Genomic DNA, 57,671 nt, shown 5'->3' with positions numbered 1-57,671 from the left:
ATGGGCTTGGCAACAGGCTGCCTTTTGATATGATGGATACCATTACCGGCATTCAACTCATCGAGGAAGAACTTATCAGGATACAATTTGGTGATTTGGCTTAACGATGCTGGTATACCGTATTGCGCTTGCCAAATACTCAGATAAACTGATGGCCTCTGGCAGGGCGGCGCGCTGGAATCCTAATGATACGCAGATGATCTACACAGCGTCATCGCGGTCATTGGCTTGCCTCGAAAACGTGGTACACCGTAACCAGGTTGGGCTTAACCTCGCCTTTAATGTAATGACTATTGATGTGCCTGATTCCGTAGGTATTACAACCGTCAAACTTGCCGATCTGCCTGCCGATTGGCATGATTTTGACCAGATGGCGTTAACCCAGAAACTCGGCGAACAGTGGTTGCGGGAGAATAAAACCGCCTTACTTGCCGTGCCATCGTCTATAATTGAGGAAGAGGTAAATTATCTCATCAACCCCAAACATCAGGATTTTAATACTATTCGTTTGCTCAGGAGCGAGCCCTTTGTGTTTGATAAAAGGATCAAGCTATAAAAAAAGCGATGGGGTTGCCCCATCGCTTTTTAAAAACCACAATAACGTTATTGCTTAAAACCCCCTTGCCGGTTGTGGTTTAGGCAACTCTTTTCTCGGAATCATTTGCTCGCGCTGGGCGGTATTGTAAACAAATGATGCTACAATGGTAGCGGCTTGTTTCAAATCATCTTCAACTAACCTGTCATAAGTGTCCTGGTTACTGTGGTGTGTACGTGAACCATAGTCAATAGCATCCTGGATGAACTGGAAGCCCGGTATACCCACCGCGTCAAACGATTGGTGATCTGTGCCGCCTGTGTTGCTGGTGGTCACTGTAGTGGCGCCAAGATCTTTAAATGGCTCCAGGTACGATTTAAATATAGGCCCTGCGGCCGAATCGCCTTGCAGGTAAATGCCGCGAATTTTTCCGGTACCATTATCAAGGTTATAGTAGGCCGATAGTTTTGCCTGCTCTGGTTTTAGCTCCATGGTTTTAGGATCGCCAAAGTGGTTTAATACGTAACCGCGCGAGCCAAATAAGCCCTGCTCTTCTGAACTCCAAAGCGCTATACGGATAGTACGTTTTGGCTTAAAGCCGATGGTTTTTAATATGCGCATGGCCTCTAACATTACCGCGCTGCCGGCGGCGTTATCTGTAGCGCCGGTTGCGGCATGCCATGAATCAAGGTGGCCGCCTATCATTACAACCTGGTCTTTCAGTTTTTTATCGGTGCCCGGTATTTCGCCAACCACGTCGTAACCTTGCAGGTCATCGGTAAAAAACTGGGTTTTAATATCGGCTTCCATTTGTACCAGTTTGTCGGCGTTTACTAAGCGTAAAATGCGTTGGTAATCTTCGCTACTGGTTTCCAGTTCGGGCGCTACAGCTTTAGCGGTATCGGCGTATGATGCGCCATTGGTGGTAAATACAGTACCATCTGTTCCGCGCGCCTGGCTTAATACCAGGGCGATTTTTTCGGCCTGTAAAAAGGTACCTAAAGTAGCGCGGAATGCACGCTGCTTACGCATGGCGGCAAACTGCGGCGAATTAGGGTCAAAAGCGGCACGCTGACGGGCCGGTGTCATAGTGGCCTGGGCCATTTTGTCAAGCTCTTCGTCTGTATAACGGGCCGCGTCACTTTTAAAGGTGCGCTCGGTAAGCGGCTTGGTATCAAATATCACTATTTTACCGGCCAGCTTGCCTTTGTATTTATCCAAATCGGGTAACGAATCGGCTTTAATTACCATTACATCACCTTTGATTGCGCCGCCGGTGCCGGGTGTCCATGCCTTGGGGATAGCGATGATAGCGTGGTAATAAGGAACCGTAATAGCGGCATAGTTTTTCTGCACTTCCCAACCTTTACCAAATTTGCCCCATGATTCTAATTTGGCATTGCTCATGCCCCAGGTTTTGAGCTGTTCAACAGCCCAGTTCTGCGCACGTTTTAAGCCGGGAGATCCAGCCAAACGAGGACCAGACACATCGGTAAGGTAAAAGGCGGTTTCCATCACTTTGGAGTGGTTTAAACCCTCTTCGCGTATTTTTTGCACTATGACCGGGTCTACCGCCTCCTGTGCAAATAATTGGGCGCTTATGCCCGCAGAAAGCAGGCACGAAAAAAGTAGTTTTTTCTTCATTGTAATTAAATAAGATCAGTTATAAACAAACCTATTTATTAATCGGCATAAAACCGAAGGCGGGGGCTAACAAAGTTGTTACATGTAAAAACTTTTGCGGTATATTTGATTTATGAGCGACTACAGATTAGACAGAACCGCTTTTAAAGCTCAAACAGCTAAAGAAGCTGCTGATCATGCTACTTACTACAAGGGGCTTACCTGGCAGGAGAGGCTACGCATTATGAACTATTTAAATAGTGTTGCCTACAACTACCCTGAAAACGATCCACCCAAAATGGATAAGACTGTTTTCAGTATCAGAACGCGGGAGAAATAATGGGGAATATTTTCAATGACGATTTCAGAGATTTTATACACCAACTAAATGAAAATGCGGTTAAGTACGTGTTGATTGGTGGATACTCGGTAGTTTTACATGGTTATAGCCGCACGACCGGAGATATGGACATTTGGGTTGATAGAACCGCTGAGAACTATAAAAAGTTAAGAGTTGCCTTTTTTGAATTTGGAATGTCGGTTTTTGACATGACGGAAGAACGGTTCTTAGATAAAGAAATAGAAGTATTTACATTTGGAAGACCTCCAACAGCTATCGATGTAATGACATCTGCTTTAGGACTTAATTTCGACGACTGTTTTAATAACAGCATTGAGTTCGATAATGATGGATTGATGGTAAGAACTATTCACCTTAACGATCTGATCAATGCAAAAAAGGCATCGGGAAGGCATAAGGATCTCGATGATTTAGACAATCTATTAAAGTGATTCCATCGCCAAATCATCAAAAACATCCTCCTATACTAACATCATCTAACACAAAAAACCTCATCGAGGTTATATTGAGAAACGAAAGTCGAATTTACCCCGGCTCAAGTTAATTAATCAACAATTTATACCCCCTGCCATGCACATTAATGATCTCTACATTGGAGTCATCTTTTAGGTACTTGCGGATTTTGCTTAAAAACACATCCATGCTGCGGCCGTTAAAGTAGTTATCATCGTGCCATATGTTTAACAGGGCTTCTTCGCGGGTAAGCACCTCGTTTTTGCGCATACATAGCAGGCGCAGTAATTCGGCTTCTTTGGTTGATAGTTTTTGGTTCGATTCACCTATCGTGATGATCTGCGCGGTATAATCAAAGGTATACCGGCCAATTTTAAAACTGGTTTGTTTTTCCTCTTCTGTTTTTTCGGTACCGCTGGTGCGTTTTAACAGTGCGTTTATCCGCAGCAGTAACTCTTCTATACGGAAGGGTTTGGTAATGTAATCATCGCCGCCCAAATTAAAGGCCTGGGTTTTATCCTCTATCATGCCTTTGGCGGTGGCAAAAATGATGGGTACGGTCGGGTTGATTTTGCGGATATCTTTACCCAAAGTGAAGCCGTCTTTTTTGGGCATCATCACATCCAGAATCAGCAAATCAAAGGTATGTTTGGTAAAAGTGCGCAAACCTTCTTCGCCATCTTTACATAAAATAACATCAAACTTGCCTTTTAACTGCAGGTAATCCTGTAACAGCAAACCCAAATTGGCATCATCCTCAACCAGTAGTATTTTCTTCATGTTATATTTAAGTCCGGATTTGGGGAGAGTCGGAAAAGTCCGAAAGTCCGAAAGTCCGGAAGTTGTTTTATATAGTCCGGAAGCCGGAGAAGTCCGAAAGTCCGGAAGTTATTGTTTTATATAGTCTGGAAGTTGACATTTCACATCGACCTACCGATCAGCATCTTTCGGACTTCCCCGACTTTACTGACTTCCCGACTCAAACGACAGCAAACTTTAATTCAAACTCCGAACCTTTCTCCCGTTCAGATTTTACGCTGATGGTGCCGTTTAAACGTTTCACAATGGTATTTACATAGCTTAAGCCCAGGCCAAATCCTTTAACATCGTGCAGGTTACCGGTGGGGATGCGGTAAAACTGTTCAAATATTTTAGTTTGCTGATCCCTGCTCATGCCAATACCTTTATCTGCCACGCTAATTACCACCTGTCCGTTTTTATTATAGGTGCTGATAGTAATATCGGGGTTATCTGCGCTGTATTTTATAGCGTTATCAACCAGGTTGTATAAAACGTTTGAAAAATGAAGCTCATCGGCAATGATAATCGCGCTTTCGGCATCAAGTTGCAAGGTGGTCCTGGCGTTGCATTTATGCAGCTTAAGGGCCATGCTATCCAACACCACGCTAATCATCTCATTAACATCCAGTGGCTTTTTATCCAGCTTGAAATCATTTTTTTCAATGCGGGCAATATTCAGCACACGCTCTATATGACTGCCTAAACGTTCGTTTTCTTCAAAAATTATGTTTGCCAGCCGTGTTACCCTATTTTGATCGCTGGTGATCTCTTTATCACGTAAAGCCTCGCTGGCAATCATAATGGTTGATACCGGCGTTTTAAACTCGTGCGTCATGTTGTTGATAAAGTCTATCTTCATTTCTGACACCTTTTTTTGTTTAAGGATGGCAAAAATGGTATACAAAAAACAAATTAACAGTACAATGAGTAAACCGCCCGAAGTGCCTACGGTGGCAGTCATATTACCAAGGATAAGCGAGTTTTTTTGCGGAAAGGTAAGCCTGATTTTCCCCGGATCATTGATTAAATCTTTACCAAAGATGGGGGTTTGATAAGTATTGGCCTCTATAAATACAGGCTTGTTGCCCTCCAGGTCATTTGCTTTTGAAAATATAACCGAATCGTTATTGGCTTTGGTAATTTCATAACTAAACGGCAGGTTGATGCCTTTGCTATGTAACTCAAACCGCAATAAAGTATCTATCCAAAACAAGTTTAATCGTTTGGTTAATGGCTGACTGGCTTTGCTGTACTCTAAAGCAAGGTTTTCAATAACATTGCTTTTATTTTCGGCTACATGTAAATTTTGCAGCGAATCGGTTGTCAGCATTTTTTTGATCTGGGCAACCTGGCGCTCCTTTAGTTTGCGTTGTTGCTCGCGTTGCCAAAGCGGATTAATGCGTGGGATGGAGATTACCTGTTTGCCAAATTGCGGATCGGGGTATTCATACCGCAGGGTATCGTATTTGTGCAGTTTTTTTGGTGATTTTAGGGCATGGGTAATGTGTGTGCCTATCACCTGTTGCTTATAGCTGGCGTGTACCACACCCTGATCATCTGTAAACTGGGCAAGAGTTACCTTAATATCAACTGTACCTTCCTGTTGCAGCAGGTCGCTTAACTCATCATCCAGTTTTTTGTGGTTAATCATGCGCTCCAGGCTATCGCGCAGCAGGGCTATCTTTTTCTCGCGCAGGGTTTGTTTGCCTGTGGATTTTATGGTGTATAACCTGTTGGTGCTGCTTTTAACCACCTTGATGCCCGATTGATCAATAGCGTTTACCCTATCAAGCGCTTTGGCATTTAAAAAGTTATTAGCATCCTGCTTGGTTACTTTTGATACAACGTTGCTTAGCGCCTCCCTTACGGTACTGTCAAAGAGTTCTGATTGCATATTGTATGATTGTTTTAAAAAATACAATTGCATAGCCATTACACCCAAAAGTGCAAGGCCCATCAATCCAATAATCAATCCTATGCTACGCTTCTTCATTTGTTAACAAGCAAAAATATTTTAAATAACGCAACAAAAGGGGTTTTTAACAAAATTTAACAAATGTTGGGGGCTGAATAAGTGTTTGGAAAATAGCTTATTGCGGGTGATTTACGCAGAAGAAAAACCGCAAGGCACGGTAAACAAAAAAGCCCCCAATAAGGAGGCTTCTTTATCAATATTTTAGTAACGATTGATGCTTAGAAAGGCAAATCATCGTCATCGCTTGAAGCGCTGATATTGGCAGCCGGTGCCGCGTATTCTGGTGTTGAGGCTGCGCCTGCACCTGCTAATACCGTAATTTTCCAAAGCTGTAATGAATTGAAATAGCTTTTTTTACCAGTTTTATCTGTCCATGGGCGGCCTTTAAGGTTAAAAGAAACCTCAACGTCATCGCCAATTTTAACATTATCTATTAAAGCGCAACGATCCTGGATAGCTTCAAACTTCAAATATTCGGGATATTGAGGGTTCTCAACATACTCTAATATCAGTTCGCGTTTCTTCAATGACTCAGTTACTTGCTGTGTTGGCGACACTTCGTGTACTTTACCTTTAACTTCCATAATCTTCAAATAATTTAAAATGTAAAGTTAATAGATAAGAAATTAAAATAGGGGGTTTTTAATTCATAAATTTGCAAATTCAATATGCAAGTTTTCCACACAGAGAGTAAAATCATAATCACCTGTAACAAAAGGCTGTCGAGCTACCTTCAACAGGAAGTAGAGGCCTTGGGCTATAAGCCAACCCGCGTTTTTCAAACCGGGGTTGAGTTGCTGGGCACCATTACAGATACCATTGCGCTAAACCTAAATCTGCGTTGCGCAAGCCAGGTATTATATTTATTAAAAAGCTTTAAAGCGGCAGACCCAAAGGAGCTTTACGAAGAGCTGGTTACCATTGAATGGGAAAAGCTGATTGATTTTAGCGGATACTTCTCCGTAACATCAAACGTAAACAACGAGCATATCCTTACCCCCCTGTTTGCAAACGTAAAGGTAAAGGATGCTATTGTTGACAGGATTAAACAGGTAAAAGGCATTCGTCCAAATTCTGGCGCCGATGCTAACAAAACCGTGGTACACCTGTACTGGCAGGATAGCGACGCCGATGTTTTTTTAGACACATCGGGTGAAACGCTGGCTAAACACAGCTATCGCAAAATACCGGGTAAAGCTCCTATGCTGGAAGCCCTGGCTACATCAACCATTATGGCTACCAACTGGGATAGGAAAAGTACATTCATTAACCCCATGTGTGGTTCTGGTACTTTAGCCATTGAAGCTGCTTTGCTGGCTACCGATAAACACCCCGGCTTATTTAGGATGAATTATGGTTTTATGCACATTATGGGCTATGATGAAACCGTATTTTTTACCGAACGCCGTAAACTAAAAGATAAAGCAACCAAAGAAACGGGCTTTAAAATTATTGCTACGGATATATCACAGGACGCCATTGACATTGCCCAGAAGAATGCTAAAACCGCCGGGGTAGAACATTTGATTGATTTTGCTGTTTGTGATTTTGAAGAAACCGAAGTGCCCGAAGGTGCAGGCGTGGTGATGTTTAACCCCGAATATGGCGAACGCCTGGGTGTACACAGCAAGCTGGAAATTACCTATAAACGCATGGGCGATTTCCTGAAAAAGAAATGCCTTGGTTACAGGGGCTATGTTTTTACAGGCAACCCTGATCTGGCAAAAAAGATTGGCTTGCGCCCATCGCGCCGGATTGAGTTTTATAATGGCAAGCTGGATTGCCGCTTATTTGAGTATGAGTTGTATGATGGCAGCAAGCGCGACCCAAGCGAACGCCCGCAGCCTAAATAACAACATTAATAAAAGAACAGATTAATGAAAAAGATCATATTATTAGCAGTAGCCGTTTTATCATCTATTTACAGCATGGCCCAAACAGAGTTGGCTTTCCCTTTCCAGGGAGGCGCGCCTGTAATGACCAGTTTTTTTAAAGATAGCCTGGTTGTATCGCCCGAAATTATAAAAGCTAAAGCCACAGGTACCGCGGTTTTTAAATTTACTGCCGATACCAAAGGTACTATTACCCGTATTGTGATTTACCAGGCGGATGACTATGTGTTAACGTTGCCTATTATCGAAGCGTTAAAAAAATCAAACCATAAGTGGATTATCCCTGATCATGAAAAAACGCACGATTTTATTTTGCCTTTTTCTATAGCATTTAACCCACCGGCAATACCAAGCAAAGCTTTGGTAATGAAGGCTTATGATTTTTACGTAAAACGTAAGCCGATTAATGCCGCCAACCAAATTCCGTTGGATAACGCTACATTGTTGCCAACTGTGATGATTAGTTACGATTTAGGGCAGTAATTAGGGTTTAAATTATAAGAAACTGTTTAAAAAGCAGTGTGGAAAAGATATAATAATAAAAACGTCGTTGCTGAGGAGTAGCGACGTTTTGGTTTTATGAAAGTATTGGAGGAAACATAGGCTACGACTCACCCGGTCTATGCTTCGCCCGTCTGCCCCTCTCTCCGGCAAGCCGCAAAGAGGGTTGAGAAAAAATAAGACCGAATCTTCCCGCCCCTCTATGCGACGCAGTCGGAGAGAGGGGCAGACGGGCGAAGCCGAGTCGGGGTGAGTTGTCTGCGCTGTCTAAATTCTATCCAAACAGCTCGCTGCTCAAATACCTATCGCCGCGGTCGCAGCAAATAAATACAATTACACCTTCGGTTAATTCTGATGCCAACTTAACTGCTGCCGATAACGCGCCGCCGCTGCTCATACCGGCAAAAACGCCCTCAACTTTGGCCAGTTTTCGGGCCATTTGGGTGGCTTCTTCTTCGCTGATATCCATTACCCTATCTACCCTTGAGGCATCGAATATTTTAGGCAGATAAGCCGCCGGCCACCTGCGGATGCCCGGAATTGACGAACCTTCTGTTGGCTGGCATCCAACAATTTGCACATCGGGGTTTTGCCCTTTTAAATAAATTGAATTGCCCATAATGGTACCGGTGGTGCCCATGGCACTTACAAAATGGGTTATTTTACCTTCGGTATCCCGCCAAATCTCCGGACCGGTAGTTTTTATATGCGCGCCGTAATTATCGGGATTGGCAAACTGGTTTACCAGGTAAAACTCGCCCGTGGCGGCTTTTTCTTCAGCGTAATCACGACAAAGTTCAATACCTTCAAGCAAGGTTACTTTAGCGCCAAAGGCCTCCATGGTGAGCGTGCGCTCGCGGGTGGAGTTTGAGGGCATTACCAATTCAATCTCTAAATCAAACAAACGGGCTATCATAGCAAGGGCTATACCGGTATTGCCGCTGGTTGCTTCAATCAGTTTAGTGCCGGGTTTAATATCCCCCCTTTCAATAGCGCTGCGGATCATGTTAAGTGATGCCCGGTCTTTCACGCTGCCGCCAGGGTTATTGCCCTCCAGTTTGGCAAAGATCTGTACATTGGGATTGGGGTTCAATTTTTTTATTTCAACCATAGGCGTGTTGCCTATCAGGTCTATCAATGTGCCCATAAATTCTTTTAGTTTATAGATGTATTCATGGGAAGCCAGGTAGATTTCCCATTTATTGAAAACAAAATTAGCATTTAAAGGCTAAAGCCGAGGGTTTAAGGCAGAAAGCTTTTGAATTGACGTTGAAATTACTTTTAGGGCTGTTATGCCCGTTTAATGTTGATGGTTTTTAAAAAAGGAGGCGTCTGTGGGAGACCCAATAATGAATTGCTTTGCGATACCGATAGTCGGACATAAACAGGTAGCCGCGATGCGGCATTTTGCGGAGAGGGGGCTATTGGGCTACAAACAGGCAGCCGCTATGCGGCAAAAAAGTGATTTGTTAACGACAGGCCTAATAACGTAAATAAAACTGCCGCTATCCTCGATGGCATGATCTTGCCGCATCGCGGCTACCTGTTTGTAGATAAGAAATATAAAAGATTTTTATGCGCCGTAGGTGCTACCCCTGCAGTGCAAAGGTAGATGCGACAGTTTAGTTTAAAGGCGATTTTGCTAATCAGCATAAGCCTTTAATCCCAACATTTTATCTACCCTTGCAATGGCATACCCCTGCGCTTTAGCCTGCTCAATAAATCGCGGCAGCATCTGAACCGTAACAGTGCACTTTTCATGGAACAGGAAAATAGCGCCGGGTTTAATGCGGCCGAGTATCTTAATTAAAAGCGTATCAGCATCTTTAGCCATGGTATCGTACGAGCGCACATTCCAACCGATAGGTAAATACCCTCCTTTGATAATGGCATTCTTTAAATTAGGATTCATCACCCCGTAAGGCGGCCGAAACAGTTTGGTCCGTTTGCCAATAACGCGATAGAGTTCGTTATCCGTCTGCTGCATTTCGGCCAGCATTTTTGCGGCGGAGAGCATGTCAAACAAAGCGCCGTGGGTAAAGCTGTGGTTGCTTATGAGGTGGCCATCGGCATGTAGTTGTTTGATGATGGCTTCATTGCCGGCTATACGATTACCGATACAAAAAAAAGCGGCTTCCACTCCAGCGTTTTTTAAAATCTGCAAAACTTTGGGAGTGCCCGGTGCTACCGGACCGTCATCAAAAGTTAGCGCGATTACCTTATTGTTTGTTTTTGCCGAGCAATACATCGGCATAAAAAAGCCGGAGCTTACAAAATAGCAACCATAGGCAACTATAAGCGAATAAGCGCATATAACTGCCACGTACAGCAGCCAGCTTACACCATGCGTTATGTCAAACCCAATGATAAAAACCATAAGGGCAGCAAACGCGATATTGGTGTTTTTAAATGTTAACACGCTGATAACAGCATTAAAGAATGATGGGTATTTAGATAGTGGTTATAGATAAGTATCTTTTTAATTTTTGAGGTATGCGCCGTTGCCGGATCAGTGTTTTGTCCTATCAGTTTAACCGCGTACCACAGCGCGAAGGCCGATGATGTTGGATACTCTCCGCAAAGGTGTTTGTACCTAAGCACGTTGCAATAATTAAAAAGAGAGTTTTCCAGGTAATGATATACCTCATCGTTTTTAGCATCACCATTATCGCCGGTTATCACCAGGCTAATATCATACATGCTTAATCCGCCGTTTGCTGCTAAAAATGCTTCGATTTGCGATTCAACCTCAGCGAAATCTTTGGGTTTGTAAAAAGTGGTAACAGCATCCAGCCTGGCCAGGTCATTTCCGGACGCCTCATTGCTCACCAGGAAAAATGCAGAACCTTCGCCAGCTATGGTGCCCTTTGTATCGGAGCTAAAAAGATCGAGGTTAGAAACCGGGCCTTGTTTGTACAAGCCAAATCTGCTCAATATACCGTGACTAATATCGGTGATCTCATCAACGCCGCCTACCAGTATATTTTTGGCCGCGCCCTCCTGTAACATCATCCGGGCATCAAGCAAAGCATGCTCAAATGACGCGCCGCCACTCACAAAGGTGTTGTTATATTCATGGCAGCCAATAAGCAAAGCTACCTGCGCGGCAATAGTATTATGGGTTGATTGAATGAAAGATGTTGGCGTCAGCATCTCTTCGCCCCGCTCGGCCATTTTGCTTAAAAACACACCTGTATCTTCCAGGCAGCCGTAAGCGGTACCCGTAATAATGGCATCGGGCGAGCTTACGCCCGCGTCATTTAAACAAGCTATAGCAGAGGCAACCCCCATTTTAATTACCCTGCTCATCCTGCGGATAAGTTTGGGGTCAATAAGTTCTTTATAATCGGGCGTAATACAGTTTAAGCGGTTTCCTTCATGTGCCACTACCTCGGCCGGAAAGGCCGCGTTGCCAAATGTTTTTTGAGGCGAGATATTTCCTGTTGATCGTATATACATTTCAGGCCTCCAATTTTGAAAATATCAATGATGAACAATTGCCGCCAAAACCAAAGGAATTGGATAACACGTGTTTTAAACCCGGTTGGGATGAAAACGCTGTCTCGGGTTTAAAAGGCTGATCGGCAATTTGGGTTTCAAAGCGCAGGTTGGGGTATACAAACTCCTGCTGTACCGATAGCGCCGAAAACACGGCTTCGATACCGGCACTTGCGCCCAATGTGTGCCCTGTAAATGATTTGGTAGAACTCATTTTGGGGTAATATGGACCAAACAATCTTTTGATGGCAGTTCCCTCGGAATTATCGTTGTTTTGCGTGCCCGTGCCGTGCAGGTTAATGTAGCCGATGTCGGCAGGGTTTAATCCGGCCATTTTTAAGGCGCCCTCCATGGCCATAAATGAGCCTGTCCCATCCGGCGAAGAGGCGGTTTGGTGATAAGCGTCGTTCGAGTTATGATAACCGCTTAGCGAGCAGTATAAGGGCTTTTTAAGCGATGCTGCAACGCGTTCAGATACGAGGGTAACGTAGCCAGCCCCCTCGCCCAGGTTTAAGCCGCGGCGGTTGGCGTCAAAGGGCTGGCAATATTCGGTATCCAATATCATGAGGGTGTTAAAACCGTTCAGTGTAAAGAGTGTAAGGGCGTCGGTGCCGCCTGCAATTACCACATCTAACAGGCCATTTTTAATAAGCCTTGCCCCATACATAATGGCGTTTGCCGATGAGGAGCAAGCCGTGCTAATGGTACTGATATAGTTTTTTATCCCAAGCTCATCGGCCACCAATTCGGTAACCTTGCCACATTCATGGTTAACCACGTTGCGCAGGCGGCCGGCTTTTGGATCGGCATTAAACAGGTTAAAAAAGTCTTCTGTTTTATCCATCCCGCCCACTGTATTGGCCGATATAAAGCCACTGCGCAATGAAGCAAAATTGGAGATTCCGGCATCGGCTAAGGCTTCGCGGGCAGCAACTAAACTCAGCATAGCTGTGCGACTGATATCTGGACCAAAGCCGGATAATGCAGCCAGTTCATCATTGCTCAATTTAACTTCGGCAACCGGAAAAGTATCCTTATGCCTGGTGTTAAGGTATTTTATTTTATCGATACCTGCCCGGCTGTTCCGTAGCGCATCAAGGCATTCGGCAGTGTTATTGCCAATGCCCGCAATTACGCCTACGCCGGCTATATAAACAGTTGCGCTCATATTTTATTAAACAGGTAAATGTTGTTCATATTATCAGCAGTGAAAGGGATGGATGTTTTATGCTCGTTTTTTTCTACCAGGTATAAAACCGCTTTATAATCATCTTGCAGCAAATCAACCCAACCGCAGATGCAGGCCTGCAAGATATTATTATTTAGCAAATAGCTCACGTACCGGTGTACAAAGGCAGCATCAAACTGTTCAAACACAAAAAATGCATTCTCGCCCTTAAATTTGTTTTTTATGCTGATCTCTCCTATCACAATGTTGGGCAAGGTATACACAAACAAAGCCGGACTTGCCACGGTTTTGGCCCCCTCAAAATATTTAATATCCGCATCCAAACTGGCATTGGCATTGGTTAGCACAATACCAACTTCGTTTTCCCGGTATTGCTCTCCAACAGAATGATCTTTCAATAAAACTTCCGAAGCCAACAGGCCCAGTTTTGACAGCCCATCCATTTTATAAAACTTAGGATATTTTATTTCAAGAAACTGGTACGCAGCTAACAGGAAGGCACCGGTATCTACACCGCTATTTTCGAATACAGCATCGCCATTACTATAAACCGTGTTATTGTTTATGGTGCTGTAGCTTGTTATATGTAAGTTATCTGCCAAGTTTGTTTTATTATAAAAAGCTTTATTTGAAGCTAAAAGCAGAAGGCTTAAAGCCGAAAGCCAATACCTTGTATTATCAATATAATAGAGCTGCAATTTGTGAAATTAATTGTTAGACTCTATGTAATTATTTGCCGGTTTAGTTCTCAAAAAAGCTTTCGGCCTTAAGCCTTCTGCTTTAAGCTCTATTCAAAAGCCTTCCGCTTTAAGCTTTATTTAGTTAATACTATTGCTGCATTACAACCACCAAAACCCGATGCTGTTTTAAGGCAGCTGGTTAAAGGTGTTTCTATAAGTTGAGCCGCCACATTTATAGGTTGCGTTACCCCCAGTTCATGAAACCCTTTTGTTGGGATAATAGTGTTTTGCTCTAAGGAATTAATGGCGATAATAGCTTCAATCAATCCCGATGCGCCCAGTGTATGCCCGTAATAACCTTTCAGGCTGTTTATGGGAATTTGTTGCATCCCGGCCAGGTTAATAGCTTTGGCTTCCATCTCATCGTTGTAAGCGGTTGCGGTTCCGTGAGCCGATATAAAATCAATTTCTTCCGGCTTTATTCCTGCGCTTTTCAAAGCAGCGTCAATAGCAAAGAAAAGTTCTTCGCCGGTTTTGGATGGACCGGAAATATGATTGGCATCGTTACTGATGGAGCCACCTACCAGTTTAATATGATTAGCGTATTTGGGGTTAGCTGAAAGGATCACCGTCGCCGCACCCTCGCCTAAATTAATGCCATCCCTTGTAGCATCAAAAGGTTTACAAGGAGCCGAGCTGATAGCCTGGAAAGATTGAAAGCCCGATAACACAAAGCGCGTAATCACATCGGCCCCAACAACTACCGCGTTTTCATATTGCCCGGTTTGCAGCAATCTTAAACCGGTGATCATGGCCACAAGTCCGGAGATACAGGCATGCGATACTATCAATGGCTGGTTTACAAAACCAAAGTTTTCGGCAAGTAGTTTTGCAGATGTATGCAGGGCGATGCGCTCCTTCAAATCCGGATCATCGCCCGCTGTTTCCAGCATGCTGATATTGCCTTTGGTGGTCGAAACTATAAGTACCGTTTTGGGATCGGCAGCGTTGATATCACAATTCTTTAAAGCATCGGTTACCGAAGCAATCAGTAATTGTTCAAATTTAGTATAGATATCGTTGGCTATAAATTGATCGGCGGCAAAAAGGGAGGCGTAAAACGGAGAGGCAGACTTTGCACCATCATGATGCTGTTTAACGCCGGAATTGCCTTTAACGAGTTGCCCGAAATTTTCGGCAGCGGTATTGCCAACGGGCGATGTAATATTATCGGCAACAACAAAAACATTATTCATCACTTACAAATAGCTCCTCTCATCAAATTGTTTTTATTGCCAAAAGTTATAATAGTTATACCATTGATCGGGATACAGTTTTACGTATTTTTCCATCTCGGCCACAAAATCATTGGTCATTTGCTCCATCCCGGCATCTTTGCCCAAATGTAAATATTCCTTGATAGTGCTGGAGTAAAAATGATAATGGTATTTGGTTTCTTTCATGGCAAATACATAAGCCACGGGCACCTTAAATTTTGATGCCAGTATAAATGGGCCAAGCGGAAACTGAGCGTCTTCTCCCAAAAACTTCTTAGTAATGGTTTTATTGCCTTCCAGGTAGCGGTCGGCATGCATGCAAACCAGTTCGTTATTTTGAAAAGCCTCGTTTATTTTAAAAATGTGGGAGATATCGTCCTTAATAACAATAATATTAACCCGGTGCTTGCCGGTAGCCTTATCCATAAAGGCTTTAATCTGCTGGTCTTCGCCATCAAACATTACAATGTTAATTTTGGTGTCGACATGGCTTAACAGGTTGCCGGCAACTTCCCAGCTACCAATGTGGGCGCTAAGCAAAAGTCCGCCTTTTTTAAGCGCGGCTATGGCATCCAGGTTATGGCGGCCATCAAACTCAAAAGTGAATTTATGGGGCATGTCCGACATGACCACCACTTTATCAATAATGCTTTGGCCAAAAATGTAATAGTTTTGGTAAACCTTAAAAAGCGATTTTATACGGCCATAACCCAGCCGCTCGTGAAAATAGTAATAGATACTTTTTGACGATTTGTAGGAAAAAACCACATAATAAAAGGAAACAAATCTTAACAGCAGGTAGGCCGGTGTTACGCCGCCTAACCTTAAGATGGCCAGAAATATAGAGTAGCCCCAAGGCTTACCTTTTGATTTTCCTTTCCAGGACGACATTTAAACAAGCTCCTTTGGCTGTACTTTAGCGGCTACGTAATTGTAAAAATCCTGGAAGGTAACAATACCCGTAAAGTCTTCGGGCTGTACTTTAAACGCGAAGTTGGTTTCAATAACCACCACCAGGTCGATGTAATCAAGACTATCCAAACCAAGGGTATCTTTCAAAACGGCATCGGGGGTAATGGTATCAATATCTACCTCAAACTCTTCAGACAGGAAAGAATTTATTTTCGCAATGATTTCTTCGATTTGCATAATCTCGTTTAAATTAATCAGCTAAAATTGGTTAATCAGGGCGAAACCAAAATTAGGTTGTAATAAGTTGTAAAATTGTTAAATATGTATTTAGTTTAATGTGTCGCCATGGGCGATGTAATTAATATGTTTTGTCGGGATTTATAAAGAACGTTTAGGTAATTCAAGACTTGTTGGGGTGCAAGGTTTGTTAAACTGTTATTCAAGTATCATCACCCCTCGTCCCAAATCTCTATTCCGCGTTAATACGTGAAAATTGCAACACTTAATTAATAGAACTTTTGCAAAAGTACAAAATTATAAAAACATTTAAGTGTGTTTGGTGTATGGTTGAATTTGGTTGTTGAAATGATCATTACCTAATAGAAGGTTAGTGAAAAATTGTAAATACGATGTATAAGCAAACGTTGGTTCCAGATAAAAAAAATCACACTATTGAAATGTCGGAGAGATTTTTTGGCAAAAAAGTAGAGGTGATTGTTGTGGAAGTAAATGACCGCCGTTCTGATAGCCATCCTACGCCACCCTAAGGGAAAAAAATTGCAGCAGAGGAATTATTCAAACACTTTGGTAAAGCTCCAGATTCTTCATTTTAAGCTTTCAATCAACGCTTCGCAAATATACCTATTACTGATACTGAAATAGGGTATATTATTAGTTGCCGCCTGGCATACTCAACAAGAAGCATGGCAATTTACACTGGATATTAGCCGGTTTTAGAGCATAGCTTTAAATAAAAACAGAAGACGCTATTTTGAGAGAGGTAGCACCTACGGCGCATAAAATCTTTTATCTTTTTTCTACAAGTAGGTAGCCGCTATGCGGCATATAACCGTAAATGGATAGCTGCTTTTTTCTGTTGAACCTATTCGCTTAAGCCTCTTTTGCCGCATGGCGGCTACCGGTTTGTAGCCAGATAGTCCCCGCCTTCAAGATGCCGCATAGCGGTTACCTGTTGTTTGCCGAGTGTAGCCTTCCTAAAAAGTGGCAAACAAGGGAGGGATCGATTTTTGCGCAGATAGTACAAATTAACTTTTCAAAGAACTACAAAACCCTATTTTTGTACATGACGATCAAAATCGCTTATTGGTTGCAATAATTCATCAAATAAATTTAAACAAACAAAAACTGATTAATGGTTGCCGGTGTTGGGATAGATATGATAGAGGTTGAGCGTATGGCTGCCAAAATTGATAAGGGCAGCGGCTTTCGCGAATTGGTATTTTCTGAAAAGGAAATTGCCTATTGCGAGCCCATGGCCGATAAATACCAGCATTATGCCGCTCGCTTTGCCGCCAAAGAGGCTTTTTTTAAAGCCTTAGGTACCGGCTGGCTAAATGGCACCTCCTTTAACGAAATTGAGATTAGCAACAATGTCGATGGCAAACCCGAACTTGCGCCCATTGGTCAATCGGCCGAAACATTAAAGGTGTATGGGCCATTAAAAATTTCCGTATCATTAACCCACCTTAAAGCAATTGCATCTGCCATCGTAATTATAGAAAAGTGACCGAGCAAACATTACATACATCCGCCTATCAATCGCAACAGCAAATTGTAGCCATGCAGGAGCAAAAACTACAGCAGCTATTGGCCTATCTAAATCAAAACTCACCTTTTTACAAAGAGTTGTTTGCTGCCAATAATATCAATGTGGGGGAGATCAAAACGTTAGATGATCTGCGATTAATTCCTCCCACAGTAAAAGAAGACCTGCAAAAACGCAATGACGATTTTATGTGTGTAGGTCGCGATAAAATTATTGAGTACAGTTCAACATCGGGTACGTTGGGTACGCCTGTAGTAGTGGCGCTAACGGAAAACGATCTGCAACGCCTAACTTATAACGAATACAGTTCCTTTACCTGTGCCGATGGCAAGCCCGATGATGTTTATCAGCTGATGCTTACTTTGGATCGTCAGTTTATGGCCGGCCTGGCCTATTACTCCGGCATCCGTAAAATTGGTGCGGGTATTATCCGTTTGGGTCCGGGTGTGCCTTCTTTGCAGTGGGATACCATTTTGAGGCTTAAGCCAACGGCTATTGTAGCAGTGCCATCGTTTATTTATAAGCTGATCCAGTACGCCAATGAGCATAATATCGATATTAATTCAAGCTCGGTTAAAAAGGCGGTTTGTATTGGCGAGAACATCCGTAATACAGATTTTTCGCTCAATATCCTGGGCAAAAAAATAACAGATGCCTGGAATATTCAACTGTACTCCACTTATGCCTCTACCGAAATGCAAACCGCGTTTACCGAATGCGGACAGGGTAAAGGCGGGCATCACCAACCCGAATTATTGATTGTTGAACTGCTTGATGAAAATAACCAGCCCGTAGCTCCCGGCGAACCCGGTGAAGTTACCATTACTACGCTTGGCGTGGAAGGTATGCCGTTGTTGCGCTATAAAACCGGCGATATTTGCCAGTACTTTGATGAGCCTTGCGATTGTGGCCGTACAACTTTACGCCTGTCGTCTATTATCGGGCGTAAAAAACAGATGATTAAGTTTAAAGGGACCACCCTTTACCCGCCATCGCTGTTTGATTTGCTGAACGGCATGGAAGAGATTCTTGATTTTGTAGCCGAAGTATACTCCAATGAGATAGGGATGGATGAAGTGTTGCTGCATATCCTCCCCATTAACTACACCGATGAGTGCGATAGGAAAATAAGGGCAAACTTACAGGCCAGGCTACGTGTTAGCCCGCATGTTACGTATGTGCAGTACGATGAAATTCAGAAAATGCAATACAAAGAGTCGGGCCGTAAACCATTTAAATTTATTGATCGCCGCCAATAGCCGCTTCTTCCTCGCCTTCGGGAATTAACTCCTCTTCGGGCGTTTTACCGAAGAGCTTATCGAGTAAGTTTAAGATAGGCACCGTCATGATGGTGGTTATCAGCGCCATAATTACCAGCATGGCAAATACTTCTTTGTTGAGTACGCCTAAATCATAACCTATATTTAAAACAATTAGCTCAACCAGTCCGCGGGTATTCATTAACGCGCCGATAGATAGGCTGTTTTTCCAGTTTTGACCAATAAATTTGGCGGCAGAAGCGCTGCCTAAAAACTTGCCCGTAATGGCAACCAGTATAACAAGGCCACAGATGCCCCACAGGTAGATGTTGTTCAGTAAGCCGACCTGTGTACGCAGACCGGTAAAAACAAAAAACAAAGGCAGCAATAAAAACAACGCCACATCTTTTATCCGCTCAATAAACACGCTTCTGAAGGTAATATTATCTGGCATTACAATACCTGCCATAAAGGCCCCAAACAACGCGTGAATACCAATAGCTTCGGTAGCATAGGCAGATATAATGAGCGTTAAAAAAAACATGGAAACCGGGATGCCCACGTAGCCCGGTTTTATATTGCTGGTATATATTTTTTTGAGCAGGGGCTTTACTGCTTTCAACATCAATATTACATAGGTAATCGCCATTAAAACGGTATACACAAAGCTCATTACCGAACCTGCTTTAACCACCGCAATCACAACAGTAAGCAAACACCATGCGGTAATATCATCCGCAGCTGCACAGGTAATGACCAATGCGCCAAGACGGGTTTTGTTGATGCCCCGTTCCTGGCAAATGCGGGCCAATACCGGGAAGGCGGTAATACTCATAGAAATACCCATAAACAACCCAAACGAAAAGAAAGGAATACCAACAGGGGCAAGCGACCGGTATATATAATAAGCTAAACCAAGCCCCAGCGTAAAAGGCACCACAATACTGGCGTGGCTGATCACAATGGCATCTTTGCTTTTGTTTTTAATAGCCCGTAAATCAAGCTCCATACCTATCACAAACATGAAAATGATTAACCCTATCTGGCTCAAAAACTGTAAGGAACCCAGAGAGGCTGCCGGGAAAATGGTATGTGAAAATGCCGGAAAAAACCTGCCGATCAATGACGGCCCTAAAGCGATACCGGCAAAAATTTCGCCTATAACACGTGGCTGCCCCAATTTTTTGCAAACCCAGCCGGCCAGATTACCAGCTATAATAATTACCGCTATCTGCGCAAGCAACGTTGCCAGCGGACCGGTAAGGTTTTTAATAAAACCATCCATAAACTGGTGAAACGGACTTTTATCACTGGCAGCAAGTTTAACAATATGCCTGCCCTGCTCCAGGCTGTCGCCAGCCATTAGCACGTAGTAGATGAGAAAGGAGAATACGCCTAAAAGAACAACATAGAAAAGGATGTTTCTAAACTTTTTCATTTTTTGAAAACGCCTTTAAATTTCAGGAAAGTAGATGTTTCGTGCTGAATAAGTGCTGTAACGTTTATCGTATCAAATTCATTAACGGTATAGGTAATTTGCATATTGGCCGTACCGTTAACCACAGGATTAAGGATGGCTAAAAATTTCATATCAACCGCTTTTAACAGTTTAGTTTTGCCGCCTACAATACTTTCCAAAACCTCTTTAACCATTTGCATCATACAAACACCCGGCACTACAGGCTGCCCGGGAAAATGCCCCTCAAAAATCTGATGATTAGCGTTAAGCGTGATGGTTGTTGTCGCTATGTCGCCATTAATTTGTGGCGCTGTATATTGAAAAAAGGTGTCCTTGAGCATTGTTGTAACTTAAAGTCTCAATTGTTTGAAAAATTTTAATTCCCTCCCACGGGAGGGGTGCGGCTGGAAACGCGCGCAAATGCAGGGAGGGGTTTCTACAAGCTACTATCCGCCTTGTTAACAAAAAGCTAATTAACCCCTACCTTCACCTTCCCCAAGGAAGGAATCGCACATCCCAACGCTGTTTTACTTCATTTGAATAAGCTATGATTAAAGCTTTGAGCCTTTAGCTTTTGGCTTTCAGCTCATCTTTCTATTTTTTTTAACCCAATGGTAAATTTAAAGTTTTTATGGTCGATGCCGATACTATCCGGCACTCCATTTTTATAACCGGTCATGGTAGCTACGGCTACGGGTTTTCTTTTGGATGATTTTTCCATCCGTATTAAATTATCGCCTGCTAAATTGGTAATGTAATAATTGGCTCCTTTTTGTTGCGGCAGTACATAATATAAATGGCTGCTATCCTTCAGCATATAATGTTCCTGGCTGCCTTGCTGGCGCAGTAAAATCAAATCAAAATCCTTCATCAGGGTTTTAATAACCGGGCCTTTATCCATTTGAGGGACAATGGAATACACCTTAAAACTACCGTCCTTTAAAAATGCAAAATCGAAAAACTTAACCCCCATTTCGCTCGAAAATACAATTCTGGTACTGCTATCGGGCATAATTTTCATGAGCAGCAGGCCGCTCAAGTGGTGACTGGTTACATTGATTTCGGCATTGTAAAGCACTACCGCAAATTTCGGTCTGAATTTGTAGATGTGATCAAAGTTACCCGTAGCCGGCTTTAGGTTTTTATAAACCGATGTACAGCTAAACAGCAGCAACAGGCAGCTACTTAGCAGCAAAAAGCGCGTCTGGCAATGTCGCATTGATCTCTTTGTTTATGAAATGAATGGTAGTGTTATCGCCCGATGGCTCTTCCATATCAATATTGCTTACCGAGTTGTCCTTTTTATCAACCGAGATATTGATACTCTTAAAAAAGTCTTTTAAGCCCTTTGCAACCGGCGATAGTTCAATCAAATAAGCGCCCTTGTTTTCAAATACCTTCACCTTAAAATCTGGATTGCTAAGGATGCTGCCCTGCACACAATCAACAATAATCCTGTTAATCTGCTGAAAAAGTTTGTTTGATTTGGTGTTGATCTTGTTCTCCTTTTGCTCATCCTTTACCAATATGTTATCCTTGTTAATGATCATCAGGTATTTGGACGGACTGGTATACTCCATTCGCACCATGTTATCTTTTTTAAACCAGAATTTTCCTTTCGAGGTGATCTTTTCGGCCAGCATGCTCAGGTTTTTTTCCTGCACAAAATCACTTTTTATGCTGGTTGTTTTTTGAGCAGTCGCTGTAAACTGGGCTTTAAATGCCGATAGATCTGTAAGCTGGGTATAACCCGCATGCTGCGCATTGGCTGTAAATGTGGTCGATAATATTAAAAGAGTGATGAATGCTTTATACATAAAGTTTAGCACGTTTTATTTACAATAACGCTGCAGCGTGTGAAGTGTTGTTTTGAAAAAAATTCCATTGCAAATGGCTCTGTACATTGGTGACGACTCACCCCGGCAACGCTTCGCTGGCCGACCCTCTCTCCGGCTAAAGCCGCATAGAGGGTGAACCCCATTTTTTATTTTATTTCCTCGCCCCTCTATGCGACGCAGTCGGAGAGAGGGGCAGACGGGCGTAGCCTCGTCGGGGTGAGTCGTCTGCGCCATCCTATATACGTCACTTCCTCTTTAAGCGCCCCTGGATTTTAAACTCGCGATAGAATGATTTAGACTTCCCAGACTTACGAAGTTTTTAAAACTTCGTAAGTCTTTCCTCCGATAGTTTTTTCCCGTCTTAACTCTTAACTCTAACCTCTTGATTCTATTATGCTGCCTGGTTAGCCGTAATATACTCGGCCATCGTACGTACTGACTGAAACACTTTTGGTCCGTCTTCGGCTTTGGCAAGCTTTATTTTATAGTGTGATTGCATTAAAACAATCAGCTCCAATACGTCGATAGAATCTAAGCCCAATCCTTCTGCAAACAACGACTCGTCATCGCCAATATCTGCCGGTTTAAGGTCCTGTAAGTTCAGTTGATCTATGATCTGCACTTTCAGATCATTCATTAATTTGTCCATTTTATATCTCTCTGCTTAGCTAAGCTGTCCGCTTAGCTGAATAACTCTTGCTAATTTTTTAATTGCTGTATCGTGATTTTTTACAAAAGGATTCTCTAAATCCCATACATAACCGGCCAAAACCGAGCAAATCTGGTTTTTAATCTCGGGTACAAATGTCTCTGAAAAAAAGATGGTATCCAACGTGCCTTCATACCAGGCATTTACATAGGAGCGAAATACATCTACCCCCTGCATCACCTTATCGGTGTATTCTTTATTCCAATCAACCGTTTCACCGTTTAGCGTGCGGATCACTAAATGCGCCGCGTTTTGGCTCGATACCGTTGCCAACGTTACGCCCGATGAAAAGATGGGGTCTAAAAATTCGGTTACGTTGCCCGTTAACACAAACCCTTCACCATGAAAAATATCGGTAGTGCTGCTCCAGGCTTGTAATATGCGTGGCTCAAAAACAAACTCAACACCTGCAAAACGTTCGCTTAAGTATGGGTCAGATGCTATCAGGTTACGCAGTTTTTCGTTATCGTTTTCGCCTTCAACACGGTTAAAAAAATCAGGATTGCCCACAAAGCCTAAAGAGGTTACGCCGCTTGAAAACGGAATAATCCAGATCCATACCCCTGGTTTATGAACTACAATGGTAATGCGGTTTGGCTCTTCATAAAGATTCCGTTTCACATCCACAGTATGGGCAAATAAAGCTTTCCGTTCCGACATGTTAGATGGTTTATCTAAATTGAAAAGCCTGGGGATTACCCGGCCGTAACCGCTGCCATCTATAATAAACCGTGCCTCAACCTGGCTTTGGTTGCCATCAATATCTTCAAGGGTGGTGACAGAATTGGAGCCATTAAATTTGATGTCGGTAACCGCGGTTTCGTAGTTTACCGGGATGCCCATTTGCTCGCAGGTATCTGCCAGGGTTTTATCAAACTCGGCACGTGGTACCTGCCAGGTCCAGTTCCAGCCATCTGTAAACTGATCAGAAAAGTAATAATCACAAATTACGCCGTTTTTAACAAACTTGGCCCCAAACTTTTTCTGAAAACCTTTGGTCTCTACGGCCTCAACAAAGCCAGCTTCGGTTAAGGCTTCCATACAACGGGGCAATAAGCTTTCGCCAATTACGAAGCGCGGGAATTTTTGCTTTTCAACAATTTTAACTTTAAAGCCCGCTTTATTCACAATAGAAGCAGCCACAGTACCCGCCGGTCCGGCACCTATTACCAACACATCAACTTTTTCGGTTTTCATCAATTTAATTTCTGTTGTTATGAGTACTGCCCCAGGCTTTCATAGCCCTAAGCCTTTGTTAATAATAATTTATTGAGCCCCAAGGCTGCTATGTAAATACCGTTTAAGCCAAAGAATGTTTCTTTTTCCAGTCCTCAAAAAATGGCGGATTAGTTAGCTGCAGCACAAAAGTATCACGGCTTAAAAAAACCTGTGTTGTTGATGCCGTAACCACTACTTCGCCGGTTGCCGCGTTTAGCAGGCGATAATTAAAGTTAAGGCGGGCGGCTTCACTGGGTATATACTCGGTTTCAATAATTACGCTATCGCCGTAACGCAACACTTGTTTGTATTTACAATCCATGCTTACAATTGGCGTAACATAGTCATTATTATAAACGGTAAGGTAATCTATACCAAATGCTTTTCCAAAAGCCTCGCGGCCATCTTCAAAATAACGCACATAATGCCCATGCCACACAATGCCCAACGAATCTACCTCGCTAAACTTTACACTTATTTCGGTGGCATGTTTTAGTGTTTTTTGCAATGTTCTTTTCTGATAAAAAAGGCAAATTTTGCCCTGTATGTATGATGATGAACCATACAGCGATGACTGTAAGGTTAGTTTAGATTTAATTTATTGTTGTTGAATTATAAAAACTTTCATCTGGCATTGCGCCAGTATTTCATCGCCCCGCTTCACCTTGCCCGATATCAGCGTTACATCAAATATTTGATTATCAATAGTAATTTCGGTTTCTAAGATATCGTTTATTTGAGGTAGCGCAAATACTTCCAGGTTTTTAATGGCGCCAATATAGCCAATTGCATCGGGTTTTGTTTCGTTTAAGGCAATATATCCGGCGCGTGCAGCCGCGGTTTGCGCTATGTTTTCAACTAATCCACACTCACCAAGCTCGCCGTCTTCAACCAATACGTTATCTGCCTTTACGCAAAAGCTGGTGCGGCTGCTTTTCTCGTCACTATAAATCAAATGATCTATCATCACGAAAGGGGCTTTCTGCGGAATGAGGTCGGGCGTGTTTGCTGGAGGTGTAAACATATTGAATGCAGAATGTTAAAAACGTTGCAGGTATTACAGGCTAAGGCTTAAAGTTATTGGCTCTTCTTAAAATTCACTAACACTTGCTTTAAACAAGTTCTTTAGCATTTACCTTGGTTTCTACATACAGGTAAAAATCCTGGAAGGTGGTAATGCCAGCAAAGTCTTCTGGCTGTACTTTAAAATTAAAATTGCTTTCAATTACTACCACAAGGTCAATATAGTCAAGGCTATCAAGCTCCAGGGTATCCTTTAATACAGCTTCGGGCGTAATTTTAGCTACGTCTATCTCAAATTCCTCGGCCAGGAATTCATTGGTTTTAGCTATAATTTCTGAAAATAACATAAGGTGGTTTAGATAAGATTAATCAATATATTTTTTGATGATCAGGGACGAGTTGGTACCGCCAAAGCCAAACGAGTTTGACAAAAACACGTCAATGTTTCGCTCAATGGTTTTAGTAGCGATGTTTAACTTTTCAGAATCCTCATCAGGGCTTTCGAAGTTAATGTTTGGCGCTATGAACGAGTTTTGCAGCATCAGCATAGAGTACACTATTTCGCTGGCGCCGGCCATCCAGCACTCATGGCCGGTCATAGATTTGGTTGAGCTTACCGGCGGCTTGCTCGTTCCAAAAACCTCGTGAATGGCTTTTGCCTCGCTGGCATCACCTGCAGGGGTTGATGTAGCGTGGGCGTTAATATAGTCGATATCGGCCGCGCTCATCCCGGCATCCTTTAACGCCATAGCCAAAGAGCGTACTGGCCCCCCAACGGTTGGGTTTGAAATATGGCCGCCATTTGATGAAAAGCCATAGCCAACAACCTCGCCCAAAATAGTGGCCCCACGGCGTTGTGCCGATTCAAGGCTTTCCAAAATCACGGTTGCCGCGCCACCGCTTGGAACCAGCCCATCACGACTACGATCAAAAGGGCGCGATGCTTTTGTTGGATGCGCCTCCATCACAGAGAATGCCGAAAGCGCGTCAAAACTCCCCATTGAAAAATGGTTAAGCTCCTGCGCGCCGCCACATATTATGCCTTCCTGTAGGCCGCTTTTTATTAAATGATAACCTAAACCAATGGCATGCGAGCCACTGGCACAAGCAGCGCTAACAGTTAAGTTGATGCCTTTTAATTTAAATATGGTAGCCAGGTTCATGCTCACGGTGGAATTCATGGTTTGAAAAACCGCTCCCGAGCCAACCAGCATGGTGTCTTTTTTTAGCCGGATGGTGTCTATGCATTCTATCACCGGCTTGGCCGAACTATCATTGCCGTAAAGCACGCCAATTTCATGCTGATCAAGGTAATCCATATCTATCCCGGCCTGGCCCAGGGCTTCGATGGTAGCCATGTAGGCATATTCGCCTTGTTCGGGCAGCATGATGCGCGCTCTTCTGTCCAGTTTTTCTTTAAGGTTTGGGCGGTCGACAAAGCCGGTTAAGCCAGATCGGTAACCAAACTCTTTACGCTGCATATCTAATAATATTCCAGACCGGCCCTGGAACAGCGAATCTCTTACATCGTTTAGATTTTTGCCTATACACGAGTAAATTCCCATTCCTGTAATCACAACTCTGTTCATAACGCTACTGGCGGCTTAATCAATTACAAATACCTTTAAAACTAATTAAATTTATTTAACGATTGAAATTTTAAAAATGATGCTTTTGTGAACAAATGATTAATCAGGAGTATAAACCGCCATTAACAGAAATTACTTCGGCTGTAATATATGATGCCTCCGGCGATGCCAAAAAGCCAACTACAGCGGCTACTTCTTCGGGCGTGCCGAAGCGCTTAATGGGGATCATTGATTTAAGTTCTTTTTCGTCGAGCCCATCGGTCATATCCGTACGGATAAAGCCAGGAGCCACCGCATTAACGGTAACGCCACGGCGGGCAACTTCCTGCGCCAGGGCTTTAGTGGCACCAATAACACCAGCTTTAGCAGCCGAGTAATTAACCTGCCCCGGCAAGCCTTTTAAGCCCGATAGAGAGACCACATTGATAATACGGCCGTATTTTTTAACCAGCATGCTGTTTAACACCGTTTGGGTTACGTAAAAGAAACCGCCCAGGCTGGTGTTTAAAACGCTATCCCACTGCTCATCCTTCATCCACATCATCAGGGTATCATCCTTAATGCCGGCGTTGTTTACCAGTACTTCAATATATTTTTCGGTATTGGTTTCAATCCAGCTACCTAAAACGGCGCGGATATCTTCTTTACCGGCTACGTCGAATTTAATGATCTCGCCATCGCCGCCATTTTCTTTGATGGTAGCTAAAGTGTTTTCGGCTTCGGTTTGATTGCTTTTATAGTTTACAAGCACATAATAGCCCATTAAACCCAATTTATGACAAATTGCTTTACCTATCCCCCGTGATCCGCCTGTCACTAATGCACATTTCATATCTGCTAAAATTATTAAATGCTAAAAACTATAATACAGATGAGTTTCTTTTTTTGATGAGGTGAACATGTTCCGATTTTTCGAAATACTGTTTTACTCTCGCCAAATCTTTGTACTTAGGCGCATCCTCCACAAATTTGGGGAATATAGCCCTAAGATCAGTGTAAACCAGATGTGTTGTTGGCGATAGTTTTTCAGAACAATCCAAGTGATCAATAGCCTGCAGTACTGACATCATCTGGATAGCCAATACTTCAAAAGTATTATCAATAACCTTTTTGGCAATCAGGGCCGAGTTACAGCCCATGCTCACAATATCCTGGTTGTCATTATTGTTAGGGATGCTGTGCAGGTACATCGGGTATGATAGGGTTTGATTTTCGGCTGTTGTTGAGGTAGCCGTAAATTGCATACCCTGCATCCCGAAATTAAAACCTAAAACTCCGAGGTTTACAAAAGGCGGGAACTTATGGTTCAGCTTTTCGTTCAGGATATAATTCAATTGCCTTTCAGATAGCATGCATAATTTAGTGATCGCAATCTTCAGTTTATCCATAGCCAGCGAAACATAATCGCCATGGAAATTACCGCCATGGAAAATATTTTTGTTTTCGTGGTCGATAACAGGGTTGTCGTTCACGGAGTTCAACTCATCAGTAACCACACGTTCAACTTCAAAAATAGTATCATAAACAGGGCCTAATACCTGTGTTACACAACGCAGAGAGTAATATTCCTGTACTTTATCCAAAAACACTTCCTGGTTAAGGTTATCAGGATTGTATAAATGTTCAGACCGATCACGGATCATTTTGCTGCCGGTGAGCACATCGCGCATAATGGCGGCAACTTCGTTTTGACCGCGGTGGTGTTTTACGGCGTTAAGCTCATAAGAATAATGATCGTCATAAGCCTGTACCACCTCGTTCATCATGGCTGATAATACTACCGACCACTCCAGCAGTTTTTTAGCCTGGATAATGTTCAGCATGCCAATCCCCGTCATGGCCGATGTACCGTTGATGATGGCCAGGCCTTCTCTTATCTTGATGGTTAAGGGCTCAATACTCAACTCTTTCAATACATCTTCGGTGGCGCGTTGTTCGCCTTTATAGCTTAGCTCGCCTTCGCCAATGAGTACCAGTGCCAGGTGGGCCAGCTGTACCAGATCGCCGGATGCGCCTACACCGCCATGTTCAAATACATTGGGGGCAACATCTTTATTAATTAAATCAACCAATAATTTAGGCAAATCAATATGCACGCCGGACCGGGCCTGCACAAAGCTGTTTAACCGGGCTATCATTAAAGCTTTTACCAGCAGGGGTTGCATCAGGTTGCCACCTCCCGAAGCATGGCTGCGGATCAGGTTATATTGTAGTTGCAGCAGGTTTTCTTCGCTTACCTTGTATTGCGCCATTGGCCCAAATCCGGTATTGATACCATATATCAGTTTGTTGGACGAGAAGCCCTGCAAAAACTGGTAATTAACTTCCACATTCTTTACAACCGATGCATCTAAGCCAACCTCTTCGTTGTCAAACAGAATCTTAGAAAAATCATCGGCAGTAAGATACCGCCCCCCTATATGTATCATGAACTATAATTATATTTAGATAAAAGCCTGGGAAACTTCATTAAAAATTCACCCAAAAAACGTCCGAAAATAGGATAAATATTTTGAAATATGATACTACCCGGCGCAATATTGACGAGGCTGACCCCGCAAAGGTTGCAACGGGATTGAATTTTTTTCTATCCCAATTTCCTGCAATGGATAGAAAAAGATACCGGTAACAGGGCTAAGGCCTTATACAATATAATGGCATAGCTTATGCTTAAGGCATTGCCATTTTATAGGGCTAATAGCTATGGAAAAGCACTTGCTGACCAATACTTGTCAATTTAATTAGCAGGCTGCAATACTTTCTCAAACGCTTTGCGCGGGCTGCCCCGGAAAAACACTTCGCCGCAATATTGATAGCCCATTTTTTGGAATAACGCCAACATGGGGGCATTGTCAAAATTGGTATCGGCCTTTACGCTGTATATGTTGTTTTGTAAGGCGTAGTCATCAATAAAGTTCAGCATCACTTTTGAAAACCCTTTGCCCAGGTATTTTTCTGATACGGCCACCCGGTGGTAAACAACAAAATCGGCATTGGTTAGCCATTGGCCTTTAATATCGGCGTAGGCGGGTTCGTCGTTAACTATAACGGCGCAGTAGGCTATAATATCTTTATCATTGAGGATCACATAGCCGTGGCCCTGCTCAATATCGCTTTTAATTACTGCGGGATTGGGGTAACCGTCTTGCCACTGGTCGCTGCCATCTTGTTTGCGGCGGTTAATGGCTGCTTGCAAAATCTCCCAAATCTGATCGAGTTGGTTAATGGTTGCCTTTTCAAACTGGTAATCCATAATGTATTTGTTTAGCTATTTACTTTAATTGTTGGACTAAGTTACTCTGCCAGCGGCGCTATTACCGGTTCTTTTGCGCCCCGCTGTTTGTTTTTGTACCATACCCGGCACATTTGCAGGGCCAGGGAAATGAGTATTAAAAACAAGCCAAAGTAAAAACTTGCCGATAGTACCCGGTTTTCTTTATAAATAACAATGGCAAGCAGTATGGTATACAGTGGCTCCAGGTTAAAAGTAAGGCTTACCGTAAACGACGAAATATGCCTTAAAGCGCTTACAACCAACAGGTATAATCCTATGGTGCAAAACACCGATAGTATGAGTAGCCAGCCAAAATCTGATAACGAAGGCAATAATGATGCCGCCGGCGAAATGAAAAGAAACGCCGGCATAATTAAAGTTAAACCCAGCACGCCGCCAATCATCTGGTACAGGATAATGGTTTCGCCCCGGTGGTTTTGGGCAAGGCGCTCATTATAAACGGTGTAAAGGGCCGAGAATACCGACGATATAACGCCCAGGATAATGCCTGTTCTGAAGCTGGTATCCATACCAAATATGAGCGAGATACCGCAAAGGGTAATACCGCTTAACAAAAGCTCCTGTACCGAAAGTTTGGTTTTATTAAGCAGTGGTGCCAGCAGCGCGTTGAAAAAACTGGTTAGCGCAAAGCATACCACACCTACAGATATGTTTGAATATTTGATACTCCCGTAAAAAAACAACCAGTGAAAACCTAAAATAGCACCGGCAAAGCCAATGCGCTTTTTTGCAGCCAGGGAGGTTTTTTCGCTTTTGCCGCTGAAAGTGATAATGATGAACATCACTACGGCCGCAATGAGGGTACGGTACCAGCTGATCAGTCCCGCGTTTAAAGTAATAAGTCGGCCAAATACGCCCGTGAACCCGGCAAGTATTAAGGCCAGGTGAAGTTTTATATATGCCTTTTTCATGAGGTATAAAATTAAGCTACGCTGCATGGCAGGTAGGATGTTGATAATTGATGAATGAACAGGAAAATGATATGGCACCGCATACAGCCCGCCGTTTTTAAATAAAACATGCCGCTATACCGACCAATATTATTGGGCGACTAAACTATTGGAGGAGGCAATACGCTTTTGTTCATCATTATTAGCCCGATACATCATTGTTGACATACTGCTGGCAAACGTATGCAACTTTGACTTAGCTTGCAAATGTTAGTTGATAAAACAGGTGTACCGTGCTACAAACAAAGTTGTTGCCCGCAAATCAACAAAACGGCAATGAGCCTGTTATTTTATAACTTTACCGCTAAGCATCACTAACGCAGGCATAACTATGGACTTGAAAACTTTTACTAAACTTCCGTTTTATATTAAACTGGCCTGTGTGCTGTTTAGCCTATTCGCGCTGGGTTATTTGGTTATTATCGCCAAAGAGATCCTGTCGCCATTAATATTTTCGTGCCTGTTCTCTATTTTATTATTGCCTGTAGCTTCTTTTTTTGAAAGAAGGCTACGATTGCCGCGCAGTGCCGCCTCTATGACGGCAGTTGTGCTTCTGCTATCCATGATTGGCTTACTAATATTTATTATCGGCTCGCAAATTGCCGATCTGGCTAAAGACTGGCCAAAGTTCCAGGCGCAAATCAGCCAATCCATGTGGCAGTTCAGAGGCTGGGTGCAGGATACTTTTCACGTAACGCGCGGCAAGCAGCTTAGGGTGGTAAACTCGGCTGCCGATAAAATGATGTCGCCAGATCCTTCGGTTGTAGGTGCAACGGTGTTGTCGTTATCGTCTATCCTATTGTTCCTGGTGTTTACTTTTATTTATACCTTTTTCTTTTTGTTGTACCGCAGGCTGATCATGAAATTCCTGGTATCCGTTTTCCTGCCAGAAAATAAGACTATCGTGCATGAAGTGATAGAGCAGGTGCAGCACATCATTCGCAAATACATCATGGGCTTGCTTATTGAAATGAGCATTATCGCGGCCGGCGTAAGCGTGGCCTTTAGCTTTATGGGGGTGCAATACGCCATTTTGCTGGGCTTACTTACAGGGTTGTTTAACATTATACCCTACGTAGGTATTTTTAGCGCCCTGGTAGTAAGCGCCGTGGTTACGCTGGGCACATCGCCGGATAGTACTAAAGTTATCTGGGTAATGGTTACGCTGGTGGTTACCCATTTAATTGATAGCAACGTGTTGCTGCCTATAGTGGTTGGTTCAAAAGTTAAGATCAACGCGCTTATAACAGTACTTGGTGTGGTTATTGGCGAAATGATATGGGGTATTCCAGGCATGTTCCTATCCATCCCCAGCATAGCGGTGCTCAAAATTATTTTCGACCGGGTAGAAAGCCTGCAGCCATGGGGTATTATCCTGGGCGATGACGAGAAGGAGCAAAATAAGCTGGCAAAAGGTAAACGGGTGAAAAATAAGAAAGTGGTTATTGAGGACGTGGAGCCATCGGTGTAACTGATAGACCGACACTAATGCCAACTTACGGGGATGTTTTCTGACCAGGGCAATGAGCGCCTTAAGGATGAAAATAAAAGAGGCCATTCAAAAGATAAAGTTTTCTTTTGAGATGGCCTCGTAGCAATCAGTCAGTTAATAGTTAATTAATATTAGGGGAGAGCTTACCTGGCACTTTCAACGCGCGGGGCAGTCTCGTTAAGGGAATCGGTATTCGCGGTGATTACAACGCGGGTAGGCAAATCAGCAACAGTGGGGAACAGGTAGGTAGTTTCTACCTCACCGCTATCGCCTGGTTTAATTTCATTTTCAGGATCAACATTTGATTCGGCCAGCTTATTGCCAATGGCATCATAATAAGATGCTTTTAACTGTAAGTTATTAACAGGCGCCTGGCTGCTGCGTTTAACATATGCACGTACATGAAACAGGCCGTGGCTTTCATCATATTTATCAGTGGCGCGGGTAATTTCCACACCTTTAAGGCTATTATTCACTTCTATATTTACGGTGGTATCGCTTTCGCTTAAATCACAGCTGCTAAAAAAAACGCTTACCATTATCAACAATATCAGGGCTTTCATACGCTTTTCGTGTTTTGTTATTTGAATAAAGTAAGGCAAGCACCATGCCAAACCGAAAATGCGCTTAATTATTAATTAACAATCCCCAAAAGTGACGCAACAATTCCCCAATTCGTCAAAAAGTAAATCAGATAATCCACACATCATATAAAACACTAATTTTGTTATGTCGAAAAATGTGGTTTTTAAATTGGTAACAATTAGAGGGAATTAATGAACAGTGCTGATGTAGTAAGTAAACGGTTTGATGAATTGCAGGTATGTGTAATAATACCTACTTATAATAACCACCTTACCCTGGCCGGTGTAATTACCGATGTATTGGCCTATAGTAACCACATTATTGTGGTAAATGATGGCTCAACAGATGATACCGAAGCCATTGTAAAAGGTTTCCCTGCTGTGCAGCTCATCAGTTATCCCCAAAATGTAGGTAAAGGCTGGGCTTTACGCCAGGCCTTTGCATATGCTATGGATAAGGGCTACCAATACGCCATCACTATCGACTCGGACGGGCAGCACTTTGCCAAAGATATCCCCGTGTTTTTAGATAAGCTTGAAAACGTGCGCGACGCCATTATTATAGGCTCCCGTAATATGGACCAGGCCGCGGTGCCGGGTAAAAGCAGTTTTGGCCATAAATTTTCCAACTTTTGGTTTTGGGTAGAAACGGGAATCCATTGCCCCGATACACAATCGGGTTTCAGATTGTACCCTTTGTACCTGTTACAGGGAATGAAATTCCACACCGTAAAGTACGAATTTGAAATTGAGGTGATTGTACGGGCCTCGTGGTGTGGCGTGCACATGGACTCGGTACCGGTTACGGTTTACTATGCACCTAAAGCAACCCGGGTATCGCACTTCAGACCCGTTACCGATTTTTCGCGCGTGGGGGTACTGAACGCTTTTTTGGTAGTAATTGCCTTTGTTTGGATTAAACCGCGCGATTTTTTCCTTAACCTGTTAAAAAAAAAGGGCCGTAAGAAGATAATCGCCTCGCTGTATAATCCTAATGACAGCGACGAGGTTAAGGCCCTGTCTATAGGTTTGGGTATTTTTATGGGAATAGTACCCATATGGGGTTTTCAGCTGGTGGTGGCTATATTTCTGGCTATTGTATTTAAACTCAACAAAGCGCTGGTGGTTTTTTCGGCACATATCAGTATCCCGCCTATGATTCCCATAATTATATTTTTGAGCTATAAAGCGGGCGAACGCTGGATGGGCGATAGAGTTACCAATATGGAGTTTAGCTCCAACATATTTAAAACCATAAGGGAACACCTGGAGCAATATATTTATGGCAGCCTTACGCTGGCGGTGGTGGCATCACTTGGTATTGGTTTAATCACTTACGCGCTGCTCAAAGTGTTAAAAAAATCGCCGGCTGCCCTGTAAGCCTGTAGTAATGGAAAAAAGCCTGATCCTTATATATCATTATTTTGCCCGCCACAAGGTTGTTTTTTACACCGTGTTTGTTGGCTGCTTTTTGTTTTTGGGCTATTTTTCATCGCGGGTAAAGTTTGAGGAGGATATCAGCAAGGTTATCCCAAAGGATAAAAAGATCAACAAGCTTAACGAGGTTTTTCAAAACTCCAAATTTTTAGATAAGCTGGTGATTATGGTATCGCTTAAAGACAGTACCGCAGCTGCCCGCCCCGATAGCCTGGTTGCTTTTGCCGACGAATTTGCAACCAGCGCAACCGAAAAACTGAAACCCTACATAGGCAAAACCAATTTTAAGGTTGATGATGACGTGGTAATGAAACTATTCGGCACCATTAATCAGCGCCTGCCCATTTACCTTAACCAAAGGGATTACCAAACCATTGATACGCTCATCACTGCCGAAAAGATAAAGCAAACCCTGGCGTATGATTACCGCACGCTCACATCGCCGGCTGGCATAGCACTAAAAAGTATCATCAGTAATGATCCGGTGGGGATCTCCTTCATCGGGCTAAAAAAATTGCAGCAGTTACAGTACGATAAAAACTTTGAGCTATATGATAATTACGTAGTTACTAAAGATCATAAAAACCTGCTCATGTTTGTCACCCCGGCGTACCCGCCAAACAACACGGGTAAAAACGGATTTTTAATAAAAGGTTTAGACGGGCTGGTAGATAGCCTGAGCCATAAAGGTACACGGGCTGCGACTGCTACCTACTTTGGTTCGGCGGCGGTTTATTACGGTAATGCTTTACAACTACGTAGGGATACCGCGCTTACCCAGGGCGCTACCGTAGTGGTGCTTATTTTATTTTTAGGCTTGTACTTCCGCAAAAAACGGGCACCGGTTATTATCCTCATCCCGGTGCTTTTTGGGTCGCTGTTTTCGCTTACGGCAATTTACTTTTTAAAGGGTAGTATTTCAGTTATCGCTTTAGGTACCGGTTCGGTGGTGTTGGGCATCGCCATTAATTATTCGCTGCATGTGTTTAACCATTACCGGCATACCAAAAGCGTGGAGCAGGTATTGAAAGATCTGGTGATGCCGCTTACCGTGGGAAGCTTTACCACCATCGGCGGCTTCTTGTGCCTGGAGTTTGTAGAATCGGAAATGCTGAAAGACCTGGGGCTGTTCGCGGCCTTTAGTTTAATTGGCGCGTCTATCTGTTCGCTGGTGTTTTTGCCGCAGTTTATCGCCACTAAAAAGGAACAGGAAAACCACAGCTTTAACCAGCTCTCGTGGATTGATAAACTGGCTTCGTTTAATCCCGAGTATAATAAGTACATCGTAATCGGCATACTCCTGTTAACCGGCGTGTTTTTTTACAAGGCTAACGACGTAACTTTTGAGTTTGACGTAGCCAAAATGAACTATATGCCACCGGCTTTGCAGCAATCGCAAAACAAGCTCAATAAAATAAACCAGTACGCCCTGCAATCGGTTTACCTGGTATCTGAAGGTAAAACCTTAGACCGGGCCTTAATTAACAACGAAAAACTGGCCGCGCAGATAGACAAGCTGAAGCAACAAAATATTGTAAAGCGCTCATCGGATGTATCATCATTCATCATATCAGATTCGCTGCAGAAAGAACGCGTTGCCCGCTGGAATACCTATTGGACTGCCGAAAAGAAACAACAATTATTAGCTACCCTTGAAAAAGAAGGCAAAGCGCAGGGATTCAGCGCATCGGCTTTTGAAAAATTTAAAACACTCCTCAATACCGATTTTTCGCACACTAACGATGACGATGTGGCCGAGATCAGGAAAAGTTTCCTGGATAATTTTATTAACGAATACCCCAGCCATTCCACCGTGGTAACGCTGGTGCAAACCTCGCCAGAAAATAAAGCAGCCATTTACAAAGCTTTTGAAAACGACCCTAATGTTACCGTTATTGATAAGCAATACCTCACCAATAAATTAGTGCAGATCATCAATGCCGATTTTACCAGCATAGCGGTGATGTCATCAGCGCTGGTATTTATTGTGTTGTTGCTTACCTACGGCCGTATGGAACTGGCACTCGTTTCCTTTATCCCGATGGCTATTTCCTGGATCTGGATTTTGGGGTTGATGGGCATTTTTGGCATAGGCTTTAATATCGTCAACATCATTATATCTGCATTGATATTTGGCCTGGGCGATGATTACAGCCTGTACATTATGGATGGCCTGTTGCAGGAGTATAAAACCGGCAAAAAGGTGTTATCATCCTATAAATCATCCATCTTTTTATCGGCTATAACTACCATAACCGGCTTGGGGGTATTGATATTTGCTAAACACCCGGCATTACGCTCAATAGCGGCCATTTCCATTATCGGTATTTTATGCGTGGTCATTATGTCGCAGATATTGATCCCTTTCCTGTTCAATATCCTCATTAAAAACCGCACACATAAAAAACAGTTCCCGTGGACTATAAGCGGTTTCGCCATCAGTATTTTTGCCTTCGCTTACTTTGTTACCGGGTGTATCATTTTATCATTGCTGGGCTTTTTGTTTAAGCTTAACCCCTTCAATAAAGAAAAAGGCAAGCTGGTGTATCATCACATTATGGCCCGGTTTTCATGGTCGATGATTTACATTATGGGCAATGTAAAAAAGGAGATCATTAACAAGCACCTGGCCGACTTTAAAAATCCTTCGGTCATTATAGCCAACCACCAATCGTTTTTAGATATTTTGATTTTGGTGATGCTTAACCCGAGGCTCATCCTGTTCACCAATAACTGGGTTTGGAACTCGCCGGTGTTTGGCGCGGTGGTGCGCATGGCCGATTATTTCCCCGTAGCGCAGGGTACCGAAGCCAGTATCGATTTACTGGCCGATAGGGTAAAGCAAGGCTACTCTATAGTGATTTTCCCAGAGGGAACTCGCTCTGTTGATGGTGAGATTAAGCGTTTTCATAAAGGAGCCTTTTACCTGGCCGAACAGCTGGGCGTAGATATTCAACCCATACTCATCCACGGTACAGGCTACTGCATGACCAAAGGTGATTTTCTGCTGAAAAACGGGACCATCACCCTAAAATACCTACCCCGCATAAAACCAGGCGATATCGGTTTTGGAATAGGCTACGCCGAGCGTACCAAGGCCATCAGCAAACATTTTAAAGCCGAATACAAACAGCTATGCCAACAGGTAGAGCAGCCCCGCTATTACCGCGAACAACTGATATACAACTACCTGTATAAGGGTCCGCTATTGGAATGGTACATGCGGATAAAGACCATACTCGAAAAAAACTATCAACCTTTTCATGACCTGTTGCCGTTAAAAGGCCGGATGCTGGATATTGGTTGCGGCTATGGTTTTATGCCTTATATGCTGCATTTTGCAGCGCCGGGGCGCGAATTTACCGGTATTGATTATGATGAGGATAAAATAGAAGTTGCTAATAACAACTTTAATAAAGATAGCCTGATTCGCTTTGAATATGCCGATGCGCTTGGCTTTGAAATGGAACCTTATGATGCCATTATTATTGCCGATGTATTGCACTATATGCAGCCTGATGAACAAAAAGTACTCATTGAGCGCTGCATGAATAATCTTAGGCCGGGCGGCATCATCATCATTCGTGATGGGAATAAGGACCTGAAGGAAAAGCACCGCGGCACCGAGCTTACCGAATTTTTTTCGACTAAGTTTGTTAAGTTTAATAAGGCCAGCAAGGGCTTATCGTTTTTATCGGCGCAAATGGTGCATGCTTTGGCGGAGGCTAATAATATGCAATGCCGCATAATTGATGAAACTAAGTACACATCAAATATTATTTTTGTAATTAAAAAGTGATGAGTGGGTTTACAATCCCCTCTTGAGAGGGGGCGGGCCGGCACAGCGAAATGGCAGGGGTGTGTTAAACGCGCGATAACACACCCCTGCCCCTCTCAAGAGGGGATTCCACCGCACGGCCTCGTTTTAAACCCCAATAAAAGAGGGATAAACGATAACATAAAACAAGGAATTAGATAAATGGAGATTTTTGATGCCGTAATTATCGGCAGCGGTATGGGGGGATTGGTGAGTGCCGATTTATTGAGCAGGGAAGGGTTTAAGGTTTGCGTTATTGAAAAAAACCAACAGATTGGTGGTTCGTTGCAAACCTATGTGCGCGATAAGGTGATCTTTGATTCGGGCGTGCATTACCTTGGCGGGCTGGATAAAGGCCAAAACCTGTACCAGATTTTCAAATACCTTGACTTGATAGATAGGCTTAAATTACAAAAACAGGATGTTGTTTTTGATAAGATAGGCATTTACGAAGAAGATACCGAGTACGAGTACGCCCAGGGCTACGATAACTTCATTAGCCATATACTAAAACACTTCCCCGGTGAGGAAGCGGTGTTGAACGCCTATTGCGATAAGATCAAAGAGGTGTGCAGCAAATTTTCATTATATAACCTTAAAAGCGGCGACGATTTTAATGAAAAATCGGGCGTGCTGGAAATTGATACCAAGGGTTTTATTGAGTCGTTAACCGATAACCCGCGTTTGCAGGCCGTGCTTGCCGGCAACAACGCATTGTACGCCGGGCAGGCCGATAAAACGCCCTTTTATGTACACGCGCTGATATTGAACAGCTACATAGAAAGTTCTTATAAATGTATCGATGGCGGTTCGCAGATTGCCAAGTTGATAGCGAAAAACATCCGCTCGCGCGGCGGGATTATTAAACGTTATTGCGAGGTAAAACGTATTGTGGTAGAGAATGGCGAGGTTACCCATGTAGAAATCGCCGACGGTTCAAAAATTTACGGCAAGCAGTTCATCAGCAATATGCACCCGGTGCAAACACTGGAAATTACCGACTCGGATATCATCAAGCCGGCCTACCGCAACCGACTAAAAGGCCTGGAAAATTCGGTATCGTCATTTACCCTCAACGTGGTTTTTAAAAAGGATAGTTTCCCTTATTTTAATACCAACTATTATGTAGGCAAGGACGGCCATGTTTGGGATATTGCCGAATATAAAGAAGAGAACTGGCCGCTGGGGTATGCTTATTTTATGGCCCCATCATCCAAATCGCCCAATTTTGCCGATGGTGCATCTATACTTACCTATATGCGTTTTGAGGAAATGAAGCCATGGGAAGATACGTTTAATACCGTAGCCAACGTTAATGAACGGGGCGAAACGTACGAGGAGTTTAAGAACCGTAAAAGCGAAAAACTGCTGGATATGGTAGAGAAAAAGTTCCCGGGTTTTAGGGATCATATTCAGTCCTACTATTCTGCAACACCGCTAAGCTACCGTGATTATATTGGTAATGGCGATGGTTCATTGTACGGCATTGTAAAAGATTATAAGCATACGTTAAAAACATTTATATCGCCGCGTACCAAAATCCCTAACCTGTATTTTACCGGGCAAAATTTAAACCTGCACGGCATTTTGGGTACGGCCATGAGCGCTATTGTTACCTGTACCACGTTGTTGGGGAATGATGAAATTATTGGGAAGATAAGGAATGCGTAAGGGGGGAGAATATTACGAGTTATAAAAATCAGAGGATTGTAAACGAGAGAATGACGTAGATTGCATAGCGTAGAAGACTCACCCGGCGAGGCTACGCCCGCCACCCTCTCTTCACCTGCGGTGGAAAGAGGGGTTTGAAGGCGGATGCATAATGTATTTACGCTACTATCAATCGTTCAAACCCCTCTTTCCGGCGAAGCCGAAGAGAGGGTGGCCAGCGAAGCGTAGCCGGGTGAGTCTTAGCCAGCGTTCAAAGCGAACGTTTATGTAATGTCTAACTAATCATCCTACAGAACAATTAAAACACAACTAAAAAAATACAACCTGAAACAGAACAAAAAATTTAGCTGGAAAAAATTCGGGAAGCGCGTTGGATACGCTTTTCTTGGATTTGTGCTGTCGGTACTAATCGGCATGGCATACCTGTATGCCGTGGCTATTGATTACCCGCCCGAGCCTAAAGACCTGAGCAGCCTGCAGCTTAAACGGCAGCAGCCATCAACGGGCTTTTATACCATTAATAACAGCTGGTTTAGGAAAAGCAAAAGTGGTTTGTTTGAAATGTATGTAGAGGGCAAACCATTTGAGCGTGGTGTAATTAACGGCAAGCTGAGCCAGGAATTGGTTGTTGCCCAGGAAGACCATTTTGTGGAGCAGATTAGCCGGATTGTACCCTCAAATTTTTACCGTCACTTTTTAAAATACTTTATTGCCTGGTTTAACCGCAACCTTGATAAAAATGTAACAGAAGAATATAAAGAGGAGATCTACGGCATTTCTAAATCGGCATCAGATAAATACCAATACATCGGCTCCAATTATCAGCGTATTTTAAACTACCATGCTGCACATGATATTGGCCACGCCCTGCAAAGCATGGCCCTGGTTGGCTGTACCTCTTTTGGCACCTGGGGTGTTAAAAGTGAAGACAGCACCATGATCATTGGCCGTAATTTTGATTTTTACGTTGGCGATAAATTTGCGCAGGATAAGATGGTGGCATTTTTTAACCCATCTGAAGGGCACAAGTTCATGACCGTTACCTGGGGCGGTTTTATTGGCGCGGTATCGGGCATGAATGATAAAGGGGTATGCGTAACCATTAATGCAGATAAAACCAATATCCCAACAGGCGCGGCAACACCGGTATCGTTGGTGGCACGTGAGATATTGCAATACGCGGCTAATGTACAGGAAGCGTATGCCATTGCCAAAAAGCGCAAAATGTTTGTCTCTGAAGCTTTCCTGATAGGCTCTGCCGCCGACAATAAAGCCGTGGTGATTGAAAAAACGCCCGATACGCTGGATATGTACGATCCGCACCAGGATTATATTTTGTGCGCCAATCATTTCCAAAGCAAGGGCCTTAGCCAATCAAAAGAAAATAAGATCCAGATGGCCGAAAGCGCTTCGCGATACCGCTATAACAGGTTAATGGAATTGTTGAATGCCAACGGCAAAAACACGGTGCAAAAAACCATCGCTATTTTGCGCGATCAAAAGGGCATGCACGGCGAAAATATTGGTATGGGCAATGAGAAGGCCATTAACCAGCTGATGAGTCACCACAGTATTGTATTTGAACCTAAAAAGCTATTGGTTTGGGTAAGCACATCCCCATGGCAATTAGGCGAGTATGTATGTTACGACCTGAAAAAAGTATTTGATTTGCGCGGCATGAAGCAAAACCAGGAAATCATCGAACAAAACCTAACCGTACCGGCTGATACCTTCCTGTCGACAACGCAATACAAAGATTTTGTAAACTTCCGCCGCATGCGCCAACGGGTGTTGGATAACCAGCCCATTAACCCCGATAGCCTGGTAGCCAGTAACCCCCAATACTATTTTGCTTATGTAATAGCCGGCGATTATGCCTTTAAGCTTAAAGACTATAAAAAGGCTTTAAGTTACTATGAAACCGCCCTTACCAAGGTGATTGCCACTAAGAAAGAGGAGGATCACATTAAGGCGCAGATTAAGAAGTGTAAGGGCCTCACCTAAACGGCACAGCCATCATGAGTGCCAAAAGCAAATTAAAATACGAATAATCCTCTCCAAAGGAGAGGACTTGGATTTGCATGGTTGATTTTACAGTACCGCTACCGCAAGCGTCCCGCTTGTGGTCTGCGTTTAGGTAATAGTTAGTTAAGTCTGCTTCGGGTAGTTCGAAGGCTGGCGCGTAATATATTGCAGCCTTTTTATTTCCTTCTCCAAAGGAGAAGGCCGGTATGAGGCTCTTAATTCACTAAATCTATCTGATGTCCTATGATATCCAATTCATTTTGATGAAATGAACCCGTGTATGATAGTGTTTTGTATTTTTCCTGGTTTATTTTATAAATGTTAGCCAGCCATACTCCGTGGCTATAAAGCGAGTAATATAAGCCTTTAAGCACGGCATCTTCTTTAGCGCGAATGTTCAAGTCTATTTGCTGGTCCTGAATGGCATAGTGTATGTCGAAGTTTTTCATATAGCGATGTTTGGTATTAGGTGTAAAACGCTCTAATATAGCTAATTGTTTGCAATTGTTAATTTATTGTTATCAAAAAAACAGTTACTTATTTCCAGTCTTTTCGAGATACTCGCCCAATGGGATATCAAGACCGAAGCCCAGAAAGATGAATTTAAACGGATCTTCATTTTTTATAAAGGGCAATCCAACAACTAAGTTCACATCTAAAGAGTTATAAAAGCGAAACCCTGTTCCAATACCTATATGCGGATAATTGAAATTCTTTTCGGTAGACGTATTGGCTATTGAATACAAAAGACCAGATCCGTACATGATAAAATACCATTCATTTATAAATGGTGAACTCTTATTTAGATTAACATCGTCGGTAATAGCGTTGCGGTAACCGTTGGTTAACCTGTAGTTTTTTAACCTGAATTTTACACCGATTTTTTCAGAAGCAAAACCGATATTATTTATTTTATCTGTAGCACCTGGTAACAAAACCTGATGCGGGAAAAAGTTTTGATTTAAACCAAGCGTTAAATAAAGATTAAAATTAGATTTATTGTGGCTATTGTAATACTGCGATAATTCATTAAGAAACGACGCTACATCAAGCTGTACATATTGCTTGTTATCATTTACAATGGTATATTTTTTTATCGCATTAATAAAAAGCACATACAAATCTTTAAACTCACCGTCCTGTAGATTATCCTCTACTTTTCCGTTGGCAAATTTTAACAGGTTAATCATATTTTCATATGTCTGGGCCTGATCAAGATTATCCAGGTTTGAAACAAATTTAAAGAGGTCAACCAAGTCGGAATTATAGTTGTTAAGTCCATTTACGCTTCGTATGGCCCTTATTTTTATCAAACCAGAGAATGTGACAAAATTATTGATAAGACTTGTAAGCTTCTCATCGCCCACAGATGGTTTCCCCGCGGCGTCGGTTTGTGTTTTATAAAATTGGACGCCGTATTTTATAAAGTTTGGAATTACTTCATCTTCAAGATAATAAATATCACTAATATTTACAGTTTCTTGTTTTGATATGGTATTTAGTTTACTGTAGGTCTGCGCTAAAAATGTTGTGTATTCTTGAATGGCTGATGCTGAATTATTCTCTATCCTGAAATCATTTAATGACGTGAATTTTTTCAGAAGCGACGTTAAATAAAGCTGGTAAAAATAATTAGTTTCAAAAGCCAGCTTTTTATACTGCTCGGTTAAAACAGCATCTGTTTTCAAAAAGGCATTATCAGTTATTTCATAGGCTTTTTTAAAATTGCTATTGTTAAAGAAACTGACGGGGCTATCGGCCCCAAGTAAACTTTGATTTGTACTCAATGATCTGTTAATGACTGTTCTTTGAAGTGCAGAATCTTTTTGCACTTTTTTAATTTGATTATTTAAATTTTGGAACGGTACAGCCACGGTGTTGCTGCCAGGAAGAAACCCTATGCTATCGGGGGGTATAAAATAATGGTGAACGGAGGTGTCTTTTAATAAGGAGCTCCGCTTGCTTCTCATCGACAATAAAGAGTCGGCCAACCGTGTCTGAGTTCCGATCAAAAGTTTGAGATTTTTTAGGGTGTCTGTTTTCTTTTTTATGCTGGTTATTTGCAATACGGTTTTTTTATAATCAACATCGGTAGTTGTCAAATTCTTGTTATCGCCCAAAACCGTCATTTGAATGAGTGAAGCCAATTCAACATCACCCACGCTTTGACTAATTTGTGCAACGTATTTTTTTATAAGACTATCTTTAATCGAAATGCCTTTTTGAGGGGTAATTTTAGTTGCAAAAAATTCTTTTATAATATCGTAGTTAGATATATAGGGGCTTATGAAAGCATTTATCTGCGCGTAAACGCGATCAAATTCATGGGCCATATTCATAGATAGTTCGGATCCGTTTGATACGAGGTCCTTGTAAAAATAGGCTTGGTGATAGTCAATTTTGTTTTTAAAGAAACCTTTCTTCTGGAGGGAATCGTTGTTTGATAAAACCGTACTTGCTATATCGAGTATAATATTAAACGGAATGGTGGTTGACGTATCATTATAAGAGTGTATGTTAAAGTTTAAGTTTAGACCGATATCAGCCAATTTATTTTTTACTGTTATCAGGCTTTTTTGAACCGCTTTTAACTGCTTAATTAATGCTACTTTTTGTTCTCTGGTTTTCGCGTTATTTATATCAATATTAAGGGCTGCTGCTTTGTTTGTAAGATCTTTTTGCTGAAGCTTATAATCATTTGCTCGCACATTGGTTTTGTCGTCGTCGAGCATTTTAATCAATTGATCGCTATAAAGGCTGGTTTTGGTATAGCTATCGCTGAAAATCTTTTTTAAGTATATCTTATTTACTGAATCTGCCTTGTATGCTTTGGCAATGCCCAAAGCAAGTGCATAGTTTGTAGTAAGTTCTATTATTTCTTTTTCAATTACTTTAGGATTTTTTTCGTTGATAAGGATATTAAGACTACTTTGAATGTAGGATTTGGTAGTAATATTATCAGACGGAAAAAGCTTTATTACAAAACGCTTTAAGGCTTCTTGCTTTAATTCGCCCTGTTTTTTTATAATTATACTGGTAAGGCTGTCAACATTTATCGCTCCCTTTTTATAAGTAAGAGCTTCAAGCCCGGCAGATAAAGTTGGCCCGGTTTGAGCAAACGCAATAGTTTGACAAAAAAGCAGCGTAACGGCAAGGTAAATAGGTTTCATAGGATATGGTTTGGTTGCCCAAATTTATCATTTTGAGTTTAAATACAGGCATTTGCCTTTGCAAAATGTGATTAAATATGGTTGACAGCGAAAGTTGTAGAATTTGTAAAAAGATTTTGCGGCAGGGAGCAACAAAAACTGTTTTAAATACACAGGCAAATTTGCCGGCAGAGGTATTTTAATAAAGAAAAGGCAAGAGGCTTTTTTGTTTTCATTTTGGGTGTGTACAATAAAGTATCAGAACAATATCCTCCTCTTTTATCTTTTGGTTCTCCATCACCTAAAAAACCTTTCGCCTTTTCCCTTTCACCTCAAAACTTACCGATTCATAGTACCCGTTTGTCGATACATCCAAACAAAACTTAGTTGCATGGGGCATCTTTAACTACTCGTATCGAAAATTTATGTCGGTTGCTTTAAAGGCTGAAAAAAACCTCACACTTATTACTTGTATCTTGTTGTCGCTTTTTTTTAGCGCGAAAACCCATGCCCAAAGCCTGGGCGATCCGGTAGTGAAAATTACATTCGGCTCGGGTACGGCAACAAGGGGCGGCGCGCTGGCTGCCGACTCAGGATCTACCACCTACATTTACAGCGGTAGCGGCGAGGTGGGCGAAAACTATTACACCATTACCAACCTGGTAAATACCGCGGTACATGGCAGCTTTGTTACCAGCTACGATCATGATTACGAAACTACCGGTAAAACCAACGGGTATATGATGGTAGTAAACGGCAACATACAGGCCGGTACAGTTTATACCCGTACGGTGCCCGGCCTTTGCGGCAATACCCAATACCAATTTGGAGTTTGGATAAAAAATGTGCTATCATCAAACGGCATTCCGCCCAATATGGTTTTTCATATTTATGCCGCCGATGGCACTACAGAACTGAGCACGCCGGTTTCAACAGGCGATGTACCCACGGGAAACGTATGGCATAACTATACTGCCAACTTTACGTTACCGGCTGGCACAGGCGATGTGATCATTAAACTGGTAAGCAACGCCAGCGGAACAGTTGGGAACGATTTCGCGGTAGATGATATTACTTTTAGTCCGTACGGTTCCACCGTATCAGCTGTATTTACTCAAACCACCGGCACTACCGAAAGCACCTGCGCCGGATCGGGCCAGACATATACCATAAAAGCCACCAGTACACTGGCAAGCGGTTATGTGCAAAAACTACAAATGTATGTTAACGGTGCCTGGATAGACCTGAGCACGGGCAGCACCACTACAACTTACACCATTACCTCGCCTACAACTGCCGGTACCTACCAATACCGGCTGGTTTCGGCGGCAACTGATAATATTAACTCGGCAAGTTGCGTGGTGGCCAGTAATAATCTTACTTTAACGGTTACTCCCGCCCCTACCGCGGCTTTCACCGTGCCTGCCAACACCTGTTTAGGTACGCCCACAATTTTTACAGATGCATCGGTTGCTAATGGAACCACCATCGCTTCCTGGCTTTGGGATTTTGGCGATGGGCAAACCTCTACCCTGCAAAACCCAGTGCATACTTATGCCACAGCAGGAGCTTACACCGTAAAACTAACTGTGGCAGGTACTACGGGCTGCTCGCCATCAACCATAAGTAAGGCTATCAGCATTAATGCCTTGCCTGTGGCCGCGTTTACCTTTACCAGCCCCGATTGTTTAACCCAGGCGGTTACTATTACCGATCAATCAACTACCGGCACAGGTACCACCATTACCAGCTGGGTTTGGGATTATGGCGATGGAACAACCGACACCAAAACAACGGCAGCCGCTTTTCAGCATTTGTACACAGCGGCGGGTACTTTTAACGTTAAGCTTACCGTTACAAATTCGGGCGGCTGTACGGCTACGGTTACTAAAAGTTTAAAGGTTAGTCCGTTGCCGGTAGCGGCATTCACTATGCCCGATGTTTGTTTGGCCGATGCTTCGGCAACTTTTACAGATGCCAGCACCATTGCCGACAACACAACCAGCGGCTTTACCTATTTATGGAACTTTGGCGATGCCAATGCTACAGCCGGCAATCCCAACACATCTACCCTAAAAAACCCATCGCATAAATACACCCAGGCGGCGGTTTACCAGGTTACGCTAACCGTAACATCGACCAGTGGTTGCGTATCTGCCATAACGCAAAGCTTTACGGTAAACGGTTCTATCCCGGTGGCGGCGTTTACGGTGATAGATCAGTCGGAACTTTGCAGCAACCACCAAGTAATGTTCACCAACAATTCCACGGTCGATTTTGGGAACATTACCAAACTGGAATGGTATTATGATTATGCCAACAACCCAGGTATGGTAGTTACCGATGAAAACCCAACTTACGGCAAATTATACGGGCACAATTATACCGCTTTTCATACCCCGGCAACGCAAAATTACCAGGTGCGGTTGGTTGCTTACTCTGGCGGTACCTGTGTATCTGTTATGGATAAAACCATTACCCTGCTTGCCCAGCCCGATCTTAGTTTTACGGCACCTGCGGCGGTTTGCGTTAATGGCGGAACAGTGCAGCTATCTGCTCAGGAAAATGCAGGTGTGGCTGGTAGCGGCACCTACCAGGGCACTGGTGTAAGCAGCACCGGTTTGTTCGATCCCGCAACATTCGGGGTGGGTACATTTGCTATCAATTATATTTATACCGCCACTAATGCCTGCGCCGATACGGTGAGTCAATCTATTACCGTTAATCCTGTGCCGACTATTAACGTGGGGCCGGATATTACGGTACTATCGGGTGGTAGCTCTACCCTACCCGCTACAGCCAGCGGAGCGGGATTGACGTATTCATGGTCGCCCGCTACCTATCTGAGCGATGCCACGGTTCTTAATCCTGTGGTTACTCCTTTGCAGGATATCGCTTATACGCTTACCGTTACCACCATTAGCGGCTGCTCGTTAAGCGGGCAGGTAAAAGTTTCGGTTTTGCAGGGCCCTGTAGTCCCCAATACATTTTCGCCCAATGGTGATGGTACTAATGACCAATGGGTTATCAAATACCTGGATACCTATACCAATTGTACCGTTGAGGTTTACAACCGCTATGGAGCCAAACTATTTGCATCGGTAGGTTATGCCGTGCCCTGGGATGGTACCTATAACGGTGTACCCGTGCCGGGTGGCGTGTATTACTATATTATTAACCCTAAACACGGGCGAAGCACGCTTTCCGGATCACTAACCATATTGCGATAGGGTTGATTGATCTATTCTTCTTCTTCATGCGCGAAATGCTGACGGAGCTTTTCTTCTTCCAAATCGAGCAGATCTAACTGGTGGCGAACAATATCGTCATTGATGTTTTCCTTTTTGTTAAGACTGAGCAGCAGTTTACGCTGTTCAGTCATCAGGTGACTCATGATGTTGCGGTAATCTTTATAATATTCGTCGGCGCGGTGGGCGTTATCGCCTTTTTCCCAGTCTTTAAGCAGGGCCATATCGGCCGTTAGGCGCAATTGTAATGCCTTGACCATATCATTGGTTTTGAGATGATCGGTATAATAATTTTCGAGCAGGTTGAGTGACAGGTGCGATAGCTTTTTTCGTACCAATTGCTGTTGCTGATCAAAGGAAATGGTATAATCGGGATCGGGCATGTTTACCCATTTAACCAATGCCGGTAGGGTTAGTCCCTGCAAAACCAGCGTAACCATAATTACCACAAAGGTGATAAACAGAATGAGATTGCGCTGCGGAAATGCAGCGCCCGATTGAAGCACAACCGGCACGCTAAGAGCCGCCGCCAGCGAAACTACACCACGCATACCGGCCCAGCCAAACAATAGTGGCCCTTTCCAGCCCGGAGTAGGATCGGCGGTGGTGATAAACCTGCTTATAAATACGGTAAATATGCTTGCGCCCATTGTGCTTAATAAGCGGGTAACTATTAAAATACCGGTAATAATTAAGCTGTATTTGATGGCCGGCTGCAGACCATCGGGGCCAAGCTCCCTGATGATTACCGGGAACTCCAAGCCTATTAGTATAAAAACAAAACCGTTAAGCACAAATGCAACGGCCTCCCATACATTAACGCCACGTAAGCGGCCTTGATGGGTAAGAATTTCCTGCCGGCGAGCCGATAGGAACAAACCGCCGCTTACTACGGCCAGCACTCCAGAAAAATGAAACTCTTCCGCAGCCATGTACATTACATAGGGTGTAATAAGGGTGAGCACAATATCCATATTGCTTGTGGTAGGCAGCCAGCGATGGATGGCATAAAAACCGAGTGCCACTACCAGTCCGGTAGCTATGCCCATCACAATAACCAGCACAAAGCTGATAGCGGCCTGGCTAAACAGAAACGTACCCGTAGTTACGGCCGCCAGCGCAAACCTGAAGATCACTAAACTTGAGGCATCGTTCATCAAACTTTCACCCTCCACAATGCTTATGAAGCGCTTGGGTACCGTTACGGTTTTTAAGATACTGCTGGCCGATACGGCATCAGGAGGGGAAATGATGCCGCCCAATAAAAAGCCCAAGGCCAGCGTAAATCCGGGGATTAAGCTGCTGGATACCACCGCCACCACGCATGATGTTACAATAACAATAAGAAAAGCGAAACTGGATATCACCCTGCGCCATTTCCAGAAATCTTTCCATGACGTGTTCCATGCCGATTCATATAGCAGAGGCGGTAAAAATATGGCGAATATCAACTCGGGATCAATATGGATGCCATTTAAAAAGGGTACAAAGCCCAATGGTAGCCCGGCTAATACCAGTAGTATAGGGTAGGCTACTTTGATCTTTCGGGCCAGCATTACCACAAATAGAATTACGGCCAGCAGGCAGGTATATTGAATAATTAAATGGTGCATAGGCCTGGCTAAATTTATTTACAATATAGGGTTTGTAGCCTGCAAAACAGACTGCTTTTGGCATTGTTTTCCGCAAGGGCTTTTTTGCATTATATTGATGGGGTATAAAGATGCAATTCATCATATTTGTAAAACACGCTTAAAGTTGAGACGAACCAATGAAACTTGATCTTTACCAGGTAGATGCCTTTACCGATACTGTTTTTGGTGGTAATCCTGCCTGTGTTGTTCCGCTTACGGAATGGTTGCCTGATAGTCTGCTGTTAAAAATTACCCAGGAAAACGCCGTTGCCGAGACCGCTTTTTTTATTGACCACGGCGACTACATTCACCTGCGCTGGTTTACACCCGAAATTGAAATGGACCTGTGCGGGCATGCCACCCTTGCCGCAGCGCACGTATTAGTCTCCATTTTAAATTATAAAAAACAGGAAATCGTCTTTCACACCTTAAGCGGCGAGCTGATAGTTACGGTTGATAAGGGTTTGTATACTTTAGATTTCCCATCGAGAAAGCCTGAAAAAGCTACTTTGCCCGATATTATCAAAGGATCGTTAAATATTCAACCCCAGGAGGTATTTAAATCGCGGGATTATGTATTAGTTTATGATACTGAAACCGAAGTAAAAAGCATCAGCATTAACCGGCAGATTTTCGATCAGATCAATCTTGATCCGGGTGGCGTTATTGTTACCGCCAAGGGCGACGATTGCGATTTTGTTTCCCGTTTTTTTACCCCGCAAGCATTGATCCTGGAAGATCCGGTAACCGGCTCGGCGCATTGTTCGTTGATCCCCTTTTGGGCTGAGAGGTTAAACAAGAAAGCAATGAACGCGCTGCAGGTATCAGACCGCCTGGGCAAGTTGTTTTGTGTTGATAACGGCGACAGGGTTTTGATAAGCGGGAGAGCTAAAACGTATAGCTCGGGTTGTATTTGGGCTGATTAATAATAGCGATAAACAGATGAGTCAATCCCATAAAACCCGTATAGCCCCCACTCCCAGCGGATACCTCCACGTAGGCAATGTATTGTCATTTGGCATTACTACCGCGCTTGCGCGTAAAAACGGGGCGACGGTTTTGCTACGGATAGATGATATGGACCGGGATCGGGTTAACGCCTTATACCTACAGGATATTTTTGATACACTGAATTACCTGGGGGTACCCTGGAACGAAGGCCCGGCAGATGTGGCGGATTTTGAACGTAGCTTTTCCCAGTTACACCGGATGCCATTGTACCGGGAAGCATTAAATCAATTGGTTCAAAATAAACTTGTATTTGCCTGTAACTGCACCCGCAGCCAACAACACCCTTGCACTTGTTTACAAAAGCATATTCCGCTATCAACCCCAAATGTAAGCTGGCGGCTAATTACCAATAATAATGATCCGATACGGATAAAAACATACAGCGGAACAACTGTTTCCGAAACCTTGCCCATCAGCATGCGCAATTTTGTGGTTAAAAAGAAAGATGGTTACCCCGCCTATCAGCTTACATCTGTTATTGACGATTTGCATTACGGCGTTGACCTTATTGTTCGCGGGCAGGATCTGTGGGCCTCCACCCTTGCACAACAACAGCTTGCAGAAGCCATGGGTAAAACCGGATTTAACAGGATCGCGTTTTGCCATCACCCACTAATTACCGATGTTACGGGCAGTAAACTGTCCAAATCGGCAGGTTCAATCTCTATTCAGTATCTGAAGCAGCAAGGTAAAAGCCCGGCAGAAATTTTTACAATGATAACCGCGATGATGGGTATTGCCGAAAAGGTTGATAGCTGGGAGGAGTTTGTGGAACAGCTGCCTATCGCAGGTTAAACTGCAACCCTATAATTTCCTTTACCTTTTCGCGGTTTTGTTTTGAAACGGGTATTCGTGTTTCATCGGCCATGAGCAAACTGCCGCCATCCTCCCGCAGCCAGCTTTTAATATAAGCCATATTGACCAGGTGCGATTGATGCACCCGTACAAAGCCGTGGTTAAGCAGCATAGTCGCGTATTCCTTTAATATTTTTGATACCAATATCTGTTCGCCATTGGCAAGTATAAAACGGGTGTAGGTATTATCGGCCTGGCAGCGCGTTATATCGCTGATGTTAAGGTAGCGGGTTTCGGCAAAAAGCGGCAGGGCTATCCTGGGTTGGGTCTTGTTGTTGTCTTTAAGATATTCCAATAAATAAGTTACACGTTGGTTGTCCTGTTTTTGGTTTATCGCTTTGCGTGCCTTGTTTACAGCGTTTTGAAGTTCATCAATATCAATGGGTTTAAGCAAGTAATCAAGCGCCGCGAATTTGATAGCTTGTATGCCGTATTGGTTATAGGCGGTTACAAAAATGAGTTCAAAATGAATCTGACCTAATTGGGTTAATAAATCAAACCCGGTTTGCTGGTGTAGTTGGATATCTAAAAATACCAGGTCGGGTTTGTAGCGGGCTATCGCTTTTATGGCATCATCAACGGTTTCGGCTACGGCGCAAACCTCCACATCGGGGCAATAGGCCTGCAGCAATTGCTGCAGGTTTTCAAGGTTTGATAATTCATCGTCTATCAATAGCGCTTTCATATGTTAAGCCAGTTTTTAAGTTCGATGGTGATATGGGTATTGCCTGTTTCCGAACTTTTATGCAGCAATATAGTCGATTTTTTGTATTGACTGTTTAGCAGTTTTATCCGCTCCTGGCAAAGCCGAAAACCCATGCCGGCAGTAGGTATGTTAGCAAAGCCGCCGCCGTTGTCCTCAACCGAAAGTAATAGGGAATTATTCTTTTTTTGGATACTAACATTGATGATACCATCGTGCTTTAAAGCGGATACACCATGCTTAACCGCGTTTTCAATAAACGGCTGTAAAAGCATGGCCGGGATCTCGGTTTGCGGGTCTATATGTTCTTCATCGGCCTGTATAGTAAACTTAAAACCAAAGCGCATTTGCTCCATTTGCAGGTAGTCTTTAAGCAACGTCGTTTCGTGTTCAATGGTTACCAGTTCTTTATCGCTGTTATCAAGCACGTTGCGGGTAAGGCGGGCGAATCGGGCCAGGTATTTGTTGGCGTTTTCTACCTCGTTTTTGTTCATGAGGTTTTGAATACCTGCCAGGGCGTTAAAAATAAAGTGGGGGTTTAACTGCGCCCGTACCGATTTTAGCTGCAAGGCCACTATCTGCTGGTTTTGGCTCTCTTTAAAAAGCAGCCGCTTTTGTTGTGAACGGTAGAATATAAACACCACGCCCCCGGTTAAAACAATACCAAACACAATAAGCAACAAGAAACTTACCGGAACGGAGTGTGATACATTTAAAGGCGGCAATACGGTAAAGCTGATACTTTTTGCCAGGCCTCGTAAAAGAAATATAGGTTCGCCGCCATGGCGATGAATCTTTGGTGTAAAAGTTACCTGGTATTTTCCGGGCTGTTTCCAAAACTCTTTATACAGGCCAAATCTTACATTGGTTTCGCCCAGGTTGATGCTATCGGTTCGGCCATCTACTGTTCTTTTCAAAGAAACCTTATAGTTGTATGTTGAATGCGCGTTGGCGATATCAAAAGATATTCGTTGTATTGAATCTGCAAGGCGGACTTTGAGCTCCGATGCTGATGACGATGCTAAAAAATCCGTTTCCGGGGGAAAAAGGGGAACCATTTTTCCATTCCGCTTAACTAATATCGGTTTCTCTACAGGAAAAAGCCCCCGGGATAATAAGCCGTTATCTGGTAATGGCATGTTATAACTTAAATAATCAACTGTGGCGCTTAGCTTGGCGGCAACTACTTTACGCCAGTCGATGATGATCCCATCCTGTTCACGGTAGTTTTTAATATTGTAGATCTCTATTTTAAGTAATTGCTCGGGTTGGTAGTTAAAATTACCAAGGTAAGCATATTGAAATTTTCCATTGGCGGCAGTTCTGAATTGCGAGGGTACTGTCCACCCCACTAATTCGCGGTCATCGTTTTGAATTACGCGGTACAGATAATCCTTTGCATTTTGTGGGTTTACATCCTGGGCTATCAATTCTACATCAGCTTTGCCATCAATAATAACGCTGGTGGTTGTTTGGTATTTGCCCATGTCCCACAAGCCTTCGTATAATTCGGCTTTGCTCTTGAAGCGGATACCAAGGTTTTGCGCGCCCATATCATTCAATAAAAAATGCTCATGACCAAGCTGTATTAGCCGGTTAACTCTGTTAAAATAACTTCGCATCGCTGGGGTTAACACTGTTTTAGTGGTGTCAATAGGCCTGTTTTTATAAAATGCAATGTTTGGATGCGCAGCTCTCCATTGTGCCGGTTGTGCCTTGGCAACCATAAAGGCAAACAGGCAGGTGATTGTTAATAAGGTGGTTTTAAAAAAGACATTCATGGCGGTTAAAGTTAAGTTTTAAATCGGGCTAATTGATTTAAAGTTGCAGTTATCAGCGCCATTGGGCAACGTACAAACAGTAAGCGAACGGTACGGGTTAGTATTTGCCGGCATATAAGAAGCCAGTAAAATTGGAACTTAATTTATTAAGGTGACTTTGGATAGAAAAATCCCTTGAACTGGATAGTTACGATAAGGCTGATATTTGGGAGAGGGGGCGAAATATTTAGGGGTATCCAAAAAGCCAACCAGATTTTGGTATCCTGATTGGCTTTTCTGCAATACTAATCAGATCAAATTAATGCACATAAATCTGCTCTGCCCTGCTGGCTACTACTTCAGGCTGTTCTTTAAACATCTCAAACACACCGGTAACACAAACTGCTTTGCCCTTTATGTTAGGCAAATCCAACGTTACTTTATTGCCCTTTATCGCTATGGTATATTTTTGATGCGGGTAAACGCCGCCCATATTAAGCAGGGTTAAGGTATCGCTTACAATGCGTAATGATTTTACGGTATCGCAAAGGGTGCCGGTTTTGCCCAGTTTGCTTTTAAAATCGGCAGCATCAAATTTATTTTGCGCTTTGGTTGTTGTGGCAAAAGCTACAAGGGCAAAAGCAAGCATGAATAGTTTTTTCATTTGTTGGTGATGTTATCTATACAACAAAGCTAATCATCGTTTTTATCTATTTGAACAGCGGGAATATCATCATCAAGATTTAATGTAAAGGCCGATTCTGATGCCCTTGTCGCGGCGTCAATGGCAGCGGTATCCGCTTCGTCGGTGTTCAGTCGTTCGTTGCCTGTGTCCTGGCCTTCGTTTTGTTCGTATTCGTTTCCGGGATCTCTTTCGTCCTGGTTATCATCAAGATTTGGGTTTTCTGGTAGTGGCATGATTTTTAAGTTTTAATGTACAGTTATAACCCGTCAAAACACGGGTTGTTTTAATATTACACGGTATGACATTTAAAACAGGTAAAGAACAGAACCCGGCACCATTGTCATGTTGTTAATACAACGGTATAGTAAAGCTTTTTTCACGCATAATCTGTATTTTTACCCCGTATGTCAACCCGTAACAAACTTTATTTTGCTTCAGATTTTCATTTAGGTGCAGGGGCACTTGCCAGCAGCCGGGAACGCGAAGACAGGATAATCCGCTGGCTTGACAGTATCAAAGAAGATGCCGCCGAGTTGTTTTTAATGGGCGATGTGTTTGACTTTTGGTTTGAATATAAAACCGTTGTGCCGCGCGGCTACATCCGGTTTTTGGGTAAACTGGCCCAACTTACCGATAGCGGCGTAAAGCTTTACCTTTTTAAAGGCAACCACGATATGTGGATGTTTAATTACTTTGAAAAGGAATTAGGGGCCACCATTATTAGCGACGAGTTAAAGATAGAACGTAACGGTAAAAAGTTTTTTCTGCACCATGGCGATGGTCTTGGTCCGGGGGATGGTTTTTACAAGGTGCTTAAAAACTTTTTTCGCAGCGGGTTTTGCCAATGGCTGTTTGCCCGTATCCACCCTAATTTTGGTGTGGGACTGGCCAACTATTGGTCGAGCCATAGCCGCATAGCCAATTCAAAAAAAGAAAATCATAAGCCCCACGAGCAAGAATGGCTGGTTACTTTTTGTAAAGAAGAACTGAAAACCAATTTTTATGATTACCTCATTTTTGGCCACCGCCATTTGCCATTAGATATACAGCTTACCCCCCAAAGCCGCTACATTAACCTTGGTGAATGGATCAACTATAACAGTTACGCGGTGTTTGACGGGGAAGAGTTGAAACTGGAGTATTTTGAGAAGGTTCATGGTTCATAGATCATGGTTCATGGTGCTGTTTTATGATTCATGAGTTAACTGCTCACCCTGGCTATGAACCATGAACTACAAGAAACATCTTACAATCCACTGAAAAAATATATGCCCGAAAATGCGTACTTTTGTGCGTTTTTTAAAGCAAGCCTGTAAACCGACAGAAAACTAACACCTTCCTGGGCCGGACCAACGTTAATTAAAGCTGCTTTGATTAACCTTTGAACAATATAATATGTTAGAGAAATTAGAACTGATATTTCAACGTTGGAAAACCGTTGAAGGCGAATTGAGCAATCCTGAGGTTATGCAGGACATGAAGCGTTTTGCCCAGCTGAATAAAGAATATAAGGATTTAGCCAAGATTGTTGACGAGTATAATATTTACCGCAACATCATGAGCAATATCGACACCAATAAAAATATCCTGGCTAACGAGAAAGACGAAGAGTTTCGCGAAATGGCCAAAATGGAGCTTGACGAATTACTTACCCAGCAGGACGAAAAAGAAGAGCTGATCCGTTTAATGCTGATCCCTAAAGATCCGGAGGATTCAAAAAACGCGATGATCGAGATCCGTGGCGGTACAGGTGGCGACGAAGCCGCTTTATTTGCCGGCGATCTTTACCGCATGTATATGCGCTATTGCGAGCGTCGCGGCTGGAAAACCGAACTGGTTGACTATACCGAAGGCACCAGCGGTGGCTACAAAGAGATTGTATTTAACGTAAACGCCGAGGATGCTTACGGTAATTTAAAATACGAGTCGGGCGTGCACCGTGTACAACGTGTGCCGGATACCGAAACACAGGGCCGTGTACATACCTCAGCAGCTTCTGTGGTGGTATTGCCCGAAGTTGATGAGTTTGATATTGATTTGCAGGTAAGCGATATCCGTAAGGATTTGTTTTGCGCATCTGGTCCGGGTGGTCAGTCGGTAAATACAACTTACTCGGCTGTAAGGTTAACCCACCTGCCTACTGGTATTGTGGCCCAATGTCAGGATCAAAAATCGCAGTTAAAAAACTACGATAAGGCTTTACAGGTACTACGTTCAAGGGTTTACGAAATGGAGCTGCAAAAGCACCTGGAAGAAACCTCCAAAAAACGTAAAACCATGGTATCAACCGGCGATAGATCGGCCAAGGTACGTACCTACAATTATCCACAAGGCCGTTTAACCGAGCACCGCATCGGCTTAACCATTTACAACCTGCCCGGTGTGCTAAACGGTGATCTGCAGGAAATTATGGAAGCCCTCCAATTTGCCGAAAACGCCGAGAAACTAAAAGAAGGAACAGTAGCGTAAGGGGTTTTGGAGCAAGGATTTTTGGAGTAAAGAACAAGGATATAGCGAAAGTATCGAAAGTATTGATCCTCATAATAGAAAAGAGCAAGGATAATATGTCCCTGCTCTTTTTTATTTTGTCGGTAAAAGATCTTTTATCCTTGTTCCCAAAATCTTTACTCCAGAAAAAAATCTTTACTCCCGGAATTCTTACTCCTTGCTCCAAAAGTCCTTGCTCCCAATCAAGGTTTTCCCGTAATCTTGGCCGATTGCTCTAATTCGCTGCTAATAGAGTCGTCGAAATAAAGGCGGTAGATCACCCAATCGTT

53 protein-coding genes (2 of these 53 cut by a window edge) are annotated in these 57,671 nt (G+C 43.2%); 18 read left to right on the top strand and 35 right to left on the bottom strand.

Annotated features, from left to right (window positions below; translation table 11 throughout):
- On the top strand, nucleotides 1-104 hold the end of the coding sequence (locus tag QWZ17_RS22030; RefSeq protein ID WP_290307479.1) for an Xre family toxin-antitoxin system antitoxin. Its footprint begins 385 nt before the window's first position; 104 of the gene's 489 nt are visible here — the last part of the coding sequence; the start codon falls outside the window, past its left edge; it ends in the stop codon at nucleotides 102-104.
- 2 nt (nucleotides 105-106) lie between these two features.
- Nucleotides 107-556: an RES family NAD+ phosphorylase gene (locus QWZ17_RS22025; protein ID WP_290307478.1), complete on the top strand. Its 450-nt coding sequence runs from the start codon at nucleotides 107-109 to the stop codon at nucleotides 554-556.
- 54 nt (nucleotides 557-610) lie between these two features.
- Here the strand turns inward: QWZ17_RS22025 and QWZ17_RS22020 are convergent, their stop codons facing one another.
- On the bottom strand, nucleotides 611-2,179 hold the full coding sequence (locus tag QWZ17_RS22020; RefSeq protein ID WP_290307477.1) for a M28 family metallopeptidase: 1,569 nt from the start codon (nucleotides 2,177-2,179) through the stop codon (nucleotides 611-613).
- 112 nt (nucleotides 2,180-2,291) lie between these two features.
- On the opposite strand from QWZ17_RS22020, the gene QWZ17_RS22015 reads away from it, so the two are divergent.
- Both QWZ17_RS22015 and QWZ17_RS22010 read left to right on the top strand, forming a co-directional pair.
- Entirely contained in the window at nucleotides 2,292-2,498 is a 207-nt protein-coding gene (locus QWZ17_RS22015) for a hypothetical protein (protein ID WP_290307476.1), read from the top strand.
- Nucleotides 2,498-2,950 (top strand): nucleotidyltransferase, encoded by a 453-nt coding sequence (locus QWZ17_RS22010; protein ID WP_290307475.1) that lies wholly within the window; start codon nucleotides 2,498-2,500, stop codon nucleotides 2,948-2,950. The genes QWZ17_RS22015 and QWZ17_RS22010 overlap by 1 nt, the downstream gene beginning before the upstream one ends.
- A 109-nt stretch (nucleotides 2,951-3,059) precedes the next feature.
- On the opposite strand, the gene QWZ17_RS22005 is transcribed toward QWZ17_RS22010, so the two are convergent.
- The 3 genes from QWZ17_RS22005 to QWZ17_RS21995 form a co-directional block, all read right to left on the bottom strand.
- Nucleotides 3,060-3,752 carry a response regulator transcription factor gene (locus QWZ17_RS22005; protein ID WP_290307474.1) on the bottom strand — a complete coding sequence of 231 codons (693 nt, stop codon included), beginning with the start codon at nucleotides 3,750-3,752 and terminating at the stop codon, nucleotides 3,060-3,062.
- A 199-nt stretch (nucleotides 3,753-3,951) separates the two neighbouring features.
- Nucleotides 3,952-5,766, bottom strand: a complete 1,815-nt coding sequence (locus QWZ17_RS22000) for a sensor histidine kinase (RefSeq protein WP_290307473.1) — start codon at nucleotides 5,764-5,766, stop codon at nucleotides 3,952-3,954.
- A gap of 200 nt (nucleotides 5,767-5,966) precedes the next feature.
- Nucleotides 5,967-6,332 carry a DUF3127 domain-containing protein gene (locus tag QWZ17_RS21995; RefSeq protein WP_290307472.1) on the bottom strand — a complete coding sequence of 122 codons (366 nt, stop codon included), beginning with the start codon at nucleotides 6,330-6,332 and terminating at the stop codon, nucleotides 5,967-5,969.
- 84 nt (nucleotides 6,333-6,416) lie between these two features.
- Here QWZ17_RS21995 and QWZ17_RS21990 point away from each other — a divergent pair, with 84 nt between their 5' ends.
- Nucleotides 6,417-7,601 (top strand): THUMP domain-containing class I SAM-dependent RNA methyltransferase, encoded by a 1,185-nt coding sequence (locus QWZ17_RS21990; RefSeq protein WP_290307471.1) that lies wholly within the window; start codon nucleotides 6,417-6,419, stop codon nucleotides 7,599-7,601.
- 24 nt (nucleotides 7,602-7,625) lie between these two features.
- Nucleotides 7,626-8,123 (top strand): hypothetical protein, encoded by a 498-nt coding sequence (locus tag QWZ17_RS21985; RefSeq protein ID WP_290307470.1) that lies wholly within the window; start codon nucleotides 7,626-7,628, stop codon nucleotides 8,121-8,123.
- A 292-nt stretch (nucleotides 8,124-8,415) separates the two neighbouring features.
- Here the strand turns inward: QWZ17_RS21985 and cysM are convergent, their stop codons facing one another.
- The 8 genes from cysM to QWZ17_RS21945 form a co-directional block, all read right to left on the bottom strand.
- Entirely contained in the window at nucleotides 8,416-9,288 is an 873-nt protein-coding gene (gene cysM, locus QWZ17_RS21980; protein WP_290307469.1) for a cysteine synthase CysM, read from the bottom strand.
- Between the two features lie 495 nt (nucleotides 9,289-9,783).
- Nucleotides 9,784-10,560 (bottom strand): polysaccharide deacetylase family protein, encoded by a 777-nt coding sequence (locus QWZ17_RS21975; protein WP_290307468.1) that lies wholly within the window; start codon nucleotides 10,558-10,560, stop codon nucleotides 9,784-9,786.
- Nucleotides 10,554-11,600 carry a beta-ketoacyl synthase N-terminal-like domain-containing protein gene (locus QWZ17_RS21970; protein WP_290307467.1) on the bottom strand — a complete coding sequence of 349 codons (1,047 nt, stop codon included), beginning with the start codon at nucleotides 11,598-11,600 and terminating at the stop codon, nucleotides 10,554-10,556. Before QWZ17_RS21970 ends, QWZ17_RS21975 begins: the two co-directional genes overlap by 7 nt.
- A 1-nt stretch (nucleotide 11,601) precedes the next feature.
- Entirely contained in the window at nucleotides 11,602-12,807 is a 1,206-nt protein-coding gene (locus tag QWZ17_RS21965) for a beta-ketoacyl-[acyl-carrier-protein] synthase family protein (RefSeq protein ID WP_290307466.1), read from the bottom strand.
- Nucleotides 12,804-13,430, bottom strand: coding sequence for a hypothetical protein (locus QWZ17_RS21960; protein WP_290307465.1), 627 nt, complete (start codon nucleotides 13,428-13,430; stop codon nucleotides 12,804-12,806). Before QWZ17_RS21960 ends, QWZ17_RS21965 begins: the two co-directional genes overlap by 4 nt.
- A gap of 212 nt (nucleotides 13,431-13,642) precedes the next feature.
- Nucleotides 13,643-14,764 carry a beta-ketoacyl-[acyl-carrier-protein] synthase family protein gene (locus tag QWZ17_RS21955; RefSeq protein ID WP_290307464.1) on the bottom strand — a complete coding sequence of 374 codons (1,122 nt, stop codon included), beginning with the start codon at nucleotides 14,762-14,764 and terminating at the stop codon, nucleotides 13,643-13,645.
- Between the two features lie 33 nt (nucleotides 14,765-14,797).
- On the bottom strand, nucleotides 14,798-15,676 hold the full coding sequence (locus tag QWZ17_RS21950; protein ID WP_290307463.1) for a lysophospholipid acyltransferase family protein: 879 nt from the start codon (nucleotides 15,674-15,676) through the stop codon (nucleotides 14,798-14,800).
- Nucleotides 15,677-15,934, bottom strand: coding sequence for an acyl carrier protein (locus QWZ17_RS21945; RefSeq protein ID WP_290307462.1), 258 nt, complete (start codon nucleotides 15,932-15,934; stop codon nucleotides 15,677-15,679).
- Nucleotides 15,935-17,069: 1,135 nt separating this feature from the next.
- On the opposite strand from QWZ17_RS21945, the gene acpS reads away from it, so the two are divergent.
- The gene (gene acpS, locus QWZ17_RS21940) at nucleotides 17,070-17,444 is read left to right on the top strand and encodes a holo-ACP synthase (protein ID WP_290307461.1); all 375 of its coding nucleotides are present in this window, start codon (nucleotides 17,070-17,072) and stop codon (nucleotides 17,442-17,444) included.
- Entirely contained in the window at nucleotides 17,441-18,742 is a 1,302-nt protein-coding gene (gene flxY, locus QWZ17_RS21935; protein ID WP_290307460.1) for a flexirubin biosynthesis putative acyl-CoA ligase FlxY, read from the top strand. Before acpS ends, flxY begins: the two co-directional genes overlap by 4 nt.
- Here the strand turns inward: flxY and QWZ17_RS21930 are convergent.
- The 14 genes from QWZ17_RS21930 to QWZ17_RS21865 all read right to left on the bottom strand — a co-directional run bounded on the left by QWZ17_RS21930 (nucleotide 18,723) and on the right by QWZ17_RS21865 (nucleotide 30,784).
- Nucleotides 18,723-20,180, bottom strand: coding sequence for a cation:proton antiporter domain-containing protein (locus QWZ17_RS21930; protein ID WP_290307459.1), 1,458 nt, complete (start codon nucleotides 20,178-20,180; stop codon nucleotides 18,723-18,725). The two genes, flxY and QWZ17_RS21930, sit on opposite strands and share 20 nt — an antisense overlap.
- Nucleotides 20,177-20,542, bottom strand: a complete 366-nt coding sequence (locus tag QWZ17_RS21925; RefSeq protein ID WP_290307458.1) for an ApeI family dehydratase — start codon at nucleotides 20,540-20,542, stop codon at nucleotides 20,177-20,179. Before QWZ17_RS21925 ends, QWZ17_RS21930 begins: the two co-directional genes overlap by 4 nt.
- A 245-nt stretch (nucleotides 20,543-20,787) precedes the next feature.
- Nucleotides 20,788-21,420 (bottom strand): flexirubin biosynthesis protein LolB2, encoded by a 633-nt coding sequence (gene lolB2, locus QWZ17_RS21920; protein ID WP_290307457.1) that lies wholly within the window; start codon nucleotides 21,418-21,420, stop codon nucleotides 20,788-20,790.
- Complete coding sequence (gene lolA2 / locus QWZ17_RS21915) at nucleotides 21,383-22,018, bottom strand: flexirubin biosynthesis/transport protein LolA2 (protein ID WP_290307456.1); 636 nt, start codon at nucleotides 22,016-22,018, stop codon at nucleotides 21,383-21,385. Before lolA2 ends, lolB2 begins: the two co-directional genes overlap by 38 nt.
- A gap of 412 nt (nucleotides 22,019-22,430) precedes the next feature.
- Nucleotides 22,431-22,688, bottom strand: a complete 258-nt coding sequence (locus tag QWZ17_RS21910; RefSeq protein WP_290307455.1) for a phosphopantetheine-binding protein — start codon at nucleotides 22,686-22,688, stop codon at nucleotides 22,431-22,433.
- A 15-nt stretch (nucleotides 22,689-22,703) separates the two neighbouring features.
- Nucleotides 22,704-23,945: an NAD(P)/FAD-dependent oxidoreductase gene (locus QWZ17_RS21905; RefSeq protein WP_290307454.1), complete on the bottom strand. Its 1,242-nt coding sequence runs from the start codon at nucleotides 23,943-23,945 to the stop codon at nucleotides 22,704-22,706.
- A 103-nt stretch (nucleotides 23,946-24,048) separates the two neighbouring features.
- Complete coding sequence (locus tag QWZ17_RS21900; RefSeq protein WP_290307453.1) at nucleotides 24,049-24,474, bottom strand: acyl-CoA thioesterase; 426 nt, start codon at nucleotides 24,472-24,474, stop codon at nucleotides 24,049-24,051.
- Nucleotides 24,475-24,564: 90 nt separating this feature from the next.
- Entirely contained in the window at nucleotides 24,565-24,990 is a 426-nt protein-coding gene (locus QWZ17_RS21895) for a hotdog family protein (RefSeq protein ID WP_290307452.1), read from the bottom strand.
- Between the two features lie 88 nt (nucleotides 24,991-25,078).
- Nucleotides 25,079-25,336, bottom strand: a complete 258-nt coding sequence (locus tag QWZ17_RS21890) for a phosphopantetheine-binding protein (RefSeq protein ID WP_290307451.1) — start codon at nucleotides 25,334-25,336, stop codon at nucleotides 25,079-25,081.
- 18 nt (nucleotides 25,337-25,354) lie between these two features.
- Nucleotides 25,355-26,578, bottom strand: coding sequence for a beta-ketoacyl-[acyl-carrier-protein] synthase family protein (locus QWZ17_RS21885; RefSeq protein WP_290307450.1), 1,224 nt, complete (start codon nucleotides 26,576-26,578; stop codon nucleotides 25,355-25,357).
- 103 nt (nucleotides 26,579-26,681) lie between these two features.
- Nucleotides 26,682-27,410 (bottom strand): flexirubin biosynthesis SDR family reductase FlxB, encoded by a 729-nt coding sequence (flxB, locus tag QWZ17_RS21880; protein ID WP_290307449.1) that lies wholly within the window; start codon nucleotides 27,408-27,410, stop codon nucleotides 26,682-26,684.
- 28 nt (nucleotides 27,411-27,438) lie between these two features.
- On the bottom strand, nucleotides 27,439-29,007 hold the full coding sequence (flxA, locus tag QWZ17_RS21875) for a flexirubin biosynthesis tyrosine ammonia-lyase FlxA (RefSeq protein WP_290307448.1): 1,569 nt from the start codon (nucleotides 29,005-29,007) through the stop codon (nucleotides 27,439-27,441).
- Between the two features lie 308 nt (nucleotides 29,008-29,315).
- On the bottom strand, nucleotides 29,316-29,831 hold the full coding sequence (locus QWZ17_RS21870; protein ID WP_290307447.1) for a GNAT family N-acetyltransferase: 516 nt from the start codon (nucleotides 29,829-29,831) through the stop codon (nucleotides 29,316-29,318).
- Nucleotides 29,832-29,872: 41 nt separating this feature from the next.
- On the bottom strand, nucleotides 29,873-30,784 hold the full coding sequence (locus QWZ17_RS21865; RefSeq protein WP_290307446.1) for a DMT family transporter: 912 nt from the start codon (nucleotides 30,782-30,784) through the stop codon (nucleotides 29,873-29,875).
- Between the two features lie 370 nt (nucleotides 30,785-31,154).
- Here QWZ17_RS21865 and QWZ17_RS21860 point away from each other — a divergent pair, with 370 nt between their 5' ends.
- A complete protein-coding gene (locus QWZ17_RS21860) occupies nucleotides 31,155-32,294 on the top strand; it encodes an AI-2E family transporter (RefSeq protein WP_290307445.1) in 1,140 nt (379 codons plus the stop codon).
- A 164-nt stretch (nucleotides 32,295-32,458) separates the two neighbouring features.
- On the opposite strand, the gene QWZ17_RS21855 is transcribed toward QWZ17_RS21860, so the two are convergent.
- A complete protein-coding gene (locus QWZ17_RS21855; protein WP_290307444.1) occupies nucleotides 32,459-32,878 on the bottom strand; it encodes an FxLYD domain-containing protein in 420 nt (139 codons plus the stop codon).
- Between the two features lie 213 nt (nucleotides 32,879-33,091).
- Between QWZ17_RS21855 and QWZ17_RS21850 the strand changes: the two genes are divergently transcribed.
- The 4 genes from QWZ17_RS21850 (at nucleotide 33,092) to QWZ17_RS21835 (ending at nucleotide 41,828) form a co-directional block, all read left to right on the top strand.
- Complete coding sequence (locus tag QWZ17_RS21850; protein ID WP_290307443.1) at nucleotides 33,092-34,279, top strand: DUF2062 domain-containing protein; 1,188 nt, start codon at nucleotides 33,092-33,094, stop codon at nucleotides 34,277-34,279.
- A gap of 10 nt (nucleotides 34,280-34,289) precedes the next feature.
- Nucleotides 34,290-38,135, top strand: coding sequence for a 1-acyl-sn-glycerol-3-phosphate acyltransferase (locus QWZ17_RS21845; protein ID WP_290307442.1), 3,846 nt, complete (start codon nucleotides 34,290-34,292; stop codon nucleotides 38,133-38,135).
- Nucleotides 38,136-38,315: 180 nt separating this feature from the next.
- Nucleotides 38,316-39,824: a phytoene desaturase family protein gene (locus QWZ17_RS21840; protein ID WP_290307441.1), complete on the top strand. Its 1,509-nt coding sequence runs from the start codon at nucleotides 38,316-38,318 to the stop codon at nucleotides 39,822-39,824.
- 414 nt (nucleotides 39,825-40,238) lie between these two features.
- Entirely contained in the window at nucleotides 40,239-41,828 is a 1,590-nt protein-coding gene (locus QWZ17_RS21835) for a C45 family autoproteolytic acyltransferase/hydrolase (RefSeq protein ID WP_290307440.1), read from the top strand.
- A 236-nt stretch (nucleotides 41,829-42,064) separates the two neighbouring features.
- Here QWZ17_RS21835 and QWZ17_RS21830 read toward each other — a convergent pair whose 3' ends face one another.
- Nucleotides 42,065-42,298: a hypothetical protein gene (locus QWZ17_RS21830; protein WP_290307439.1), complete on the bottom strand. Its 234-nt coding sequence runs from the start codon at nucleotides 42,296-42,298 to the stop codon at nucleotides 42,065-42,067.
- An 84-nt stretch (nucleotides 42,299-42,382) separates the two neighbouring features.
- Entirely contained in the window at nucleotides 42,383-45,019 is a 2,637-nt protein-coding gene (locus QWZ17_RS21825; protein WP_290307438.1) for a hypothetical protein, read from the bottom strand.
- 455 nt (nucleotides 45,020-45,474) lie between these two features.
- Between QWZ17_RS21825 and QWZ17_RS21820 the strand changes: the two genes are divergently transcribed.
- The gene (locus QWZ17_RS21820) at nucleotides 45,475-48,228 is read left to right on the top strand and encodes a PKD domain-containing protein (RefSeq protein ID WP_290307437.1); all 2,754 of its coding nucleotides are present in this window, start codon (nucleotides 45,475-45,477) and stop codon (nucleotides 48,226-48,228) included.
- A gap of 11 nt (nucleotides 48,229-48,239) precedes the next feature.
- On the opposite strand, the gene QWZ17_RS21815 is transcribed toward QWZ17_RS21820, so the two are convergent.
- A complete protein-coding gene (locus tag QWZ17_RS21815) occupies nucleotides 48,240-49,859 on the bottom strand; it encodes a Na+/H+ antiporter (RefSeq protein WP_290307436.1) in 1,620 nt (539 codons plus the stop codon).
- Between the two features lie 158 nt (nucleotides 49,860-50,017).
- On the opposite strand from QWZ17_RS21815, the gene QWZ17_RS21810 reads away from it, so the two are divergent.
- Both QWZ17_RS21810 and QWZ17_RS21805 read left to right on the top strand, forming a co-directional pair.
- Complete coding sequence (locus QWZ17_RS21810; RefSeq protein WP_290307435.1) at nucleotides 50,018-50,806, top strand: PhzF family phenazine biosynthesis protein; 789 nt, start codon at nucleotides 50,018-50,020, stop codon at nucleotides 50,804-50,806.
- 16 nt (nucleotides 50,807-50,822) lie between these two features.
- A complete protein-coding gene (locus tag QWZ17_RS21805) occupies nucleotides 50,823-51,686 on the top strand; it encodes a glutamate--tRNA ligase family protein (protein WP_290307434.1) in 864 nt (287 codons plus the stop codon).
- Here QWZ17_RS21805 and QWZ17_RS21800 read toward each other — a convergent pair.
- The 4 genes from QWZ17_RS21800 to QWZ17_RS21785 form a co-directional block, all read right to left on the bottom strand.
- On the bottom strand, nucleotides 51,673-52,431 hold the full coding sequence (locus QWZ17_RS21800; protein WP_290307433.1) for a LytR/AlgR family response regulator transcription factor: 759 nt from the start codon (nucleotides 52,429-52,431) through the stop codon (nucleotides 51,673-51,675). The genes QWZ17_RS21805 and QWZ17_RS21800 overlap by 14 nt on opposite strands.
- A complete protein-coding gene (locus QWZ17_RS21795; RefSeq protein ID WP_290307432.1) occupies nucleotides 52,428-54,230 on the bottom strand; it encodes a sensor histidine kinase in 1,803 nt (600 codons plus the stop codon). Before QWZ17_RS21795 ends, QWZ17_RS21800 begins: the two co-directional genes overlap by 4 nt.
- Nucleotides 54,231-54,528: 298 nt before the next feature.
- Nucleotides 54,529-54,873, bottom strand: coding sequence for a hypothetical protein (locus QWZ17_RS21790; protein ID WP_290307431.1), 345 nt, complete (start codon nucleotides 54,871-54,873; stop codon nucleotides 54,529-54,531).
- Nucleotides 54,874-54,902: 29 nt separating this feature from the next.
- Nucleotides 54,903-55,127 carry a hypothetical protein gene (locus QWZ17_RS21785; protein ID WP_290307430.1) on the bottom strand — a complete coding sequence of 75 codons (225 nt, stop codon included), beginning with the start codon at nucleotides 55,125-55,127 and terminating at the stop codon, nucleotides 54,903-54,905.
- Nucleotides 55,128-55,298: 171 nt separating this feature from the next.
- On the opposite strand from QWZ17_RS21785, the gene QWZ17_RS21780 reads away from it, so the two are divergent.
- Both QWZ17_RS21780 and prfA read left to right on the top strand, forming a co-directional pair.
- A complete protein-coding gene (locus tag QWZ17_RS21780; protein WP_290307429.1) occupies nucleotides 55,299-56,060 on the top strand; it encodes a UDP-2,3-diacylglucosamine diphosphatase in 762 nt (253 codons plus the stop codon).
- Nucleotides 56,061-56,289: 229 nt separating this feature from the next.
- Nucleotides 56,290-57,363, top strand: a complete 1,074-nt coding sequence (gene prfA / locus QWZ17_RS21775) for a peptide chain release factor 1 (RefSeq protein ID WP_290307428.1) — start codon at nucleotides 56,290-56,292, stop codon at nucleotides 57,361-57,363.
- A 221-nt stretch (nucleotides 57,364-57,584) separates the two neighbouring features.
- Here the strand turns inward: prfA and QWZ17_RS21770 are convergent, their stop codons facing one another.
- Nucleotides 57,585-57,671, bottom strand: partial view of a hypothetical protein gene (locus QWZ17_RS21770; RefSeq protein WP_290307427.1) — the 3' portion only. The gene runs 426 nt beyond the window's last position; only the last 87 of its 513 coding nucleotides appear in the window; the start codon falls outside the window, past its right edge — the gene reads right to left on this strand; it ends in the stop codon at nucleotides 57,585-57,587.

The organism is Mucilaginibacter flavus, assembly GCF_030409315.1.
GTDB lineage: Bacteria > Bacteroidota > Bacteroidia > Sphingobacteriales > Sphingobacteriaceae > Mucilaginibacter > Mucilaginibacter flavus.
This window is presented reverse-complemented; position numbering and strand designations above follow the sequence as displayed.

Bases quoted from the DNA above. Each gene is read 5' to 3' on its own strand.
- QWZ17_RS21965 (WP_290307466.1), bottom strand. From the start codon at position 12,807: ATGAGCGCAACTGTTTATATAGCCGGCGTAGGCGTAATTGCGGGCATT.
- QWZ17_RS22020 (WP_290307477.1), bottom strand. From the start codon at position 2,179: ATGAAGAAAAAACTACTTTTTTCGTGCCTGCTTTCTGCGGGCATAAGC.
- QWZ17_RS22000 (WP_290307473.1), bottom strand. From the start codon at position 5,766: ATGAAGAAGCGTAGCATAGGATTGATTATTGGATTGATGGGCCTTGCA.
- QWZ17_RS22015 (WP_290307476.1), top strand. From the start codon at position 2,292: ATGAGCGACTACAGATTAGACAGAACCGCTTTTAAAGCTCAAACAGCT.
- lolA2 (WP_290307456.1), bottom strand. From the start codon at position 22,018: ATGTATAAAGCATTCATCACTCTTTTAATATTATCGACCACATTTACA.
- QWZ17_RS21825 (WP_290307438.1), bottom strand. From the start codon at position 45,019: ATGAAACCTATTTACCTTGCCGTTACGCTGCTTTTTTGTCAAACTATT.
- QWZ17_RS21895 (WP_290307452.1), bottom strand. From the start codon at position 24,990: ATGTTTACACCTCCAGCAAACACGCCCGACCTCATTCCGCAGAAAGCC.
- QWZ17_RS21990 (WP_290307471.1), top strand. From the start codon at position 6,417: ATGCAAGTTTTCCACACAGAGAGTAAAATCATAATCACCTGTAACAAA.
- QWZ17_RS21930 (WP_290307459.1), bottom strand. From the start codon at position 20,180: ATGAAAAAGTTTAGAAACATCCTTTTCTATGTTGTTCTTTTAGGCGTA.
- QWZ17_RS21925 (WP_290307458.1), bottom strand. From the start codon at position 20,542: ATGCTCAAGGACACCTTTTTTCAATATACAGCGCCACAAATTAATGGC.
- QWZ17_RS21865 (WP_290307446.1), bottom strand. From the start codon at position 30,784: ATGAAAAAGGCATATATAAAACTTCACCTGGCCTTAATACTTGCCGGG.
- QWZ17_RS21955 (WP_290307464.1), bottom strand. From the start codon at position 14,764: ATGAATAATGTTTTTGTTGTTGCCGATAATATTACATCGCCCGTTGGC.
- acpS (WP_290307461.1), top strand. From the start codon at position 17,070: ATGGTTGCCGGTGTTGGGATAGATATGATAGAGGTTGAGCGTATGGCT.
- QWZ17_RS21790 (WP_290307431.1), bottom strand. From the start codon at position 54,873: ATGAAAAAACTATTCATGCTTGCTTTTGCCCTTGTAGCTTTTGCCACA.
- QWZ17_RS21970 (WP_290307467.1), bottom strand. From the start codon at position 11,600: ATGTATATACGATCAACAGGAAATATCTCGCCTCAAAAAACATTTGGC.
- QWZ17_RS21855 (WP_290307444.1), bottom strand. From the start codon at position 32,878: ATGAAAGCCCTGATATTGTTGATAATGGTAAGCGTTTTTTTTAGCAGC.
- QWZ17_RS21890 (WP_290307451.1), bottom strand. From the start codon at position 25,336: ATGTTATTTTCAGAAATTATAGCTAAAACCAATGAATTCCTGGCCGAG.
- QWZ17_RS22025 (WP_290307478.1), top strand. From the start codon at position 107: ATGCTGGTATACCGTATTGCGCTTGCCAAATACTCAGATAAACTGATG.
- QWZ17_RS21780 (WP_290307429.1), top strand. From the start codon at position 55,299: ATGTCAACCCGTAACAAACTTTATTTTGCTTCAGATTTTCATTTAGGT.
- QWZ17_RS22010 (WP_290307475.1), top strand. From the start codon at position 2,498: ATGGGGAATATTTTCAATGACGATTTCAGAGATTTTATACACCAACTA.
- QWZ17_RS21950 (WP_290307463.1), bottom strand. From the start codon at position 15,676: ATGTCGTCCTGGAAAGGAAAATCAAAAGGTAAGCCTTGGGGCTACTCT.
- QWZ17_RS21810 (WP_290307435.1), top strand. From the start codon at position 50,018: ATGAAACTTGATCTTTACCAGGTAGATGCCTTTACCGATACTGTTTTT.
- QWZ17_RS21830 (WP_290307439.1), bottom strand. From the start codon at position 42,298: ATGAAAAACTTCGACATACACTATGCCATTCAGGACCAGCAAATAGAC.
- QWZ17_RS21815 (WP_290307436.1), bottom strand. From the start codon at position 49,859: ATGCACCATTTAATTATTCAATATACCTGCCTGCTGGCCGTAATTCTA.
- QWZ17_RS21795 (WP_290307432.1), bottom strand. From the start codon at position 54,230: ATGAATGTCTTTTTTAAAACCACCTTATTAACAATCACCTGCCTGTTT.
- QWZ17_RS21835 (WP_290307440.1), top strand. From the start codon at position 40,239: ATGGCATACCTGTATGCCGTGGCTATTGATTACCCGCCCGAGCCTAAA.
- cysM (WP_290307469.1), bottom strand. From the start codon at position 9,288: ATGGGCACATTGATAGACCTGATAGGCAACACGCCTATGGTTGAAATA.
- QWZ17_RS21870 (WP_290307447.1), bottom strand. From the start codon at position 29,831: ATGGATTACCAGTTTGAAAAGGCAACCATTAACCAACTCGATCAGATT.
- lolB2 (WP_290307457.1), bottom strand. From the start codon at position 21,420: ATGCGACATTGCCAGACGCGCTTTTTGCTGCTAAGTAGCTGCCTGTTG.
- QWZ17_RS21785 (WP_290307430.1), bottom strand. From the start codon at position 55,127: ATGCCACTACCAGAAAACCCAAATCTTGATGATAACCAGGACGAAAGA.
- prfA (WP_290307428.1), top strand. From the start codon at position 56,290: ATGTTAGAGAAATTAGAACTGATATTTCAACGTTGGAAAACCGTTGAA.
- QWZ17_RS21860 (WP_290307445.1), top strand. From the start codon at position 31,155: ATGGACTTGAAAACTTTTACTAAACTTCCGTTTTATATTAAACTGGCC.
- QWZ17_RS21885 (WP_290307450.1), bottom strand. From the start codon at position 26,578: ATGAACAGAGTTGTGATTACAGGAATGGGAATTTACTCGTGTATAGGC.
- QWZ17_RS21850 (WP_290307443.1), top strand. From the start codon at position 33,092: ATGAACAGTGCTGATGTAGTAAGTAAACGGTTTGATGAATTGCAGGTA.
- flxB (WP_290307449.1), bottom strand. From the start codon at position 27,410: ATGAAATGTGCATTAGTGACAGGCGGATCACGGGGGATAGGTAAAGCA.
- QWZ17_RS21995 (WP_290307472.1), bottom strand. From the start codon at position 6,332: ATGGAAGTTAAAGGTAAAGTACACGAAGTGTCGCCAACACAGCAAGTA.
- QWZ17_RS21805 (WP_290307434.1), top strand. From the start codon at position 50,823: ATGAGTCAATCCCATAAAACCCGTATAGCCCCCACTCCCAGCGGATAC.
- QWZ17_RS21800 (WP_290307433.1), bottom strand. From the start codon at position 52,431: ATGAAAGCGCTATTGATAGACGATGAATTATCAAACCTTGAAAACCTG.
- QWZ17_RS21945 (WP_290307462.1), bottom strand. From the start codon at position 15,934: ATGCAAATCGAAGAAATCATTGCGAAAATAAATTCTTTCCTGTCTGAA.
- QWZ17_RS22005 (WP_290307474.1), bottom strand. From the start codon at position 3,752: ATGAAGAAAATACTACTGGTTGAGGATGATGCCAATTTGGGTTTGCTG.
- QWZ17_RS21840 (WP_290307441.1), top strand. From the start codon at position 38,316: ATGGAGATTTTTGATGCCGTAATTATCGGCAGCGGTATGGGGGGATTG.
- QWZ17_RS21905 (WP_290307454.1), bottom strand. From the start codon at position 23,945: ATGAAAACCGAAAAAGTTGATGTGTTGGTAATAGGTGCCGGACCGGCG.
- QWZ17_RS21845 (WP_290307442.1), top strand. From the start codon at position 34,290: ATGGAAAAAAGCCTGATCCTTATATATCATTATTTTGCCCGCCACAAG.
- QWZ17_RS21910 (WP_290307455.1), bottom strand. From the start codon at position 22,688: ATGGACAAATTAATGAATGATCTGAAAGTGCAGATCATAGATCAACTG.
- flxA (WP_290307448.1), bottom strand. From the start codon at position 29,007: ATGATACATATAGGGGGGCGGTATCTTACTGCCGATGATTTTTCTAAG.
- QWZ17_RS21985 (WP_290307470.1), top strand. From the start codon at position 7,626: ATGAAAAAGATCATATTATTAGCAGTAGCCGTTTTATCATCTATTTAC.